This is a genomic window from Streptomyces sp. NPDC002676 (assembly GCF_053592455.1).
Genome location: NZ_JBSFVT010000001.1, coordinates 1 through 57,671, shown reverse-complemented (window position 1 = coordinate 57,671; position 57,671 = coordinate 1). Strand labels below are relative to the sequence as shown.

General features: G+C 71.7%; 40 protein-coding genes, 1 rRNA gene and 1 pseudogene (1 of these 42 running past the window's edge). 24 read left to right on the top strand and 18 right to left on the bottom strand.

Annotated elements, in window-relative coordinates:
* Nucleotides 1-1,073, bottom strand: partial view of a serine/threonine-protein kinase gene (locus ACWD3E_RS00210; RefSeq protein WP_451385293.1) — the 5' portion only. It extends 577 nt beyond the left edge of the window; 1,073 of the gene's 1,650 nt are visible here — the first part of the coding sequence; it begins with the start codon at nt 1,071-1,073; its stop codon lies off the left edge, out of view.
* Between the two features lie 296 nt (nt 1,074-1,369).
* On the opposite strand from ACWD3E_RS00210, the gene ACWD3E_RS00205 reads away from it, so the two are divergent.
* The 7 genes and pseudogenes from ACWD3E_RS00205 (at nt 1,370) to ACWD3E_RS00175 (ending at nt 14,181) form a co-directional block, all read left to right on the top strand.
* On the top strand, nt 1,370-4,732 hold the full coding sequence (locus ACWD3E_RS00205; protein ID WP_451385292.1) for an FtsK/SpoIIIE domain-containing protein: 3,363 nt from the start codon (nt 1,370-1,372) through the stop codon (nt 4,730-4,732).
* A 197-nt stretch (nt 4,733-4,929) separates the two neighbouring features.
* The gene (locus ACWD3E_RS00200; protein ID WP_451385291.1) at nt 4,930-6,345 is read left to right on the top strand and encodes an ABC transporter substrate-binding protein; all 1,416 of its coding nucleotides are present in this window, start codon (nt 4,930-4,932) and stop codon (nt 6,343-6,345) included.
* Nucleotides 6,346-6,352: 7 nt separating this feature from the next.
* Nucleotides 6,353-7,714: a carbohydrate ABC transporter permease gene (locus tag ACWD3E_RS00195; protein WP_451385290.1), complete on the top strand. Its 1,362-nt coding sequence runs from the start codon at nt 6,353-6,355 to the stop codon at nt 7,712-7,714.
* Nucleotides 7,711-8,628 (top strand): carbohydrate ABC transporter permease, encoded by a 918-nt coding sequence (locus ACWD3E_RS00190; protein ID WP_451385289.1) that lies wholly within the window; start codon nt 7,711-7,713, stop codon nt 8,626-8,628. The genes ACWD3E_RS00195 and ACWD3E_RS00190 overlap by 4 nt, the downstream gene beginning before the upstream one ends.
* Before the next feature lie 163 nt (nt 8,629-8,791).
* Entirely contained in the window at nt 8,792-11,080 is a 2,289-nt protein-coding gene (locus tag ACWD3E_RS00185) for a bifunctional glycosyltransferase/CDP-glycerol:glycerophosphate glycerophosphotransferase (RefSeq protein ID WP_451385288.1), read from the top strand.
* Between the two features lie 161 nt (nt 11,081-11,241).
* A pseudogene (locus ACWD3E_RS00180) lies at nt 11,242-11,934 on the top strand (glycosyltransferase family 2 protein); the annotation flags it as partial.
* Between the two features lie 15 nt (nt 11,935-11,949).
* Complete coding sequence (locus ACWD3E_RS00175; protein WP_451385287.1) at nt 11,950-14,181, top strand: bifunctional glycosyltransferase/CDP-glycerol:glycerophosphate glycerophosphotransferase; 2,232 nt, start codon at nt 11,950-11,952, stop codon at nt 14,179-14,181.
* On the opposite strand, the gene ACWD3E_RS00170 is transcribed toward ACWD3E_RS00175, so the two are convergent.
* Nucleotides 14,171-14,584, bottom strand: a complete 414-nt coding sequence (locus ACWD3E_RS00170) for an organic hydroperoxide resistance protein (RefSeq protein ID WP_451385286.1) — start codon at nt 14,582-14,584, stop codon at nt 14,171-14,173. The two genes, ACWD3E_RS00175 and ACWD3E_RS00170, sit on opposite strands and share 11 nt — an antisense overlap.
* Before the next feature lie 99 nt (nt 14,585-14,683).
* Here ACWD3E_RS00170 and ACWD3E_RS00165 point away from each other — a divergent pair, with 99 nt between their 5' ends.
* Nucleotides 14,684-15,166: a MarR family winged helix-turn-helix transcriptional regulator gene (locus ACWD3E_RS00165; protein ID WP_451385285.1), complete on the top strand. Its 483-nt coding sequence runs from the start codon at nt 14,684-14,686 to the stop codon at nt 15,164-15,166.
* Here the strand turns inward: ACWD3E_RS00165 and ACWD3E_RS00160 are convergent.
* Entirely contained in the window at nt 15,120-16,664 is a 1,545-nt protein-coding gene (locus ACWD3E_RS00160; protein WP_451385284.1) for a glycosyltransferase family 39 protein, read from the bottom strand. The genes ACWD3E_RS00165 and ACWD3E_RS00160 overlap by 47 nt on opposite strands.
* Nucleotides 16,665-16,775: 111 nt before the next feature.
* Here ACWD3E_RS00160 and ACWD3E_RS00155 point away from each other — a divergent pair, with 111 nt between their 5' ends.
* The 3 genes from ACWD3E_RS00155 (at nt 16,776) to galE (ending at nt 20,771) form a co-directional block, all read left to right on the top strand.
* On the top strand, nt 16,776-18,029 hold the full coding sequence (locus ACWD3E_RS00155) for a glycosyltransferase 87 family protein (RefSeq protein WP_451385283.1): 1,254 nt from the start codon (nt 16,776-16,778) through the stop codon (nt 18,027-18,029).
* Nucleotides 18,030-18,073: 44 nt separating this feature from the next.
* Complete coding sequence (locus tag ACWD3E_RS00150) at nt 18,074-19,726, top strand: glycosyltransferase family 2 protein (protein WP_451386462.1); 1,653 nt, start codon at nt 18,074-18,076, stop codon at nt 19,724-19,726.
* A gap of 64 nt (nt 19,727-19,790) precedes the next feature.
* Nucleotides 19,791-20,771 carry a UDP-glucose 4-epimerase GalE gene (galE, locus tag ACWD3E_RS00145; RefSeq protein ID WP_451385282.1) on the top strand — a complete coding sequence of 327 codons (981 nt, stop codon included), beginning with the start codon at nt 19,791-19,793 and terminating at the stop codon, nt 20,769-20,771.
* Nucleotides 20,772-20,831: 60 nt separating this feature from the next.
* Here the strand turns inward: galE and ACWD3E_RS00140 are convergent, their stop codons facing one another.
* Nucleotides 20,832-21,458, bottom strand: coding sequence for a TetR/AcrR family transcriptional regulator (locus ACWD3E_RS00140; RefSeq protein ID WP_451385281.1), 627 nt, complete (start codon nt 21,456-21,458; stop codon nt 20,832-20,834).
* 198 nt (nt 21,459-21,656) lie between these two features.
* Between ACWD3E_RS00140 and ACWD3E_RS00135 the strand changes: the two genes are divergently transcribed.
* From ACWD3E_RS00135 to ACWD3E_RS00120, 4 genes are all read left to right on the top strand, one after another.
* Nucleotides 21,657-22,571, top strand: a complete 915-nt coding sequence (locus ACWD3E_RS00135; protein WP_451385280.1) for an ABC transporter permease — start codon at nt 21,657-21,659, stop codon at nt 22,569-22,571.
* The gene (locus ACWD3E_RS00130) at nt 22,564-23,391 is read left to right on the top strand and encodes an ABC transporter ATP-binding protein (RefSeq protein WP_451385279.1); all 828 of its coding nucleotides are present in this window, start codon (nt 22,564-22,566) and stop codon (nt 23,389-23,391) included. Before ACWD3E_RS00135 ends, ACWD3E_RS00130 begins: the two co-directional genes overlap by 8 nt.
* A gap of 143 nt (nt 23,392-23,534) precedes the next feature.
* Nucleotides 23,535-25,730, top strand: a complete 2,196-nt coding sequence (locus tag ACWD3E_RS00125; RefSeq protein WP_451385278.1) for a CDP-glycerol glycerophosphotransferase family protein — start codon at nt 23,535-23,537, stop codon at nt 25,728-25,730.
* The gene (locus ACWD3E_RS00120; RefSeq protein ID WP_451385277.1) at nt 25,727-27,391 is read left to right on the top strand and encodes a glycosyltransferase family 2 protein; all 1,665 of its coding nucleotides are present in this window, start codon (nt 25,727-25,729) and stop codon (nt 27,389-27,391) included. The genes ACWD3E_RS00125 and ACWD3E_RS00120 overlap by 4 nt, the downstream gene beginning before the upstream one ends.
* Nucleotides 27,392-27,483: 92 nt before the next feature.
* On the opposite strand, the gene ACWD3E_RS00115 is transcribed toward ACWD3E_RS00120, so the two are convergent.
* The 3 genes from ACWD3E_RS00115 to ACWD3E_RS00105 form a co-directional block, all read right to left on the bottom strand.
* Nucleotides 27,484-28,962: a hypothetical protein gene (locus ACWD3E_RS00115; RefSeq protein WP_451385276.1), complete on the bottom strand. Its 1,479-nt coding sequence runs from the start codon at nt 28,960-28,962 to the stop codon at nt 27,484-27,486.
* Nucleotides 28,946-29,422: a GtrA family protein gene (locus ACWD3E_RS00110; protein WP_451385275.1), complete on the bottom strand. Its 477-nt coding sequence runs from the start codon at nt 29,420-29,422 to the stop codon at nt 28,946-28,948. The genes ACWD3E_RS00115 and ACWD3E_RS00110 overlap by 17 nt, the downstream gene beginning before the upstream one ends.
* Nucleotides 29,423-29,572: 150 nt before the next feature.
* Entirely contained in the window at nt 29,573-34,546 is a 4,974-nt protein-coding gene (locus tag ACWD3E_RS00105; protein WP_451385274.1) for an NAD-glutamate dehydrogenase, read from the bottom strand.
* A 611-nt stretch (nt 34,547-35,157) separates the two neighbouring features.
* Here ACWD3E_RS00105 and ACWD3E_RS00100 point away from each other — a divergent pair.
* Nucleotides 35,158-35,724 (top strand): DJ-1/PfpI family protein, encoded by a 567-nt coding sequence (locus ACWD3E_RS00100; RefSeq protein ID WP_451385273.1) that lies wholly within the window; start codon nt 35,158-35,160, stop codon nt 35,722-35,724.
* Between the two features lie 15 nt (nt 35,725-35,739).
* Here ACWD3E_RS00100 and ACWD3E_RS00095 read toward each other — a convergent pair whose 3' ends face one another.
* Together ACWD3E_RS00095 and ACWD3E_RS00090 are read right to left on the bottom strand one after the other, a co-directional pair.
* Nucleotides 35,740-36,408: an HAD family hydrolase gene (locus ACWD3E_RS00095; protein WP_451385272.1), complete on the bottom strand. Its 669-nt coding sequence runs from the start codon at nt 36,406-36,408 to the stop codon at nt 35,740-35,742.
* 58 nt (nt 36,409-36,466) lie between these two features.
* Nucleotides 36,467-36,979, bottom strand: a complete 513-nt coding sequence (locus ACWD3E_RS00090; protein WP_451350407.1) for a DUF6912 family protein — start codon at nt 36,977-36,979, stop codon at nt 36,467-36,469.
* Nucleotides 36,980-37,425: 446 nt separating this feature from the next.
* Between ACWD3E_RS00090 and ACWD3E_RS00085 the strand changes: the two genes are divergently transcribed.
* Entirely contained in the window at nt 37,426-38,007 is a 582-nt protein-coding gene (locus ACWD3E_RS00085) for an Rv3235 family protein (RefSeq protein ID WP_451386461.1), read from the top strand.
* Nucleotides 38,008-38,110: 103 nt separating this feature from the next.
* Here the strand turns inward: ACWD3E_RS00085 and secA are convergent, their stop codons facing one another.
* Nucleotides 38,111-40,927 (bottom strand): preprotein translocase subunit SecA, encoded by a 2,817-nt coding sequence (secA, locus tag ACWD3E_RS00080; protein WP_451385271.1) that lies wholly within the window; start codon nt 40,925-40,927, stop codon nt 38,111-38,113.
* A gap of 252 nt (nt 40,928-41,179) precedes the next feature.
* Between secA and ACWD3E_RS00075 the strand changes: the two genes are divergently transcribed.
* The gene (locus ACWD3E_RS00075; RefSeq protein WP_451385270.1) at nt 41,180-41,749 is read left to right on the top strand and encodes a GNAT family N-acetyltransferase; all 570 of its coding nucleotides are present in this window, start codon (nt 41,180-41,182) and stop codon (nt 41,747-41,749) included.
* Nucleotides 41,750-41,846: 97 nt separating this feature from the next.
* Nucleotides 41,847-43,049: a winged helix-turn-helix domain-containing protein gene (locus tag ACWD3E_RS00070; protein ID WP_451385269.1), complete on the top strand. Its 1,203-nt coding sequence runs from the start codon at nt 41,847-41,849 to the stop codon at nt 43,047-43,049.
* Here ACWD3E_RS00070 and ACWD3E_RS00065 read toward each other — a convergent pair.
* From ACWD3E_RS00065 to mtnA, 7 genes are all read right to left on the bottom strand, one after another.
* Nucleotides 43,046-43,792, bottom strand: coding sequence for a response regulator (locus ACWD3E_RS00065; protein ID WP_451385268.1), 747 nt, complete (start codon nt 43,790-43,792; stop codon nt 43,046-43,048). The two genes, ACWD3E_RS00070 and ACWD3E_RS00065, sit on opposite strands and share 4 nt — an antisense overlap.
* Before the next feature lie 203 nt (nt 43,793-43,995).
* Nucleotides 43,996-44,688 carry a ribosome hibernation-promoting factor, HPF/YfiA family gene (gene hpf / locus ACWD3E_RS00060; RefSeq protein WP_451350412.1) on the bottom strand — a complete coding sequence of 231 codons (693 nt, stop codon included), beginning with the start codon at nt 44,686-44,688 and terminating at the stop codon, nt 43,996-43,998.
* Between the two features lie 308 nt (nt 44,689-44,996).
* Complete coding sequence (locus ACWD3E_RS00055) at nt 44,997-45,851, bottom strand: ComF family protein (protein ID WP_451385267.1); 855 nt, start codon at nt 45,849-45,851, stop codon at nt 44,997-44,999.
* Between the two features lie 100 nt (nt 45,852-45,951).
* Nucleotides 45,952-47,787, bottom strand: coding sequence for an LpqB family beta-propeller domain-containing protein (locus ACWD3E_RS00050; RefSeq protein WP_451385266.1), 1,836 nt, complete (start codon nt 47,785-47,787; stop codon nt 45,952-45,954).
* Complete coding sequence (mtrB, locus tag ACWD3E_RS00045; protein WP_451385265.1) at nt 47,777-49,885, bottom strand: MtrAB system histidine kinase MtrB; 2,109 nt, start codon at nt 49,883-49,885, stop codon at nt 47,777-47,779. Before mtrB ends, ACWD3E_RS00050 begins: the two co-directional genes overlap by 11 nt.
* A 1-nt stretch (nt 49,886) precedes the next feature.
* On the bottom strand, nt 49,887-50,576 hold the full coding sequence (gene mtrA / locus ACWD3E_RS00040; protein ID WP_187279108.1) for a two-component system response regulator MtrA: 690 nt from the start codon (nt 50,574-50,576) through the stop codon (nt 49,887-49,889).
* 15 nt (nt 50,577-50,591) lie between these two features.
* Nucleotides 50,592-51,725 carry an S-methyl-5-thioribose-1-phosphate isomerase gene (gene mtnA / locus ACWD3E_RS00035; protein WP_451385264.1) on the bottom strand — a complete coding sequence of 378 codons (1,134 nt, stop codon included), beginning with the start codon at nt 51,723-51,725 and terminating at the stop codon, nt 50,592-50,594.
* Nucleotides 51,726-51,865: 140 nt separating this feature from the next.
* Here mtnA and ACWD3E_RS00030 point away from each other — a divergent pair, with 140 nt between their 5' ends.
* From ACWD3E_RS00030 to ACWD3E_RS00010, 5 genes are read left to right on the top strand one after another with little or no spacing between them, the layout of a single operon-like run.
* Entirely contained in the window at nt 51,866-53,203 is a 1,338-nt protein-coding gene (locus ACWD3E_RS00030; protein ID WP_451385263.1) for a hypothetical protein, read from the top strand.
* Nucleotides 53,204-53,207: 4 nt separating this feature from the next.
* Nucleotides 53,208-53,990, top strand: coding sequence for a DUF4129 domain-containing protein (locus ACWD3E_RS00025; protein WP_451385262.1), 783 nt, complete (start codon nt 53,208-53,210; stop codon nt 53,988-53,990).
* The gene (locus ACWD3E_RS00020; protein WP_451385261.1) at nt 53,987-55,180 is read left to right on the top strand and encodes a DUF4350 domain-containing protein; all 1,194 of its coding nucleotides are present in this window, start codon (nt 53,987-53,989) and stop codon (nt 55,178-55,180) included. Before ACWD3E_RS00025 ends, ACWD3E_RS00020 begins: the two co-directional genes overlap by 4 nt.
* The gene (locus tag ACWD3E_RS00015; RefSeq protein WP_451386460.1) at nt 55,180-56,169 is read left to right on the top strand and encodes an AAA family ATPase; all 990 of its coding nucleotides are present in this window, start codon (nt 55,180-55,182) and stop codon (nt 56,167-56,169) included. Before ACWD3E_RS00020 ends, ACWD3E_RS00015 begins: the two co-directional genes overlap by 1 nt.
* Entirely contained in the window at nt 56,169-57,479 is a 1,311-nt protein-coding gene (locus ACWD3E_RS00010) for a DUF58 domain-containing protein (protein WP_451385260.1), read from the top strand. Before ACWD3E_RS00015 ends, ACWD3E_RS00010 begins: the two co-directional genes overlap by 1 nt.
* A 99-nt stretch (nt 57,480-57,578) precedes the next feature.
* Here the strand turns inward: ACWD3E_RS00010 and rrf are convergent.
* Nucleotides 57,579-57,671: ribosomal RNA gene (rrf, locus tag ACWD3E_RS00005) — 5S ribosomal RNA — on the bottom strand; the annotation flags it as partial.

Sequence of the window (57,671 nt, the reverse complement as noted above, 5' to 3'; positions counted from 1 at the left end):
GCGCCGGTGTGCGGCAGGACGGCGGTGGGGTCGGCGGCGCCGGCCGGGCCGCCGGTGTGCGGCAGCACGCTCGTCGCGGCGTTCGGGTCGTACTGGCGCGCGTTCGTCGGCAGTACCTGCGTGGGGTCGGCGGCGCCGGGCACGCCCGGTACGGCGGTCGGGGCCGGGTCGGGCGCGAGCAGCGCGCCCACGGCCTCGGCGGCGGCGATCTGGGCGGCGCTCGCGTGCACGCCGACGCCCTCGGCGACGACCCGCAGGCCGCGGGCGAGGTTCTCGGCGCTGGGCCGCTCGTCGGGGTTCTTGCGCAGGCAGCGCTCTATGACCGTCCACAGCGGGTCCGGGACGGTGGAGGGGCGGCGAGGCTCGGCGCTCAGGTGCTGGTGCAGCACTTCGAGGGCGGTGCTCCCGGCGAACGGCGGGTGGCCGGTGACCAGCTCGTACAGCAGGATGCCGGCGCCGTAGATGTCGACGGCGGAGGTCTGCGGACGGCCCTCGGCACCCTCCGGCGCGACGTACGCGGGCGTGCCGACGAACTCCTGGGTCCGGGTCAGGCCCGGGGAGTCGGCGAGGCGGGCGATGCCGAAGTCGGTCAGCAGCGGGTGCATCCGGCCGTCGTTCTGCGCGAGCAGGACGTTGGCGGGCTTCAGGTCGCGGTGGACGACGCCGTCGGCGTGGCTCGCGGCGAGGGCGTCGGCGATCTGCGCGGTCAGCAGCGCGGCGGCGACCGGCGTGAAGGGGCCGTTCTCGCGCAGGTAGCGGTGCAGGTCGGGGCCGTCGACGAGGTCCATGACCAGGGCCAGCAGATCACCCTCGACCACCAGGTCGCGGACCTGGACGATGTTCGGGTGGGTGAGGCGGAGCAGGACGGAGCGCTCGCGCAGGAAGCGCATCACGATGTCCGGGTCGCTCGCCAGCTCCTCCTTGAGGACCTTGATGGCGACCGTCTCGCCGGGCTGGCCGGGCACGGCCGCCTCGGCGCCCGCGGTCTCGCGCTGGCGGGCACGCCAGACGGTGCCTGTGGCGCCGCGTCCGAGCGGCTCCTCAAGCAGGTACTTGCTGCCGACTGGCCGCACGTCACGCGCTCCCTAGCTGCTTGCTTGCTGCTGCTTCCGACCCACTGTAGTGCCGCCCTTGCGGACGTACGTATGCGTTGGCGAACAGGTTCGAAGGAAAGACGCTCGACTTGGTCCAGAGGTTGCCGGGAGCGGACGTGACCGATCTCAAATGATCGCCGGTGCGGTACTGGTCAGGCATTTTTAGGGGCAGAGCCGACCAATCAAGATCACTTGTCACCGGGTCCCGGGCGAGTTGTCAGTGGCAGGTGCGAGGATGCCCCCAGTACTGGCCGACGTGCTCGTGTGGGGGTGGGATGCAGATCCGGCTGACCGTCGTAGACCCGCTGGGCCCGGCCGCGCAGCGGGGCCGTGCCGCGAGCCGCGACGTGCTGGTGACGGCGCCCGCGGGGACGGACCTGGCCGCGGTGGCGTCGGCGCTCGCCGCGGCGGTCACCGGAGAGAGCGGTGCGGGCCGCGAGCCCGGCGGCGCGCCGGTCGTGCTGTACGCCGGCACCGAGCGGCTGGACGCCCGCCGCAGCGCCCTCGGCGAGCCCCCGCTGGTCGACGGCGCCGTGCTGTCCCTGGGCGCCCCGGCGGCACCCGAACCGCATCCCGAACTGGACGACGCCCCGGCCCAGTTGCACGTGGTCGCGGGTCCGGACGCGGGCGGCGTCCATCTGCTCCACGGCGGCCGGATCACCGTGGGCCGCTCCGCCGACGCCGACGTCCCGCTGGACGACCCGGACGTCTCCCGGCTGCACTGCGCGGTCACGGTCGCCGCCGACGGCCGCGTCTCGGTGACCGACCTCGGCTCCACGAACGGCACGGCGCTCGACGGCAACCGCGTCGGTGAGCGGCCGGTGCGGTTCCCCGCGGGGGCGCTGCTGCGGATCGGCGAGTCGGCGTTGCGGGTCACTCCGTGCGCGGGGCCCGGGGCCCGGGTGCGGACGGTGGCGGACGGCGAGGGGTCCGTGCGGGTCGCTCCGCAGGGTCAGGGTGCCGGTGTGGATGCCGGTGTGTCGTCGGGCGCGGGTGGCCCTAATGGGGGCCTGGCGCCGTCGGCGGCTGCCGAGGGAGCCTCCGGGGTGGCCCCTCACGCGTACGGCACGGCTGACTGGGGTGTCCCGGGTGCGGGCGCCCATGAGCACGAGCGCGCGCCGGCGCACGTCGTACCGGGGCAGGCCGGAGCGCCGAGCATCGAGAGCCGGGGCGGGGACACCCATGGCGGACGCTTCGGAGTCACCGGCGGTCAGCTCCTGCCCGGCCCGTACGAGGACAGCGAACCCGGCACGCGCAGAACCGAAGCCCCCCAGGGCACCCGGCGGCGCGGCGGGCTCGGCGCGTGGGCACGGCGGCTGGCCGGCGGGCGTGCGGAGCAGACGGCGGCCGGGGCGGAGACCTACGGCGCCCCGGCGACGGGTGCGGACGAGGCCCCGGCGGCCGGTGTCCTCCAGCAGCCGGAGACCTGGCCGGACCCGGCCGCGGTGCTGCTGACGGCGCTGGGTCCCGGGCCCCGGCTGTGGGAGCGGGGAGCGGGGCACCCGGAGGCGCTCACCGTGCGGCTCGGCACGGCCGACCGGAGCGCACCCGACGGCTCGGGCGTGCTGCCCGCCGTGCCGGTGACCGCGGCGCTGCGCGAGGCGGGCGCACTGGGTCTGGCCGGTCCGCGCCCCCGGCTGTCCGGACTGGCCCGCGCGGTACTGGCCCAGCTCGCCGCGCTGCACTCCCCCGACCAGCTGGAGATCGTGCTGATCAGCGCCGACCGGGGCCGCCCGGTGGAGGAGCGGACGGCCGAGTGGTCCTGGCTGGGCTGGCTCCCGCACGTCCGTCCCGGCCACGGCCAGGACTGCCGCCTGCTGCTGGCCTACGACCGCGAACAGGCGGCGGCCCGCACGGAGGAACTGCTGCGCCGGATCGAGGACCACGCGGCCACGGGCAGGACCGCAGCCCACCCGACACCGCCGCGCGTCCCGGCACCGGAGGCGCACACCGACGCGTACCCCCACCCCGGCACGCCCTCCGCCCCCGCCCGTCGCCCCTCCTGGGCCAAGGACGAGCCCGGCCTGGACGGCCCCGCCGGATTCCTGGGCCCCTACACCGTCGTCATCGTGGACGGTGACCCCGGCGGAGCCTCCCTGCAGGAAGCCGTCGCGCGGCTGGCCGTTGCCGGGCCGCGGGCCGGGGTTCATGTGGTGTGCCTCGCCGAGACGGAACCCGTGTCGCCCGCCTCGCCGGTGGCGCGGACGTACGAGGCCGCGTGCGCGGTCACGCCCACCTTCCGGCACTGCGGGGCCGTCGCACTGCTCAGTGGGGACATAGCCACCGCGCTGCACCTGATGCGCGTCGCGCCGACCGGCCCGGTCGGCCACGGGACGCTCGCCGCGGTCGACGCCGTCTCCGTCGCCTGGGCGGAGCGGTTCGCGCGGGCGCTGGCGCCGCTGCGCCCGGACGGGCCCGTCGGCGTCGGTGAGCGGCACGCGCGCGTGGCGACGCCGCTGCCGCTGTCCGCGCGGCTGCTGGACGAGCTGGGGCTCGCCCGCGCCACCCCGGCCTCGCTGATGGCCCGCTGGGCGGACGCGGCCGACGACACGCAGTCGCTGGGCGGACGGGCGCGGGCCGTCCTCGGCGCCGGGCCGCGGGGTCCGGTCACCGCCGACCTGGTGGCCGACGGACCTCATCTACTGATCGAGGGGCCCACCGGCAGTGGCCGTACCGAGCTGCTGCGGGCCGTCGTGGCCTCGCTGGCCGCCGCCGAGCGGCCCGACCGGCTGGGCGTGGTCCTGATAGACGGCCGCGACGGCGTCGGCATGGGCGCCGGGCACGGCGACGGCCTGCGCGTGTGCACGGACATACCCCATGTGACGACCCACCTCATCGCCAACGACCCCGTGCGCATGCGGGAGTTCGCGCAGTCGCTGAGCGCCGAGCTGAAGCGGCGCGCGGAGCTGCTGGGCCGCACGGACTTCACGCAGTGGCACACGGGCCGCGAGGTGTCGGGCCGTATCGTCGCGCAGCGCGCCCACCAGCAGGGCGCGTCCGGCACCGGGGAGATAGAGGCGCCGCCCAGCTCCACGCTGCGGCTGCGGCCCGGCGCCGCCGCGCGGCAACGGGCCGAGGCGGCTCCGCCGTTGCCCCGGCTCGTGGTGGTCGTCGACGACCTCGACGCGCTGGTCTCGCCCGCGCTCGGCTCGCCGGGCCGGCCCGCCGCCGGGTCGGTGATGCGGGCGCTGGAGGCGGTCGCCCGGGAGGGTGAACGGCTCGGCGTGCACCTGGTCGCGGCGGCCGGGACGGGCGGCCGTACGGCGGAGACGGAACCGGCGCGCCGGGCCGCGCTGCGCATCACGCTGGACGCCCCCGCGTCCGGCCGTGCGGGCGCCGCGCTGTCCGAGGCGGGCCGGGAGGCCGGGGGCGAACCGGCGCCGGGGCGTGGGCGGCTGTCGTACGCGGACGGGCAGGGCATACCGTTCCAGGGCGGCCGGGTGACGGGCCGTATCCCACGCACGGCGACCCAGCGGCCCACGGTCGTCGCGCTGGAGTGGCAGCGCATGGGCGATCCGCCGACCCGGCGGCCCGTGCGCGAACTGGGCAACGGCCCCACCGACCTGGCCCTGCTGGCGAGCGCGGTGGAGCGGGCGGCCCGGGAGGTCTCCGCGGCGGAGGTCCCCTCGCTGCTGTAACCCGGCGTAACTCGAAGGAGTTCACCGGCGTAACTCGAAAGAGCACCCAAGAGCACGCATACACCCTCGGTCACGAGCCGGTCACGATCACCCTTTCGGCCCCGTAGGCGCTCTTGCCCCCGGCAAGCGGAGCGGCGTACACCGGACCGCACGGACAGCGCTCGGACGTTCAACGGAGAACGAAGAACGGGGCATTGATGCGTAGCAGGAGCAGCAACTCCATCCGAACCAACCGATCCCACCGATCTCACCGATCCAGCAGAGCCGTCACGACTTTCGCCGCGCTGCTCGCGGGGACGCTCGCGCTCACCGCCTGCTCCGGCAGCGACGACAAGAAGGACGACAACGGCGGCAAGAGCAGCACGCCCTCCGCGCCCGGCTCCACCCTCACCCTGCCGAAGCTGAACGGCGCGAGCCTGGAGGTCGCGGCCGTCTGGACCGGCACCGAGCAGGCGAACTTCAAGAAGGTCCTCGCGGAGTTCTCGAAGCGCACCGGCGCGAAGGTGACGTTCGTGCCCGCGCAGGATCCGATCATCAACTTCCTCGGTTCGAAGATCGCCGGCGGCCAGCCGCCGGACATCGCGATGCTGCCGCAGCCGGGCGCGATCAAGCAGGCCGTGCAGAACAAGTGGGCCAAGCCGCTCGGCCCGGACGCGCTCAAGGAGCTCCAGCAGAACTACTCGCAGGGCTGGCAGGACATCGGCAAGGTCGACGGCAAGCAGTACGGCGTCTACTACAAGGCCGCCAACAAGTCGCTGATCTGGTACAACGCCAAGGTCTTCGAGAACGCGGGCGCCAAGGAGCCCAAGACCTGGCAGGAGCTGCTGAAGACGGCCCAGAGCGTGTACGACTCCGGTGTCACCCCGTTCTCGGTGGGCGGCGCCGACGGCTGGACGCTGACGGACTGGTTCGAGAACGTCTATCTGTCCCAGGCCGGCCCGGAGAAGTACGACCAGCTCGCCCAGCACAAGATCAAGTGGACCGACCCCTCGGTGAAGCAGGCCCTCACCACCCTCGCCCAGATCTGGGGCAAGAAGGACTACGTGGCGGGCGGCGCGGACGGCGCCCTGCAGACCGAGTTCCCGGCATCGGTCACCCAGACCTTCACCGGCGGCGACCAGCCGAAGGCGGCGATGGTCTACGAGGGCGACTTCGTGCAGGTCAACATCGGCGACACCAAGGCCAAGGTGGGCACGGACGCGAAGGTGTTCCCGTTCCCGGCGGCCGGTACGACCGCGCCGGTGGTCTCCGGCGGTGATGCGGCCGTCATCCTGAAGGACTCCAAGGCGGCCCAGGCGCTGGCCACCTTCCTGGCCTCCCCGGACGCGGCGACCATCCAGGCCAAGCTCGGCGGCTATCTGTCCCCGAACAAGAACGTGCCGAACTCGGCCTACCCGAACGAGGTGCAGCGGACGATCGCCAAGTCGCTGATCGCGTCCGGCGACGACTTCCGCTTCGACATGTCCGACCAGGCGCCGCAGGCCTTCGGCGGCACCCCCGGCAAGGGCGAGTGGAAGGACCTCCAGGACTTCCTGAAGAACCCGAAGGACGTCGCCAGCACCCAGGCGAAGCTGGAGAAGGACGCGGCGGCGGCGTACGGGAACGCGGGCTGATCCGGTCATGACGTCGGCAGCGGCGGCCGGGGCCTCACCGGGCCCCGCCGCACACAAGAGTCAGAAGGGTCACAAGGGCCGCAAGAGCGTGACCGGCACGCGCCGGACGGTGGCAGCACTGTTCCTGCTGCCGGCCCTGGTGCTGCTCGGCGCGCTCGTGCTCTATCCGATCGGGTACTCGCTCTTCCGCAGCTTCTACAACGCCTCGGGCGACGGCTTCGCCGGGATCGACAACTACAAGGCGCTGTTCACCGACGACGGCATCCGCACGGCCCTGAAGAACAACATCGTCTGGGTGGTGTTCGCGCCCACCGTCTCCACCGCCCTCGGTCTGATCTTCGCGGTGCTGACCGAACGGGTGCGCTGGGGGACGGCGTTCAAGCTGGTCGTCTTCATGCCGATGGCGATCTCGATGCTGGCGGCCGGGATCATCTTCCGGCTGGTGTACGACCAGGACCCGGACAAGGGCGTCGCCAACGCGGTGTGGGTGGGCGTGCACGACACCTTCGCGCAGTCGTCGGCCTTCCCGAAGGCGCACCCGGGCCGGGAGTCGCCGCTCCGGCCGGACGGGGGCGGCTTCCTCACGCCGGCCCCGGTGCACACCGGGCAGACCGTGCTGCTCCCGCTCGTCGGGGTCGCGCCCGACCAGATGCCCGACAGCGCGAAGAAGGCCGTGGCCGCGAAGCCGGAGCCGGGGAAGATCACCGGCACCACCTGGCAGGACTTCACACGCGGCAAGGGGGTCGGCAAACTCGGCGCCCCCGACCCGTCCGAGCTGGGCTACTCCGGGATGAAGATCGAGGCGGTGAAGGACGGCAAGGTGGTGGCCACGGCGAAGGCCGCCGGTGACGGCACCTTCACGCTGCCCGCCAAGGCCGACGGGGCCCGGCTCCGGCTTCCGGCGAGCAACTTCAAGGAGCCGTACAACGGCGTCGACTGGCTCGGCCCGTCCCTCGTCACCCCGGCCATCATCGGGTCGTACGTGTGGATGTGGGCCGGCTTCGCGATGGTGCTGATCGCCGCCGGGCTCGCGGGTGTGCCCCGTGAGCTGCTGGAGGCGGCGCGGGTCGACGGGGCGAGCGAGTGGCAGGTGTTCCGCCGGATCACCGTGCCGCTGCTCGCGCCGGTCCTGGCGGTGGTCACCGTCACGCTGATGATCAACGTGCTGAAGGTCTTCGACCTCGTCTACATCATCGCGCCGGGCTCCTCCCAGGACGACGCGAACGTGCTGGCCCTGGAGCTGTACCGCAAGGGCTTCGCGGAGGGCCAGCCGGGCATCGCGAGCGCGATCGCGGTGTTCCTGCTGTTGCTGGTGATCCCGGTGATGCTTTTCAATGTTCGCCGGCTGAGGCGGGAGGTCAGGCGATGATGGCGACCGCCAGAAGCACCGGAAGCGTCAGCAAGGTCGGCCCGGTCCGGACGGTGCGGGCCCCGCGGTCCCTCGCCGCGCGCATCTCCGAGAGGCTGAGCGGCGGACTGGTCCGCGTCTTCCTCATCCTCGTCGGCCTGTTCTGGCTGGTGCCCACCATCGGTCTGCTGATCTCCTCGCTGCGCGCGCCCGAGGACATGAGCGCGAGCGGCTGGTGGAAGGTCTTCGCCCAGCCCTCCCAGCTCACCTTCCACAGCTACCGGAAGCTGCTGGAGAACAGCGACATCACCCACTCCCTGGTGAACACCGTGCTGATCACGGTCCCGGCGACCGTCCTGGTCGTCGTGATCGGCTCGCTCGCCGGTTACGCGTTCGCGTGGATGGAGTTCCCGGGCCGCGACTGGTGGTTCCTGGGCGTGGTCAGCCTGCTGGTGGTGCCCGTGCAGGTGGCGCTGATCCCGATCGCCGAACTGTTCGGAAAGATCGGCCTGTTCGGGACGATCTTCGGGGTGATCCTGTTCCACACCGGCTTCGGGCTGCCGTTCGCGGTGTTCCTGCTGCGGAACTTCTTCGCGGAGATCCCGCGCGAACTGCTGGAGGCGGCGCGCCTGGACGGCGCCGGTGAACTGCGCCTGTTCGCACGGGTGGTGATGCCGCTCGGCGGGCCCGCGATCGCGAGCCTCGGCATCTTCCAGTTCCTGTGGGTGTGGAACGACATGCTGGTCGCGCTGGTGTTCACCAAGTCGGGCACCCAGCCGATCACGGTCGCCCTGCAGACACAGGTACGGCAGTTCGGGAACAACATCGACGTGCTGGCGCCGGGCGCGTTCATCTCCATGGTCATCCCGCTGGTCGTGTTCTTCGCGTTCCAGCGGCAGTTCGTGTCCGGGGTGATGGCAGGCGCCGTGAAGTAGCGACAACCAGTAGCAAACCGGGCACGTTTGGAAGGGCGGGGATTCAACACCCCGCCCTTCCCCGTTCACTTCATGTCCCCCACTTGCCGTACGGGCCGTAACCAAGTCACTCCAACGGCCGTTCCCGGGCAGAACGTCCGCGTCGAGCGCCCTTGGATGTCCCTTGCCCAGGTTCAGTGTCATCGTCCCCGCGTACAAGGTCCAGGCGTACCTGTCCGAGTGCCTGGACTCGGTGCTCTCGCAGTCGTACACCGATCTCGAACTGATCGCCGTGGACGACTGCTCGCCGGACTCCTGTGGTGCGCTGATCGACGAGTACGCGGCCCGGGACGCGCGCGTGAAGCCCGTACACCTGCCGGAGAACCGTGGGCTGGGCGAGGCCCGCAACGCGGGCATGGCCGAGGCCACGGGCGACTACCTGGTCTTCCTGGACAGCGACGACACCCTCACCCCGGACGCGCTGCACGCGATCACCGACCGGATCAAGGAGACCGGCGAACCGGACGTCCTGGTCTACGATTTCGCCCGCACCTTCTGGAACGGCGAAGAGGTCCGCAACCAGTCCGCGGCCCCGCTCACCCAGCAGGGCCCCGCGCCCTTCCGCCTCGAGGACCGCCCCGGCCTGCTGCGCGTCCTGATGGTCGCCTGGAACAAGGCGTGCCGACGGGAGTTCGTCGAGGCCATGGGGCTCCGCTTCCCGCCGGGCTACTACGAGGACACCCCCTGGACCTACCCGGTCCTGATGGCGGCCGGGTCGATCGCGACGCTGGACCGGGTGTGCGTGCGCTACCGGCAGCGCCGGCGAGGGAACATCCTCGGCACCACCAGCCGCAAGCACTTCGACATCTTCGACCAGTACGACCGGGTGTTCGCGTTTCTCGCTGAGCGGCCCGAACTCGACCGGTGGCGGCCGGTGTTGTACGGCCGGATGGTCGACCACTTCTCGACGGTGTTCACCAAGCGCGACCGGCTGCCGCGCGGCACCCGCGCCGCGTTCCTGCGCCGGGCCCGCGCCCACTGCCGCCGCTACCGCGCCCCCGGCGCCTCCGTCCCCTCGCGCACCCGGCTGCGTCACACCCTGGTCCGGTTCGGCCTGCACCGCACCTACCGCGCCCTCCAGCTGGCGATGTCCGTCCGCCGACGCGCCCTCAGGTCCGCCGCCGGACTCACCCGGGCCCTGCGGGCGGGCGCCCTCCAGCTGCACTACCGGATCCAGCTGCGCCTCCCGCTGCGCACCGACCGCGCGGTCTTCGCCGCGTACTGGGGGCGCGGGCACAGCTGCAACCCGGGTGCGCTGGAGGCCGCGTTCCGCGCGCACGCCCCGCACGTCCGCACCGCCTGGATCGCCCTCCCCGAGCACCAGGCGGAGATCCCGCCGGGCCCGCACCGGCTGCGCCCCGGCACGGCCGCCTACTGGACGGCGCTGGCCCGCTCCAAGTACCTCGTCAACAACGTCAACTTCGACCGCAGACTGAAGAAGCGCCCCGGCCAGGTCTTCGTGCAGACCCAGCACGGCACCCCGCTCAAGCACATGGGCCTCGACCTCCAGGAACACCCCGCGGCGGCGCGGGACATGGACTTCGAGGAGCTGCTGCGGGGCGTCGACAAGTGGGACTACCTGCTGTCCGCCAACCGCCACACGACCCTGACCTGGGAGCGGGTCTACCCCGGCGACTACACCATGCTGGAGTACGGCTATCCGCGCAACGACGTCTTCCAGCAGGCGACTTCGGCCGACGTGGCGCGGGTGCGGGAGTCGCTCGGCATCCCGGCGGGCACGGTCGCCGTCCTCTACGCCCCCACCCACCGCGACTACCTCGGCAGCCGGCGCCCCACCCTGGACCTGGAGCGCGTCCTGCGCCGCCTGGGCCCGCGGTTCGTGATCCTGGCCCGCGCCCACTACTGGCAGGAGGGGCAGCCGGCGCAGCGCCCGACGGCCGAGGGCGCGCTTGCGGGGGGCGGCGGCCGGATCCTCGACGTCTCCGGCCATCCGAGCGTGGAGTCCCTCTGCCTGGCCTCGGACGTGCTGCTCACCGACTACTCGTCGATCATGTTCGACTACGCCAACCTGGACCGGCCGATCGTCGTGCACACCGAGGACCGGGACGCGTACGAGGCCACCCGGGGCACCTACTTCGACCTGCTCGCCTTCCCGCCGGGCGCGGTCGCCCGCACCGAGGACGAGCTGGTCGACATCTTCACCACCGGCCACTGGCGCGGCTCGCGCTCCGCTCAGCTGCGGGCGGCGTTCCGGGAGCGGTTCTGCCCGTACGACGACGGGCGCGCCGCCGAGCGGGTCGTACGACGGGTGGTGCTGGGCGAGACGGAGGGGCTGCCGCCGTTCACGCCGCTCGCCAAGCGGCACCCGGTGCCGTCGGCGGCTTCCGGACGCTCCCCGCTCGCTGCCTCTCCGCAGCCTTCCAGCCCCTCCCCCGCCACCGAGGGGCTCTGAACACCGTTGGTCATTCCGGGAGTTCCCATGCCCCTCGGCTCGACGCGGCCCACTCCGAGCCGACCGCCCACCTGGCGTCCAGCGGGTCGGCCCGGCCGCGTGTCCGGCCGCGTGTCCGGCCGCGTGTCCGGCCGCGTCCGCAAGACGACAGGAGGAGCAGAATGCCCCGCTTCAGCATCATCGTCCCGTCCCACGGGGTCGCCGGCCGGCTGTCCCAGGCGCTGGACTCGGTCCTCGCACAGTCCTTCGGAGACCTGGAGCTGATCCCGGTCTGCGACGCCCCCGACTCCCCGGCCGGCACGGTGGCCGCCGGATACGCGGGGCGGGACTCCCGGGTGACCCCGGTCGACTCACCGCCGTCCGCCGGTCTGAGCGGGGCGCGCAACGCCGGGATGCGGGTGGCGAGCGGCGCGTATCTGCTCTTCCTCGACGGCGACGACCTGCTGCTGCCGGGCGCGCTGGCGGCACTGGACACCCGGCTGACCGAGACCGCGGGCGTCGACGTGCTGTACGTCGAGCACGAGCGCGCCCCCTGGTGGGAAGGCGAGCCGACGAACCCGGCGGCGGCCCTGTTCGCCAAGGCCCCGGAGGGTGCTTTCACGCCCGACGATCTGCCCCGACTGACCGGTGTGCAGTTCCCGGCGTGGAGCGCGGTCTACCGCCGCGCCTTTCTCTCCGAGCACGAACTCACCTTCCCTGACGGCCACTTCACCGACCTCGGCTGGGGCGGGCTGACCACGATCGCCGCCCGGCGGATCGCGGTGCTGCGCCGGGTCGTCGTACGGCACCGGCTGCGCCGGCAGGGCAGCAGGCTCGACCTTCCGGGTCCGCACCAGCACGCTCTGCTGGACCAGAGGAGCTGACCCGCCGTGCCCCGCTTCAGTGTCATCGTGCCCTGCTTCAAGGTGCAGGGTTTTCTGCGCGAGTGCCTGGACTCGGTGCTGCTGCAGTCCTTCAACGACCTCGAACTGATCGCCGTGGACGACCGCTCCCCGGACGGCTGCGGCGCGATCCTCGACGAGTACGCCGAGCGCGACCCGCGCGTGCGGGTGCTGCACCTGCCGGAGAACGTGGGCCTGGGCCGGGCCCGCAACGCCGGGCTGCCGCACGCCTGCGGCGACTACCTGCTCTTCCTGGACAGCGACGACACCCTCACCCCGGGCGCGCTGCGCGCCATCGCCGACCGGCTGGACGAGGCCGGCGACCCGGACGTGCTGGTCTTCGACTACGCGCGCGCCTACTGGTGGGGCGGCATCCGCCGCAACGCGCTCGCCCACGTGCTCGCCGAGGCCGGCGTGGGCACCTTCACGGTCGGCGACCACCCGGAGATCCTCGACCTGCTGATGGTGGTCTGGAACAAGGTCTACCGGCGGGAGTTCGTCACGCTGGGCGGTTTCGAGTTCCCGCCCGGGTACTACGAGGACACTCCCTGGACCTTCCCGGTCCTGCTGAGCGCCGCGCAGATCGCCGCCCTGGACCGCATCTGCCTGAACTACCGGCAGCGCCGGCAGGGCAACATCCTGTCCACCACCAGCCGCAAGCACTTCGACATCCACGACCAGTACAAGCGGGTGTTCGCCTTCGTCGACCAGCGTGCGGAGCTGTGGCGCTGGCGGCCGTATCTGCACCGCAGGATGGGCGAGCACTGCCTGGACATCCTCGCCAAGCCGGACCGGCTGCCGCCCGCCGACAAGGCCGAGTTCTTCCGGCGTACGGCGGAGCTGTTCCGCAGCTACAAGCCGGAGGACGCCCTGGTCGACGGCAAGGTCGCCGCGCTGGAGGGCTCGTACACGGCGTACCGGGCGAGGCGGTGGGCCGCACGGGCCGGGCGGGAGGCCGCGCGGCGGGCGGAGCGGGCGCGCGAGGCTGCTGTGGCGCGGGCCGGCGGCGGCTGGGCGGCCGTACAGGCGCGGCGCCCGCTCGACCCGGACCTGGTGGTGTACTCGGCGTCCTCCCACCGGGGCGTGCTGGGCGACCCGGCGGCGATCTACCAGAAGGCACGGGAGCTGGCCCCGCGGCTGCGCGGGGTGTGGGTGGTGCGGGACGCGGAGACGGCCGAGCGGCTGCCGCCCGGCGTCGAGCACGTGATCGTGGGCTCCCGGCGGTATCTGGAGGTCACCGCGCGGGCGTCGTACTTCGTCAACGACGTCAACTGGCCCGGCACGCCGGCCAAGCGACCCGGCAGCGTGCACATCCACACCCACCAGGGCACCCCGCTCAAGTACCTGGGCGCCGACCTGCTGGACAAGCCCGGCGCCCGGCACCGCTTCGACGTGCCGCAGATGCTGCGCCGGGCCGACCGCTGGGACTACAGCCTGGTCGCCAACCGCCACTCCGAGCTGGTGTGGGAGCGGGCCTACCCGTGCCACTTCACCTCGGTGCGCACCGGCAGCCCGCGCAACGACGTGCTGGTCGCCCCGGACGAGCAGAACAGCACCGCCTTCCGGCTGCGCTACGGCATCCCGGAGGAGAGCACGGTCGTGCTGTACGCGCCGACCCGGCGGGACTACCGCCGGGACGGGCACGTGGACCGGATCGACCTGGCCCGGTTCGCGGCCGGCCTGGGCGAGGGCCACACCCTCGTGGTCCGGCTGCACCCCTCGCTCGCGGACGGTCCCGCGCGCGGCCTGGGCCTGGCGGAGCTGGACCGGCGCGGGATCGTGGTGGATGCGACGGACGAGCCGCACGTGCAGCAGGTGCTGCTCGCCGCCGACGCGCTGGTAACGGACTACTCGGCCGTGATGTTCGACTACGCCAACCTGGACCGGCCGATCGTGGTGCACGCCGACGACTGGGCCGCGTACCGCGCGAGCCGGGGCACCTACCTCGACATCACCGCCGAGGCTCCGGGCCATGTCTCCCGCTCCCAGCGGGAGTTGACGCGGCTGTTCGCCTCCGGTGCCTGGCGGGACGAGGAGTCGGCGCGGCGGCGGGCGGACTTCCGGGCCCGGTTCTGCGAGTTCGACGACGGCAGGGCCGCCGAACGGGTCGTCCGCACGCTGCTGCTGGGCGAGTCGATGCCGCAGGCGCCCAGGGCGCGGCTGCCGGGGCAGGTGACGGGGCAGGACTCCCGGCCGGTTACGCCGGGTGTTACTCGATGACGAGGTCGACCTCGATGTTGCCGCGGGTGGCGTTGGAATAGGGGCAGACCTGGTGGGCGGTCTCGACCAGCTTGCGGCCGGTCGCCTCGTCCACACCCTCGGGCAGCTCGATGCGCAGCGTCACCTTGAGGCCGAAGCCCTCGCCCTGCTTGCCGATGCCGACCTCGGCGGTGACGGCGGCGTCGCTGACGTCCACCTTCGCCTGGCGGCCGACGAGGCCGAGGGCGCTGCCGAAACAGGCGGCGTAACCGGCGGCGAAGAGCTGCTCCGGGTTGGTGCCCTGGCCGTTGCCGCCCAGTTCCACCGGCATGGCCAGGGCGAGGTCGATCTTGCCGTCGGAGGAGACGGCACGGCCCTCGCGGCCGTGGGTGGCGGTGGCGACGGCGGTGTAGAGCGCGTCCATGGAAACCATTCCTCTCGGGTGGGGTTCGCTGTGACCACAAGTAGAGCACACAATTAAGTTGTGCACAACTAAATGGCTCGCAAGAGCTACCCTGGATCCATGACCGCCACCCAGACCCCCGTCGGCTCCGAAGCGGACTGGCTCCGCCTGGACCGCCAGATCTGCTTCTCCCTGCACGCCGCGTCCCGCGCCTTCAACGGCGTCTACCGCGTGATCCTCAAGGACCTCGGGCTCACCTACCCGCAGTACCTGGTGATGCTGGTGCTGTGGGAGCAGGGCGAGCTGCCGGTCAAGAAGCTCGGCGAGCATCTGCGGCTCGACTCCGGCACGCTGTCCCCGCTGGTCAAGCGGCTGGAGGGGGCCGGTCTGGTACGGCGGGAGCGCAGCGCGCAGGACGAGCGGTCGGTGCGCGTGCTGCTCACCGAGGAAGGCGCGGCCCTGCGCGAGCGCGCCCTGCAGGTGCCGCGCCGCATCGCGGGGGCGACCGGCTTCGACCTGGCGGAGATCGCCGAACTGCGCGAACGCCTGGACCGGCTCACCGCCGCGCTGGACTCGGCGGCCCTGGAGGAGACCCAGGCCTGACCCCGGTCCGGCGGACGTAGAGCAGTACGGCCACCCCGTCCTGCACGGACTCCCGGACGGGCATGAACTCCCTTTCGAGCAAGTCGAGTTTGACCCGCTCGACGGGATTCCGCGTGGCCCAGCGCCCGGCGAGCAGCCCCCGGTCGGCGAGCACCCACACCCGATCGGGCGCAGCCAGCCGCCGCTGCAACACGGACGCCTCCACCTCCCGCCCGCACAACGTCCCGGACGGGCCGGCCCCCTCCGCCAGCGCAAGGTCCCACGCCGCCCGGAAGGACCCCGGGTAGGCCAGGGCCACGTTCCGGGTGCAGGCGGGGAGAAACAGCACGGGGACCCCGGGCCCCAGCTCCCGGGCGGCGACTCGGGAGACGGCGGCGATGTCGTCGGGACGGTGCGCGGGGTCGCGGTCGGTGCGCAGGAGGGGGAACTGGTGGAGCAGGGAGAGGGCGACGGCGAGGACACCGGCGAGGGTGAGCAACGGGGACGGCAGCAGGGGGCGCCTTCTCGACGTGCCGTGGCGGCCCACGGCCCCAGCCAACCTCTCAGCCCCCGCGGCGACCAGCAACGGAGCCCCACCCAACGCGTACAGCACATACCGGTCGACGTACAACGGCGAAACCTGCGACACCAGCATCAACGCACCCGGCGGGACCACCACCAACGGCAGACAAACCCCCGCACAGCTGACCTCACCCCGCCGCCCCACCACCCCCACCAGCCCCACCACAGCCAGCCCGAGGCACGCCCAGTACACCGCGTTCGTCGGCCCGAAAAACGTCCGCAGCAACCCCTGCGCCGTCTCCCCCGTCGGCGCCCGCAACCACGCCACCTGCGCCGACTGAGCCCGCGACACAAGAACCATCGGCACCAGCGAGCACCCGGCCGCCCCCGCCGCACACCCCCACCCCCGCCACACCGGCACCCCCACCCGGGCCAGCGCCAGCGACACCGCGTGGGCAAGCAGCAGCAGGACCGCGAACTCGTGCAGCCAGCAGGTGAGTCCGAGAAGCGCACCGTACGCCCACCACGACCGGCCGCCCCTGCCGACCGCGCGGACGAACAGCAGCGTCGCCCCCGTGGCACCGGCCGCGACCAGGGCGTAGGAGCGGCCCTCCTGGGCGTAGTGGCCGGCCATCGGCGAGCCCGCGTACAGCAGTCCGGCCCACAGCCCGGCGCGCGGCCGGAGCAGCCGGGCGCCGAGCGCGGCCACCAGGCCCGCGGTCAGGGCCGCCGCGCACACGGAGGGCAGCCGCAGAACGACCTCGCAGGGGTGGACGGCAAGGACGGCGTGCATGAGCAGGTAGTACAGGCCGTGCACCGCGTCCACGCCGTGCAGCAGCAGCCAGATCTGCGGCACCGTACGGCCCGCGACCTGGAACGTGACGGCCTCGTCGCGCCACATCCCGCCCCGGTCGAGCCCCCAGAGCCCGAGCACGGACATCACCAGCGCGGGCACCCCGACGGCGACGCCCCACCGGACCCGCGACCGCGGTTTCACAGGTAACCCGACGTTCACAACATCCCGATCTGTTCCGATTAGCCGACCTTCGGCTGTCATGACGGCGTATCTGCATGGATATACCATCAGCGCCGCTTAGGCTCTCACGCGATGAAACGCCGCCCCCACGTCCTCGTCACCCTCTGGCTCGCCACCCGCGCCCTGATGCTGTGGGTGCTCACCCACGACAACGTCCCGCCGCTGGGCGGGGGTTCGGTGAGCCGTGAGGTGCGGGGGCTCTACTTCCACTGGTACGGCGTCCTCGCCCACGGCTCGTTCCCGGCGCACGACACGCTGTGGCAGTACCCGCCGGGCGCGGGCGCGGTGCTGCTGGCGCCGGGCCTGGTGCCGGGGCTGACGTACTTTCAGGCGTTCGTGGCGCTGACGCTGGCCGCGGACGCGCTGATCGTGGCGGCGCTGATCCGCGCGGGGAGGCGTCCCGGGCGGTGCCTGCTCGGCGCCGCGGTGTGGACGGGCGGCCTGCCGCTGCTGCTGCATCTGCCGCTCGCGCGGTACGACGTGCAGGTCACGGCGTACGCCGTCCTCGCCCTGTTGACGTTGGCGCGCTCCCCGCGCGCGGGCGGTGTGCTCGGGGCGCTGGGCGCTCTGGTGAAGGTGTGGCCGGGCCTGGTGCTGCTGGGCACGCCCCGGGGACGTACGACCCGCACGGCGTGGACGTGGGCGACGGCGGCCGGGGCGGCCTCGCTGGCGCTCTGCGCGCTGTCGTTCAGCAATCCGCTGGTCTTCCTGCGGCAGCAGGGCGGCCGGGGCGTGCAGATCGAGTCGCTCGGCGGTACGGCGCTCAACCTGGCGCGGCTCGTCGGCTGGCCGGGCCGGGTCCGCTACCAGTACGGCGCGATGGAGCTGGTCGGCCCGTGCGTGCGCGGCGTGGCCACCGCGTCCCTCGCCCTGACGGCGGCGGTGTTCGCGCTGCTGGTGCTGTGGCGGGTGCGGGCGCGGCACTGGAGCGCGGCGACGCCGTACGACGCGGCGCTGAGCGCGGTGCTGCTGCTCACGGTCACCAGCCGGGTCATCAGCCCCCAGTACCTGGTCTGGCTGCTCGGCCTGGCCGCCGTGTGCCTGACCTCGCGGCACACCAGCCAGCGCCCGGTGGCGGTGCTGGTCCTGGCGGCGACCGCGCTGAGCACCGTGGCCTATCCGCTGCTCTACCACGAGGTGATCGCCGGCACCTGGACCGGCTGCCTGCTGATGCTGGCCCGCAACGGGCTGCTGACGGGCGCCGCCGTGCTGTCCTTCGTCCGGCTGTGGCGAGCCGCGCGCCCGCCGGCTGTGAAGACTGCGCGCGGGTTGGAACCCCGGCCGGATTCCGACCGTCTTCCGGGCCGAGCGCTAAGCGTCTCTTAACGAGGCATTACCGAGTGTTTCTACGCTCCCGGCCCGTGGACCCCATGCATCCAGAACCGCCAGCCCCATCAACACCGCCAGACCCGCAAGCACCGCCAGACCCGCAGAAGACGCGGCCCAAGGTCGCGGTCGTCGTCATCGGCTACAACGACGTCGCCCATGTGGGCGATGCCGTGCGCTCGGCGCTGGCCCAGGGGCCCGCCGTCGCCGAGGTCGTCGCCGTGGACGACTGCTCCACGGACGGCAGCGCCGAGCTGCTCGACCGGCTGGCCGCGGCGGAGCCCCGGCTGCGGGTGGTGCGCCGGAGCGTGAACAGCGGCGGCTGCGGCAGCCCGCGCAACACCGGCATCGACGCGGTGACGGCGCCGTACGTGATGTTCCTGGACAGCGACGACGTGCTGCCGCCGGGCGCGGTGGACGCGCTGCTGACGGCGGCCACGGGGACGCACGCCGAGGTGGCGAGCGGCCTGTGCGTGCGCCGGGAGCTGCCCTCGGGGCGTGAACAGCCCTGGCAGGAGGCTCTTTACGCGGCGCACACCGTCATCGCGCGCCCCTCCGAGCGCCCCCGGCTGGTCCACGACACGCTGTGCGTCAACAAGCTGTACCGCACGGACTTCCTGCGCGAACACGGCATCCGCTTCCCCGAAGGCCGCGTCCACTACGAGGACGTCGTCTTCACCGCGCGCGTGCTGGCCGCCGGTCCGCGCATCACACTCGTACCGGACCGGGTGTACGTGTGGCACGTGCGCCGGTCGGCGCAGCAGCTGTCGATCTCCCTGGACCGGGGGCACATCGACAACTGGAAGGCGCGCACGGAGGCGTGCGCGCTGGCGTACGAGACCCTGCTGGGTGCCGGGCAGACGGAGCTGGCGCGGGCGGCGCGGGCCAAGTTCCTCGAACACGAGGTGCGCATGTACACGCGTGAGCTGGGGCTGCGCGACGCGCACTACCGGCGCGCGTGGTGGACGCACACCCGTGAGTACCTCGCGCGCTACGAGGCCGCCGACTGGGACGTCAACCCGGCGGCGCCGGGCCAGCTCCTCGCGCGGGTGATTCTGGCGTCCCCGGAGCCGCGCGACCTGCCCCGCCTGAAGGACCTCGCGTCCCGCCCGGCACGCCTGTTGCCGCCCTACGCGCACACCCCCGACGACACGCCCGTCTGGTCGCCGGACCTCCCCCAGGTCACCCTCGCCCCCCTCCTCACCCGCCCCGCCCGGGCCCTCCCGCTCGCGGTGGACGCTGAACTGCGCATCCCGCGCGCGCGTGCCGCGCTGCTGCGTCTGCGGCTGCACGAGCTGTACGGCAGGGTGGCCGAGGCCGGCCCGCGCGAGGTGGACGTGGAGTGGTACTCCCGGGAGGACGGCCGTACGGCCCGGCGCACGACCACCGCGCTCACGCCCTCCGGCGCGGACGTCTGGTCGGCCGAAGTGCCCGTCGATCTCTCGTCGCTCGGGGCGGGAACCTGGGACCTGCGGCTGACCGTTCACTTCTCGGACGGCGCGCACCGCGACGTCACCGCACACGCCCTGGCCGGCGCCGGCCGCCTGGGCCGGCGGATCGTGCCGAGCGCCCGGCACGGCGTGCTGCTGGTGCAGCCGTACGCCACGCACTCCGGCGCGCTCGCAGTGCGTGTGGCGACGGGGCTGGGGGGAGCCATGAAGATTGCCCGCAGCCGCCTTCGCCGCCTGCTTCACTGAGCCACACTGACCGACACGGATCCACCGAGGCCCACAGGCCCATCAACGAGGGGACGGCCGGCACATGACCTGGCTGATCACCGGCGGCGCCGGATACATCGGAGCGCATGTCGTCCGGGCGATGACCGAAGCGGGCGAGCGCACGGTGGTCTACGACGACCTGTCCTCGGGCATCGCCGAGCGAGTGCCGCAGGAGGTCCCGCTGGTGCGCGGCTCGATCCTCGACGCGGAGCTTGTGGCCCGCACCCTCGCCGAACACGAGGTCACGGGCGTCGTCCACCTGGCTGCGAAGAAGCAGGTGGGCGAGTCGATGGACCGCCCGCTGCTCTACTACCGGGAGAACGTGGAGGGCCTGCGCGTCCTCCTGAACGCGGTGACGGAGGCCCAGGTCCCCTCGTTCCTCTTCTCCTCCTCGGCCGCCGTCTACGGCATGCCGGACGTGGACCTCGTGACGGAGGAGACCCCCTGCGCGCCCCTGTCGCCCTACGGCGAGACGAAGCTGGCCGGCGAATGGCTGGTCCGTGCGACGGGCAGGGCGACAGGCCTCGCCACCGCCTCCCTCCGCTACTTCAACGTGGCGGGCGCGGCCACGCCCGAACTCGCCGACACGGGCGTCTTCAACCTGATCCCGATGGCCTTCGAAAAGCTGACCGAAGGCGCCCCGCCGCGCATCTTCGGCGACGACTACCCCACCCCTGACGGCACCTGCGTCCGCGACTACATCCACGTGGTCGACCTGGCCGAGGCCCACGTCACCGTCGCCCGCGCCCTGCGCGCCGCCCCCGACCGCGACCTCACCCTCAACATCGGCCGCGGGGAAGGCGTCTCGGTCCGCGAGATGATCGACCGCATCAACGCGGTCACCGGCTACGACCGCCCGCCCACGGTCACCCCCCGCCGCCCCGGCGACCCGGCCCGCGTGGTCGCCGCGGCCGACCGCATCGCCACAGAACTGGGCTGGCAGGCCAAGTACGACATCCAGGACATGATCACCTCAGCCTGGGACGGCTGGACCCGCCTCCACCCGGAGGCAGCCCGCTCGTAGGTTCCGCCCAGAGCCGCACCAACAACACCGGGCACCCTCACAGCGCGCAGCCGAGGCCCCTCACAGGGCCTTGAGTGCCCCCGCCGTGGCCCGGGCCAGCTTCTCCAGGTAGCCCTTCGGGGGCTTCGGGGAGCGGATGACCACTGCGCGCCAGTACAGGGGGCCGGAGATCAGGTCCAGGGCGAGGTCGGGGTCGATGCCCGGGCGCAGCTCGCCGCGTTGCTCCGCCGCTGCGACGATCTTGCTGGCCACGCCCTCCTGGCCGTCCCGCAGGGCCCGCTGGAAGGCCTCCGCGATGTCGGGGTTGCGGGCCGCCTCGGCCTGGAGGTCGGGGATGATCTGCGAGGCGACCGGGTGGCGCAGGGCGCGGGAGGAGACCTCGTAGAGCAGGCGCAGGTCGCCCTCCAGGGTGCCCGTGTCCGGGACCGGCAGGCCGAGCACGGCCATCGCCGAGACGACGTCCAGGACCAGGTGCAGCTTGGAGCGCCAGCGCCGGTACACCGCCGTCTTGCCTACGCCCGCCCGGCGCGCGATCCCCTCGATGGACATGCGTGCGTACCCGACGGCCGCCAGCTCCTCGAAGACCGCCGCCCGGATGGCCTCGGTCACGTCCTCCCGGAGCACGGCGGCCCCGGCGGGGGCGCGGCGGCGCGGACGCGTCTGGGGCTCGTCGGCGTTCGTCGTCATGCCGACCAGCATAGGGCGTTACGACGAAACGGTTGCGTTCCGACGTCCGATGGGCCTAGTCTCGCGTTGCGTCGATACGGTCCCGTCCCGACGTAAGAGAACGTGAAGAGAACCGTAAGGAAACACGGGGCGACCGAACGACCCGCGTCGGCGGAAGCCGGGCGCGGCACCCCCTCCCCCCGAGCGAAAGCAGCGGATGTGAGCCAGGTCCTCCACACACCGCCTCCGACCCAGATCCCGGCCGAAGACGACCTCGCGGCGCTGGCCGCCCGGCACGGCCTCTCGGTCAGCGGCGCCCGCCCCTCCCTGCCGGAGTACGTCCGCCAGCTGTGGGGCCGACGCCACTTCATCACCGCCTTCGCCACCGCCAAGCTCACCGCCCAGTACAGCCAGGCGAAGCTCGGCCAGATCTGGCAGGTCATGACCCCGCTGCTGAACGCGGCGGTCTACTACTTCATCTTCGGTGTGCTCCTGGGCACCAGCAAGGGCGTTAAGGACTACATCCCGTTCCTGGTCACGGGCGTGTTCATCTGGACGTTCACGCAGAGTTCGATCATGGCGGGCACCCGCGCGATCTCGGGCAACCTCGGCCTGGTCCGCGCCCTGCACTTCCCGCGCGCCGCCATGCCGATCTCCTTCTGCCTCCAGCAGCTCCAGCAGCTGCTGTTCTCGATGACCGCGCTGGTCGTGATCATCCTGTCCTTCGGCATCCCGGTCACCCCCCGCTGGCTGCTCGCGATCCCCGCGCTGATCCTGCAGTCCGTCTTCAACGCGGGCGTGTCCATGATCATGGCCCGGTGGGGCGCCAAGACCCCGGACATCGCCCAGCTGATGCCGTTCGTGCTGCGCACCTGGATGTACGTGTCCGGTGTGATGTGGAGCATCAGCAAGCTCACCAAGAAGGACAACCTGCCGCACTTCGTCACCGTCGCGCTGGAGACCAACCCGGCCGCCGTCTACATCGACCTCATGCGGTACGCGCTGATCCACAGCTTCCGCGGCAACCAGCTGCCCCCGCACGTGTGGGCGGCAGCCACCGGCTGGGCCCTGCTCGTCGGCATCGGCGGCTTCATCTACTTCTGGAAGGCTGAGGAGACGTACGGCCGTGGCTGAGCAGACCCCCGCGAACACCGAGAAGATCCCCACCGTCGTCGCCGACGGCGTCGACATCGTCTACCGGGTCAACGGCACGGGCGCCGGCCGCGGTTCCGCCACCGCCGCCCTCAACCGCATCATGCGCCGCCAGCAGACCGAGAAGGCGTCCGGCGTACGCCGGGTGCACGCGGTGAAGAAGGTCTCGTTCGTCGCCTACAAGGGCGAGGCGATCGGGCTCATCGGCACCAACGGCTCCGGCAAGTCGACCCTGCTCAAGGCGGTCGCCGGGCTGCTGCCCGTGGAGAACGGCCACATCTACACCCACGGCCAGCCCTCCCTGCTCGGCGTCAACGCGGCCATGATGAACGACCTCACCGGCGAGCGGAACGTCTACCTCGGCGGCCTCGCCATGGGCATGTCCCGGGAGCAGGTCAAGGAGCGCTACCAGGACATCGTCGACTTCTCCGGGATCCAGGAGAAGGGCGACTTCATCACGCTCCCCATGCGCACGTACTCCTCCGGTATGGCCGCCCGTCTGCGCTTCTCCATCGCCGCCGCCAAGGACCACGACGTCCTGCTCATCGACGAGGCCCTCGCGACCGGCGACCGCTCCTTCCAGATGCGCTCCGAGGAGCGCATCCGCGAACTGCGCGAGCAGGCGGGCACGGTGTTCCTGGTCAGCCACAACAACAAGTCGATCAGGGACACCTGCGAGCGCGTACTGTGGCTGGAGCGCGGCGAACTGCGCATGGACGGCCCCACCGAGGACGTCATGCGGGAGTACGAGGCCTTCACCGGCGACAAGACGGCGAAGAAGCCGGCCGCCAAGAGCACCTGAGGGAACGCAACCGGGGGCTCGCGAAGAACCTCTTACTCCCTGAGTCGTTCTCTTACTTCGGGGCGGTTATCCCTTTCATCCGTCTAACAGCAGTATGTTATGAAAGGTCGCCCGGAGTCGACGAGCCGAAGGAGTCCTCACAGATGCCCCAACTCAGCATCATCATCTACGGGCCGAACGCCCAGGGGCATCTGACCGAACTGCTGGACTCGTTGGAGGCGCGCCCGCTCCCCGACGCCGAGGTGATCGTCGCCGCGGTCGGCGACTGGGCGCGGGAGACCGCCGAGGGGCACGCCCCGGAGATCGTCGTCGTGCCCCTGCCGGACGGCACCACCGACGCGGCGGCCCGGTCGGCCGGCGCCCGCCGCGCGACCGGCCGTTGGCTGCACTTCGTGCACGCCAAGGACGGCCTGCCGGCCGGCGCGCCCCGGCTGCTCGCCGAGCGCGCGGCGGAACTGCCCGACACGGTCGACGTCCTGCTCTTCGACCACGTCACCACCACCTGGCAGACCGCCACCGCCCCCTCCCGCGACGGCCGGCGGCTCGCCGCCATCGGCCGCACCGACCTTCCGCTGGACGAGGCGGCGAACCTGCTGCGCCTCACCCCCTTGCTCGGCAACCGCGCGCTGCGCGCCGAGTTGTGGCGGGCGCACGAGGAGCGGCTCACCACCGACGACGAACCGTACGCCGCCCACGCGGCCCTCCTGCTCGCCGACCGCGTCGCCTGCCTGAACCAAGCGGCGTACGAAGACCGCAGGTTGCGCCCGGAGAGCCTGCCGCCGCTCGCACCCGAGGACCGGTTCGCGAGCATCGACCGCTACGAGGACCTGCTGCCGCTCGCCCGCGACCGGCGTACCGTCCGCGGGGTCCTGTACGACCTGATGGTCCGCGACCTGGTGCGCGTCTTCGCCGGCGAGAACCTGCCCGACGCCGTGGCCCGCGAGTTCTTCCGCCGCGCCTCCCTGGCCGCCGTCCGCTGGCGCCCGGAGGGGCATCAGCCCCCGGGCGGCTTCGAGGGCATGCGGCACTCCCTGCTCGAAGAGGGCGCCTACAACAAGTACCGCGCCCTCCAGGCCGCCAACCGCGGCCGCCGCGCGGCGAAGAAGGCGGTACGGGAGCGCAAGCGCCAGGTGGGCGCGAAGGTCCGCGACCTCCAGTACCGCCGCGCGCTCAGCCGCCCGGTCAACCCCAACCTGGCCGTGTTCTCCGCCTATTGGGACCGCGGGGTCTCCTGCAACCCGGCCGCGATCGCCGCCAAGCTCGCAGAACTCGCCCCGCACATCCACCCGGTGTGGGTGGTCGGCAAGGAGAACGCGGCCCTGCTGCCGCCCGGCACCGACCACGTGATCCCCGGCACCCGCCGCTACTGGGAGACCCTGGCCACCGCCAAGTACCTGACGAACAACGTCAACTTCCCCAACGGGATCATCAAACGCCCGGACGCGATCCACCTCCAGACCCACCACGGCACCCCGCTCAAGCGCATGGGCCTGGACCAGATGGAGCACCCGGCCGCCGCCCAGGGCCTGGACTTCGTCGCCCTGCTGGCCCGTGTCGACAAGTGGGACTACAGCGTCAGCGCCAACAGCCACTCCACCCGCATGTGGGAGCGCGCCTACCCGGCCCGCTTCACCTCGCTGGACTACGGCTATCCGCGCAACGACGTCTTCTACAGCGCCACGGCGGCCGACGTCCGCGCCGCCCGCGAGCGCCTCGGCATCGCCCCCGGCAAGAAGGCCGTGCTGTACGCCCCCACCCACCGCGACTACGAGGCCGGCTTCACCCCGCGCCTCGACCTCGCCGCCCTCGCCGACCGCCTCGGCGAGGACACGGTGCTGCTGGTCCGCGCCCACTACTTCTACGGCGGCTCGGCCGCCCCGCTGAGCGGCCTGCGCCGCTCCGGCCGGCTCGTCGACGTCTCCTCCTACGACCCCGTCGAGGAGCTGTGCCTGGCCGCCGACGCGCTGGTCACGGACTACTCGTCCATCATGTTCGACTACGCCAACCTGAACCGCCCGATCGTCGTCTACGCCGACGACTGGGAGACGTACTCCACCACCCGTGGCGTCTACTTCGACCTGCCGTCGGAAGCCCCCGGCAAGGTCGCCCGCACCCAGGAGGAACTGGCGGAGATCTTCACCTCCGGCGCCTGGCGCGACGAGTGCGCGGCCAAGAACCTGGCCACGTTCCGGCGCCGGTTCTGCGAGTACGACGACGGGCGCGCCGCCGAGCGGATCGTACGCCGCGTCTTCCTCGGTGAACCCGAGGAGGCCCTGCCACCCGTACTCCCGCTCGAAGAACGCACCCCCGCCCCGACCCCCGAGGAGGCCACGGCATGACGACGCCCGACGTCACGGTGACGGTCATCGTGTACAACGACGCGGCCCGGCTTCCCCGCGCGGTCGCCTCGCTGCGCGCGCAGACCCACGCAAACATCGAGATCATCATCAGCGACGACCACTCCACCGACGAAACGCCGTCGGTGGCACGGGAGCTGGCCGCCCAGGACGACCGCATCCACTATCTGCGGCTGCCGGAGAACAGCGGCGGGTGCAGCGCCCCGCGCAACCGGGCCGTCGAGATCGCCCGGGCGCCGTACCTGATGTTCCTCGACAGCGACGACGAACTCCCGCCCCGTGCGGTCGAGTTGCTGCTGGCCGCGCACCGCGAACGCGAGGTGGACTTCACGATGGGCGCGGTGCAGCGCCTGCGCGTGGACACCGGGCGCCGCACGACCTGGATGCCGCACCTGGTCGCCGAGCACCGCACGGTGGAGGGCATCGACGCCGACCCGCGGCTGCTCTTCGAGCACCTCTCCACCAGCAAGATGTACGCGCGCTCCTTCCTGGACCGCCACGAACTCCGCTTCCCCGAGGGCATCCACTACGAGGACCAGCTGTTCTCGGCGCAGGCGTACTGCCTGGCGAAGGCGTTCACGATCATCCCGGACCCGGTGTACGTGTGGTACATCGAGCCGTTCGCGGCGGAGGCAGCGGCCTCCATCTCGAACCAGCGGCACAAGATCTCCAACGTCCGCGACCGCGTCCATGTGCAGCGCATGATCGACGAGTTCCTGGTGAGCAGCGGGCACGCGGGGCTGCGCGAGGACAAGGACTTCAAGTTCCTCAAGCACGACTTCCGCATGTACGCCGGCGACCTGCCCTACCGGGACACGGAGTGGCTGGAGTCCTTCGCGGAGATCATGAACCCGTACCTGGAGACGCTGGCACCGGGCGCGTACGCACGGCTGCCGCGCCCCGAACGGGTCGTACTGGAGCTGCTGCGCGACGGCCGCACGGACGACCTCCGGCTCGCGGCGCGCGGCCTGGGCTACGGGGTGGCACCGCGGCAGATCACCGTCGACGCCGACGGCGTGCCCTACTGGGGCGACAGCGTCCCCGGCTCCGACCGGGCCCGTCGTGAACTGGACGTGTCCGACCTGGAGTTGGACACGCGCCCGTTCCCGAGCGCGCACTTCCGCCACGAGATCACGGAGCTGACCCCGGGCCGGGGCGCCTCCGTCACCCTCGCCATCCGCACGTTCGACCCCGGCCTGCGCCTGCCCGTGGGCCCCCAGCGGGCCGCTCTGCTGCTGACCCCCGGCGGCCGTCGCATGACGATCCCCTTCCGCCTCGACCCGGTCCGCCCCGGCCTCTTCGAAGGCAGCGTCACCCTGGACCTGGCCGCGGCCCCGATCCCCGTCCAGGGCTTCGAGGGCGTACGCCACCCTCTGGTCCGCCTGACCCAGCAGGGCCTGTCCCACTCGGGCATCCTCCTGGCCCCGCTGGAGTTCCCGGCCGCGACCGCCCAGATCGACTACCGCTCCGGCACGGCCCCCCACAAGGTCACCCTCGAACCGGAGGGCCGCACCCCCGGCCGCCTCCAGATCCGCTGGCTCCCGGTGGGCATCACGGCCCGGATAATCCGCCCGACGGTCCGCAAGCTGGCGAAGCCGAAGGTGAGGAACGCGGCGAAAATGGTGCGGAGCGTTCTGAAGTAGACCGGGGGCGCCGCTGCGGTCGGTCGTAACGCCGCAGCGGCGCTGTCGTACCCGCCTGGCTGCGCCCACCCCCCGGCCGGCCGCAACGCCGGTCAGCGCACGGCTGCGTACAGCACCTGGTCGGCCGGCCCGACGGCCACCTTCCGCAGACCCGGTTCCGCGAGGGACTCGTCGCCCACGACCCACCGCACCCCGTACTCCCGCACGATGTCCCGCCGCTCAGCAGACGACGTCCCCGCCCCGAAGTACCGCGTCACCGCCGCATCCCGCCTCGCCTCGTCCGGCAGGAAGAAGTCGGGATACCCAGGCGCCACCGTGTACGCCCCGTACGCCGGAATCTGCCGGGCCGGCATCGTGCGGGCCATGACCACGTCCCCGTACTTCACCCACGGCGTGATCCAGTGGTACCCCACCCACGGCGTCCGGTACTTCGCCGCGACCGCGCCCGGCAGCGCGTGCCGCCCGACGACGTACCCGAGCGTCCCGGCCTGCGCCCACGCCCCCACGGCCAGCGCCAGGCCGAGCGCGCACGCCCAGCCCAGCCGCACCGCCCGCCGCCCGGCCGACACCGTCTCCAGCGCGGCGGCGAGCTGTGCCGGGATCAGCGCGGCGGGCAGGGCGCGGCCCCAGGAGTAGTGACCGGTCAGCCCGCCCGCGGCGAACACCAGCGCGCCGAACGCGAAGAAGAGCACCAGCGGGTCCCACCGGTCCCGCCGCAGGCGCAGGGCCAGGGCAACCACCCCCAGCAGGACCAGCCCGAACCGCGCGGCCAGGTGCTGGTACAGCGGCCGGTGGATGGCCTCGAGGTCGGCGCCCGCGGAGAACAGCCCGAAGAAGTCGTAGTACGGCCACAGCCCCAGCACCACCGCCCCCAGCCCGACCGCACCGCCGAGCCGCGGCAGCACGGACCGCGGCGGGCGCGCGGCGAGCACCGTCGCCAGCCCGCCCAGCGAGGCCACGACCCCGGTGAACTGGTGGCACAGCAGGATCAGCGCCCACAGCGCGCCCAGCCCCAGCCACACCCCCCACCGGGTCTCACCGCCGCCGCGCAGCGCCCCCGTGAGCCACGTCCAGAAGTGGAAGGAGAGGCCGAGGGCGAACACGCTCGGGTACGACACCGTCAGCGCGAGGGAGTTGAGGGAGAGGAAGCCGCTCCAGTTGAACAGCAGCGGGCCCCAGAGGAAGACCAGGCTGAGCAGGGCCAGGGCGGGCGCGGCCCGATGGGGGCTCAGTGTGCGGACGTAGCGCCACACGCCCGTGACCAGCAGCCCGAGCCCGACGAGCGCGCCCAGGCGCAGGACGACGAACACCGACAGGCCGGTGAGCTTGGCGAGGCAGCCGAGCACCAGCATCCACGGCGAGTAGTACGGGCTCGGCGTGTCGGCGTCGACCAGCGGGTTGCCGGGGTGCAGCAGGCTGTGCCGCAGCCGCTGCACGGTGGCCGCGTGCATGCCGAGGTCGCCCGCCCATGGCAGACGGACGATCACCAGGAGCAGAAGAACTACGACGAGCGCGGCGGCTGCCCCGGGCAGTGCCCGGCCGGCGCTCGCAGTGCTAGGCGCGGCGCGCATCCTGCTGAAACACCCACGTACGGTAGACGACGAAACGGAACCCGGAGGCGAGCACGATGGACAGCGCCTTGGCGGCGTTCGATGCGAACGCGCTGTGCATACCGAGGCCGTGATAACCGACCCAGAACAGGCCGCTTTCCATCACCACACCGAGACCGCTGAAGACGAAGAAGAGCACGATCTGCCGGCGGGTGCGCGAGGCGCGGTCGCGATAGGCGAAAAAGCGGAAGCCCAGGTAATTGGTCGCCATCGCGATGCAGCTGGCCAGGACCGTCGCGGCCATCGCCTGCCAACGCAGGCCGTGCAGCAGCAGGTTGAACACCAGGAAATTGACGAGGACACCGCTGCCGCCGACGACCCCGAATTTCACGACCTCCAGCACGACGCGCGTGACCGGGCGGGTCTCGGCGGGTGCGGGTGAGGTGACGGCCGGTCGGGTCTCGGTGAGGTTCACTGTCACAGCCCCGACCCTAGCCGAAAGGCGCCGATTAGCAGGAAACGGTAAATTCGCTGATCATTTTTGTCTAAGGGTCGGCAAGAAACGGAACGCCCCGGGCCGAATCACTGTCGGCCCGGGGCGTTCACACTGCCGTACGACTACGGCATACGGCTACGAATGCGTGCGCAGCAGCGTCCGCATCGTCCGCATCGCCACCGAGAGGTTGGCGAGGTCGAAGGATTCCGAACCACGGATCTCGTCCAGGGTGGTGCGTGCCCGGCCCAGGATCGCCGTGTTCTTCTCCTCCCACGCCTCGAAGCGCTGCTCGGGAGTCGAGCTGCCGTTGCCGACGGCCAGGACGTCCGCGGTGAGCGCCGCGTGGGCCGCGAACAGGTCCTCGCGGATGGAGGCGCGGGCCATGGACTGCCACCGGTCCGCGCGCGGCAGCTCGATGATGCGGTCCATCAGCTGGGTGATGTCGAGCCGGTCGGCGAGGTCGTAGTAGACCTCGGCGACGTCCAGCGGCTCCTTGCCCATGCGGTCGGCCACCGAGACGATGTCGAGCGTCGGGAAGGCGGAGGAGAACCCGGCCACGCGCGTGGCGAGTTCGTCCGGGACGCCGGCCGCGGACAGCTCGTCGTACACGTGCTGGTACCACTCCAGGTCCGCGCCGCGCAGCAGCTTCGGCAGCTGCTGCCAGACCTGCTCGACCCGCTCGCTGAAGAACTCGACGGTCTCCGCGAGCTGGAGCGGCTGCGGCCGGTTGTTGAGCAGCCAGCGCGTGCCGCGCTCGACCAGGCGGCGCGAGTGCAGCCGGATCCGGGTCTGGACGGTCGCGTCGACCTTGTTGTCCAGCTCCTCGACCGCGTCCCACACCGGCGCCGAGCGGAAGATCGCGCGGGCCGCGGTCTGGGCACGGACGATCTCCTCCAGGGAGGCCCCGGTCTCCTCGCGCAGACGGTGCAGGTACGTCGTACCGCCCGTGTTGACCGTGTCGTTGACCAGCACGGTCGTGGTGATCTCGCGGCGCAGCGGGTGGTTGTCGACCTGCTCGGCGAACCGCTCGCGCAGCGCCGTCGGGAAGTAGGCGTGCAGCAGGCCGCGCAGGTACGGGTCGTCCGGCAGCGAGGTCGCCAGCAGCTCGTCGGCGACCGTGATCTTCGTGTACGCCAGCAGGACGGCCGTCTCCGGCCCGGTCAGACCGTGGCCCTGGGAGAGGCGCTCGCGGATCTGGCGGTCGGTGGGCAGGAACTCCAGCGCCCGGTCCAGGTGGCCCTCGCGGACCATGTGGCGGATGAACCGCTGCTGCGCGTGCAGCATGTCCTTGGACTGGAAGAGGGCGTTGGCCAGGGCGGTGTTCTGCGCGTAGTTGTTGCGCAGGACCAGCGCGCCGACCTCGTCGGTCATCTCGGCGAGCAGCTTGTTGCGCTGCTTGACGGTCATGTCGCCGTCCGCGACCAGGCCGTTCAGCAGGATCTTGATGTTCACCTCGTGGTCGGAGGTGTCCACGCCGGCGCTGTTGTCGATCGCGTCGGTGTTGATCCGGCCGCCGTGCAGCGCGAACTCGATGCGGCCGAGCTGGGTCAGGCCCAGGTTGCCGCCCTCGCCGACGACCTTGACGCGCAGGTCCTTGCCGTCGACGCGGATGGCGTCGTTGGCCTTGTCGCCGACGTCGGCGTTCGACTCCGCCGACGACTTCACGTACGTGCCGATGCCGCCGTTCCACAGCAGGTCGACCGGCGCGTGCAGGATCGCCTTCATCAGGTCGGCCGGGGTCATCTTCATGACCTTGTCCTCGATACCGAGGGCCTCGCGGATGTGGGCGTTGACCGGGATCGACTTGGCGCTGCGCGGGAAGATGCCGCCGCCCGCGGAGAGCAGCTCGGTGTTGTAGTCGGCCCAGCTGGAGCGGGGCAGCTCGAACAGACGCCGGCGCTCGGCGTAGGAGGTGGCCGCGTCCGGGGTCGGGTCGATGAAGATGTGCCGGTGGTCGAAGGCGGCGACCACGCGGATGTGCTCGGACAGGAGCATGCCGTTGCCGAACACGTCACCGGACATGTCACCGATGCCGACGACCGTGAAGTCCTCGGTCTGCGTGTCCACGCCCAGCTCGCGGAAGTGCCTCTTCACGGACTCCCAGGCGCCGCGCGCGGTGATGCCCATGCCCTTGTGGTCGTAGCCGGCCGAGCCGCCGGAGGCGAAGGCGTCGCCGAGCCAGAAGTTGTACGACTGCGCGACGCCGTTGGCGATGTCCGAGAACGTCGCCGTGCCCTTGTCGGCCGCGACCACCAGGTAGGTGTCGTCCCCGTCGTGCCGGACGACGTCCTGCGGCGGGACGACCTCGCCGGCGACCATGTTGTCGGTGATGTCGAGCAGCGCCGAGATGAACGTCTTGTAGCTGGCGATGCCCTCGGCCAGCCAGGCGTCGCGGTCCACGCTCGGGTCCGGCAGCTGCTTGGCGACGAAGCCGCCCTTGGCGCCGACCGGCACGATGACGGTGTTCTTCACCATCTGCGCCTTGACCAGGCCGAGGATCTCGGTGCGGAAGTCCTCACGCCGGTCGGACCAGCGCAGACCGCCGCGCGCGACCTTGCCGAAGCGCAGGTGCACGCCCTCGACACGCGGCGAGTACACCCAGATCTCGTACGCCGGGCGCGGCGCGGGCAGGTCCGGGATGGCCTGCGGGTCGAACTTCATGGAGACGTAGTCGTGCGGCTGCCCGCCGAGCTCCTCCTGGAAGAAGTTCGTGCGCAGGGTCGCCTTGATGACGGTCAGGAAGGACCGCAGGATGCGGTCCTCGTCCAGGCTCGCCACCTGGTCCAGGGCCGCGTCGATCTCCTCGAGGAGCGCGTCGATCAGCTCGAGTCCGGCCTTCTGCCGCTCCGGGGACATCCGCGCCTCGAACAGGGAGACGAGGAGGCGGGTGGTGTGGACGTTGTCACGGAGGGTGTCCTCCATGTAGTCCTGCGAGAAGGTCGAGCCGGCCTGCCGCAGGTACTTGGCGTAGGCGCGCAGCACCATCGCCTGCCGCCAGTTCAGCCCGGCGCTCAGCACGAGGGAGTTGAAGCCGTCGTTCTCCGCCTTGCCGGTCCAGGTCGCGGCGAACGCCTCCTGGAACCGCTCGCGGCCGTCGTCGCCCAGGTAGTCGCCGTTGCCGCCGCTCAGCGCCTTCGGCAGGCGCAGCCCGAAGTCGTAGATCCAGGCGGTGGTGCGGTCGGCGCGGCGCAGCTCGTACGGCCGCTCGTCGACGACCTCCACACCGAGCCGGTTGAGGACCGGCAGGACCGCGGAGAGCGAGACCGACTCACCCGTGCGGTAGATCTTGAAGCGGCGCTCCCCGGGGGCGGCGCCCACCGGCTCGTACAGGCTGAGCGCGAAGTCGCTGCCCTTCTCCTTGCCGAGCCGCTCCAGGTGGACCAGGTCGGCGACGGCCGCGCGCGGGGTGTGGTCGGCCTTGTAGCCCTCGGGGAAGGAGTTGCCGCCGTTGTAACGGCGCAGCAGCTCGGCGGCGCGCTCCTCGCCGCACTCGGCGTTCAGCGCCTCCGCGAAGCCGTCCGCCCAGGACCGGGCGGCCTCGACCAGGCGGGCCTCGATGCGTTCCCTGTCGGAGTCCGACAGCTCGGGCAGCACGGTGCCCGGCGGGACGCGGACGACGAAGTGCAGCCGGGACAGGATCGACTCGGTGTTCCAGGCGGTGAAGTCGACGCTGATGCCGCCGAGCTCCTCCTTCAGGATGTCGATGATCCGCAGCCGGACGCCGGTGGTGTAGCGGTCGCGCGGGAGGTAGACGAGGGCCGAGTAGTAGCGCCCGTACTCGTCCTGGCGCAGGTACAGCCGCAGCCGGCGCCGCTCCTGGAGGTAGAGCACGCTCGTGACGATGGACTGCAGTTCGGCGACCGGCGTCTGGAACAGCTCGTCGCGCGGGTAGGTCTCCAGGATCTGGAGCAGGTCACGGCCGTCGTGGCTGTTGGGCGAGAACCCGGCGAGGTGCAGCACCTCGTCGACCTTGCGGCGGATGACGGGGACGCGGCGCACGGACTCGGTGTAGGCGGCCGAGGAGAACAGGCCGAGGAAGCGGCGCTCGCCGACGACGTTGCCGTCCGCGTCGAACTTCTTGACGCCGATGTAGTCCAGGTACGACGGCCGGTGCACGGTGGCGCGGCTGTTCGCCTTGGTCAGCACGAGCATCTTGTGCTCGCGGGCCTTGGCGCGGGCGTCGGCCGAGAGCCGCTCGAAGGAGGGGCTGACCGGGTGCTGGTCGTCCTCGGCGTGCTTCGGGTCGGAACGCAGGATGCCGAGGCCGGTGCCGGGCACGGCGGCGAGCGTGTCGTCGTCGCGCAGCTGGTACTCGCGGTAGCCGAGGAAGGTGAAGTGGTCGGCGGCCAGCCAGCGCAGCAGCTCGCGGGCCTCCTCGACCTCGGGGCGGGCCAGGTCGCCGGGGACGGGCTCGCTCTCCAGATCGTCGGCGAGCCGCATCGAGGCGTCCCGCATCTTCTCCCAGTCCTCGACGGCCTCGCGGACGTCGGACAGCACGCGCAGCAGATCGGCGCTGATCTGCTTCAGGTCGGCGCGGTCGGTCTCGCGGTCGGTCTCGACGTGGATCCAGGACTCGATGTGCGCGTCGTGCGGGAGCTCGCCGCCGGGCCGGGTCGGCAGGACCTCGATCAGCTTGCCGGTGAGATCGCGGCGGACGACGAACTGCGGGTGGATGACGACGTGGATGCCACGCCCCTGCCGGGTCAGCTCGTTGGTGACCGAGTCGACGAGGAAGGGCATGTCGTCGGTGACGACCTCGACCACGGAGTGGCTGGAGGTCCAGCCGTTCTCCTCCACGGTGGGCGTGTGGACCCGGACGTTCGCGGTGCCCTGGGGGCGGTTCTCGGCGAGACGGTAGTGCGAGACCGCGGCGCCGAAAACGTCGACCGGGTCGCGGTCGCTGAGGTCTTCCGGTGCGGTGTGCAGGTAGTAACGCTGGAGGAACGCGAGCACGGACTCGCTGTCCGCCGGACCAGGGGTGCCCGGCGTGCCCGCCGTGCCCTCGCCCGCGGTCCCAGTCGGTAGGTGCCCCCCGACCGGGCTGTTCTCAGCTACCCGGGCGGCCCGTTCGAGCAGCTCGGCCTTGGCTTCGTCCAGCTTGGTCTGCATTGTCCTCTGACTCCTGTCGCGCGCCGTTGCGTGACGTAGAAGGAAGTACGGTCTCTCCCCCTCCGGCCTGACGCCACGGCCCGGGATGTCCGGTCCGATCCGACGCTATGCCGCGAGGCGAGATGAGCGGGGGGTATTCGGCCATTCTCGGCAGGCCCCTCCGGGGCCCTGTCCGGTACGGCACTGCGCGTCGCAGCGTCGTGTCCCGGGCTGCCGTCGGCGTCCTGGGGGCGTCTGCGGCCCCGTCCCGCCCGCGAAGACCAGCGACCGCCGCCCGGTCACGGAAGTGTTCCGTGCTCACCGGGCGCAGGGCAGGGACGAGAGCGCCCCCGCGAACTATCGCGCTGATCACGCCACCAAGGCTATCGCCACTTACCCCGGACCCGTCATGAGCCGTATGTGTACAAAACCGAGGGGGGAACTTTGACGTTCTGCACAGCGTCCGAGTGGGGGCGGGTGGCGTATCCGGGGAGGGTGGGTGACCTGTGCGGTCCGGCCCGGTCGCGCCCGGACGCCTCCCCACGCAACCTGAAAAGCGACGGGCCCCCTTGGCAAGCACGCCCCGGGGCGGCACGTTGCCCAGGACAGTGTCCGCGCCCGGAGGAGCCGACATGCCCGCGAAGATCCTCATCGTCACCGGCGACGCAGCCGAGTCCCTGGAGGTCCTCTATCCGTACCAGCGCCTGCGTGAGGAAGGCTACGACGTCCACATCGCGGCTCCCTCCCGCAAGACGCTCCGCTTCGTCGTCCACGATTTCGAGCCCGGCTACGACACCTACACCGAGAAGCCCGGCTACACCTGGCCGGCCGACCTGGCCTTCTCCGAGGTCGACCCCGGCGAGTACGCGGCCCTGGTCATCCCCGGCGGTCGCGCCCCCGAGTACCTGCGCAACGACCCCGAGGTCCACCGGATCCTCCAGGCCTTCACCACCTCGGACAAGCCGATCGCCCAGATCTGCCACGGCCCCCTGATCACCGCCACGACCGACGCCCTGCGCGGTCGCCGTGTCACGGCGTACCCCGCCCTGGAACCCGACATGCGCACCTGCGGGGCGCACTTCGAGGACACCGAGACGGTGGTCGACGGCACGCTGGTCTCGGCCCGGGCCTGGCCGGACCATCCGCGGTGGATGCGGGAGTTCCTGACGGTACTGCGGGCGAAGGCGCCGGTGAGCTGACGTAGCCGCCCGCGGCTACGCCGCTATTCGCCCCGCCTCGGCAACCGCCTCGGCCAACGTGTCCACCACCGGCACCCCGGCACCCTCCAGACTCGCCCGGCTGTGCGACCCCCCGCTGTAGAGCACGGCTTTGGCACCCACATGCAACGCAGCGACCGCGTCGTCCGCCGCGTCCCCGATCACCACGGTCCGCGAGGGCTCCGCCACGTCCCCGAGCGCCTCCAGATGCCGCACCATGTGCTCGGCCTTACTGCCCCCCGAAGGCCCGGTCCGCCCGTCGACGCGCACAAAGTGCGGCTCTATCCCGAAGCCCCGCACCAGCGGCACGAGCTCCTTATGGCCGTACATGCTCAGCAGCGACTGGCTGTGCCCCGCAGACCGCCACCCCGCAAGCAGCTCCTCCGCCCCCGCGGTCAGCGAGCACCGCACCCGGTGCTCGCTGTAGTACCGGTGGAAGACCCCGTCCATCAGCTCCCACTCGGCGTCCGACGGCAGCCGCCCGAGCAGCCGCTCGTAGAACTTCGGCACCGGCACGCAGTACAGCTCCCGGTACTGCTCCAACGTGATCGGCGCGAGCCCCAGCTCGGCGAAGGCCGCGTTCGTCGCCCCGATGATCGCGTCATTGTCGTGGAACAGCGTCCCGTTCCAGTCCCAGACGATGTGCGCGCTTACCTGCATCCCCATGCCCAAAACCGTACCGGCCGCCACTGACAATCACGGCGGCAGGCCGCTTCGGCGCAGGTCAGGCCAGTCCGACGAGGTTCGGGATCTCCTGCGTGGCGTACCACAGCAGCTCATGGTCGTCGGCCCCGTCCACGACGAACTGCGCGTCGTCGTCCCCGCCGTCGGCCGCCTCCAGCGCCTGCGCCGCCGCGGTCACGTCGTCCTCCGCGTCGTCGGCGTCGACATGCACCGCCGCCGCCTTCGCGAGCGCCACCGTCCCGGCCACGGTCACCTCGCCGAGCGCGGACGGGTCGAGCCCGCGGCCCGGGTCCGCCGTGGCGGCACCGTCGGGCACGTCGACGGCGACCACGACCCGGCGCCGGGCCGCACCGGGGTCGGCCGCGAGCAGCCGCAGCGAGGCGAGCGCGGCCCGGCTGAGCGCCGCGTACTCCAGTTCCTCGATGTCGTCGGAGAGGTACCACTCGCGCAGCCCCGGCGTGACGGCGTAGGCGGTGAACGGGCCGGTCCCCAGCTCGCCCGTCTTGTACGCCTCGGCGAGAGCGGGGAGGGTCAAGGGGACGTAGACGCGCATGGCTGGCCGCTCTTTCCTGGTCAAAGGCTCCGCTGAGGCCCCGGGGAGGCGGCTGGCGCGTCTCCCGGAGGGCCTTCAGGATACGTGCGGCCGTCCCCTTTCGAGCCCCTGTCCACGCCCCCGCCGGCGTCCACCCGGTGCCGCGTGACTCACCCGGTCCCGCCGCTCCACGCAAGGCCTGGCGCCCCCGCCGCCCCTCGGATAGGTGAACGTGTCCGGCCCTCTCCCGCCGGCCCTGCCTTCCTTGCCGCCGCCGCGCCCGCCCCCGTAGAAGTGCACCACCGCAAGTTACCGCCCGGTATGTCCCGGGCCCTCCGAACGGGGACCGCATGAACAAGGTCATGAGCCGCACGGACAACGCGACGGGCCGCGCGGACAGCGTTATGAGCCGCACGGACAGCGTCATGAGCCGCACGGACAGCGTCATGAGCCGCACGGACAGCGTCATGAGCCGCACGAACCCGCTCATGAGCCGCACTCCCCAGCCCCGTCCCCGCCGCCGTCCGCCGACCCGCCACGACACCCGCCGTCCCGGCGGCGCCCCGCCCCGCACCCCGGCCAGGGGCAGCACCGGAGCCCCGACGGCACCCGCACCGCAGACCACACGCCCGGCCTCCGCCCCCGCCTCCGCCCCCGCGCGCCCGACGCCGGAGACGGCCCGTACGGCGCCCGGAACCGCCGTACGGCAGCCACGGCCCACCGACCTCTTCGCGGACCGCCTGCTGGCCGTCCTGAGCGGTCAGCGCCCCGTCCACTGGATGCTCCGGCACACGGCGGGCCGCGCCTACGACGACCTCGCCCGCCTCGCCGCCCGTGGCCCCCTGCGCACGCGCGGCACGCGCCCCGTCGTCCACGACATCGGCTACTTCATCCCCCGCACCGGCGCCATCGAGGCCTTCGCCCGCATCGCCGCCGGCGACCAGTTGCGCGCCCTGGCCTTCCGCCTGGAACAGGGGCCCGACCTCCGCTGGCGCTGCACCGCCGTCGAGACGGGCGGCCCACGGCCCGCACGCAGAGACGACGACTGACGACGACCAGGGACGTCTCCGACGCAGAAGGGCCGAGCCCCCGAACGGAGACCCGGCCCTTCTCAACGGTCAGCCTCGACGCTCAACGCGCCGCGGGCAGCCGTCACTTCTTGCGGCGCCGCCCGCCCTTCGCCTGGCGGCGGCGCTCGGCGCGGGTGAGGCCGTCGGCCTCGGAGCGCACCGGCTCGTCGTCGTCATCGAGGTCGCGCTCCACGAGGCCGCCCTCACCGTCCACGGTGGCCGCGGAGAAGTGCATGCCCCGCCGCTGCGGCGCCTCGAGGCCCTTGGCGCGGATCTCGGGGCGGGAGCCCGCCTGCGCCGGAACCGCGTCCGCGACGCTCTCCGCCACCGGCTCGGCCGCCACCTCGACCGGGACCTCCTCGACCTGCTGCTCGACCTGGACCTCCAGGTTGAACAGGTAGCCGACGGATTCCTCCTTGATGCCGTCCATCATCGCGGTGAACATGTCGAAGCCCTCGCGCTGGTACTCGACCAGTGGGTCCTTCTGCGCCATCGCGCGCAGGCCGATGCCCTCCTGGAGGTAGTCCATCTCGTAGAGGTGCTCGCGCCACTTGCGGTCGAGGACCGACAGCACGACCCGGCGCTCCAGCTCACGCATGATCTCGGAGCCGAGCTGCGCCTCACGGGCCTCGTACTGCTCGCGGATGTCGTCCTTGATGGACTCGGAGAGGAACTCGGCGGTCAGACCGGCCCGGTCACCGGCCGCCTCCTCCAGCTCGTCGATGGTGATCCGTACCGGGTAGAGCTGCTTGAAGGCGCCCCACAGCCGGTCCAGGTCCCAGTCCTCGGGGAAGCCCTCGGCGGTCTCCGCGGCGACGTACGCGTCGATCGTGTCGTCCATGAAGTGCTGCACCTGCTCGTGCAGGTCCTCGCCCTCCAGGACGCGGCGGCGCTCGCCGTAGATGACCTCACGCTGCCGGTTGAGCACCTCGTCGTACTTCAGGACGTTCTTACGGGTCTCGAAGTTCTGCTGCTCGACCTGCGACTGCGCGGACGCGATCGCGCGCGTGACCATCTTGTTCTCGATCGGCACGTCGTCCGGCACGTTGGCCATGGCCATCACGCGCTCGACCATCTGGGCCTTGAAGAGGCGCATCAGGTCGTCTCCGAGGGAGAGGTAGAAGCGGGACTCGCCGGGGTCGCCCTGACGGCCGGAACGACCGCGCAGCTGGTTGTCGATACGACGCGACTCGTGCCGCTCGGTGCCCAGCACGTACAGGCCGCCGAGCGACTCGACCTCGTCCTTCTCGGCCTTGACCGCCTGCTCGGCCTTCTCCAGGGCGGCGGGCAGGGCGTGCGCCCACTCCTCGATGTGCTCCTCGGGGTCGAGGCCGCGCTGACGCAGCTCCGCCTCGGCGAGGTCCTCGGGGTTGCCGCCGAGCTTGATGTCCGTACCACGGCCGGCCATGTTGGTGGCCACGGTCACGGCGCCCCTGCGGCCGGCCTGGGCGACGATCGACGCCTCACGCTCGTGGTGCTTGGCGTTGAGCACCTCGTGCTGGATGCCGCGCTTGGACAGCTGCTGGGAGAGGTACTCCGACTTCTCGACGGACGTGGTGCCGACGAGGATCGGCTGGCCCTTCTCGTGCTTCTCGGCGATGTCGTCGACGACCGCCTCGAACTTGGCGACCTCGGTGCGGTAGATGAGGTCCGACTGATCCTTGCGGATCATCGGCTTGTTGGTCGGGATCGGGACCACGCCGAGCTTGTAGATCTGGTGGAACTCGGCGGCCTCGGTCATCGCCGTACCGGTCATGCCGGAGAGCTTGCCGTAGAGGCGGAAGAAGTTCTGCAGGGTGATCGTGGCGAGCGTCTGGTTCTCGTCCTTGATGTCCACCCCTTCCTTCGCCTCGATCGCCTGGTGCATGCCCTCGTTGTAGCGGCGGCCGGCGAGAATACGGCCGGTGTGCTCGTCGACGATCATGACCTCGCCGTCGATGACGACGTAGTCCTTGTCCTTCTTGAAGAGTTCCTTGGCCTTGATGGCGTTGTTCAGGTAACCCACGAGCGGGGTGTTCACCGACTCGTAGAGGTTGTCGATGCCCAGCCAGTCCTCGACCTTGGAGACACCGGCCTCGTGGATGGCGACCGTGCGCTTCTTCTCGTCGACGTCGTAGTCGCCGGTCTCCTCCAGGCCCTTGAGCGGGTTGCCCGCCTCGCCCTTCTTCAGGCGCGTGACCAGCTTGGCGAAGTCGCCGTACCACTTGGTGGCCTGGTCGGCCGGGCCGGAGATGATCAGCGGCGTACGGGCCTCGTCGACGAGGATGGAGTCGACCTCGTCGACGATGGCGAAGTTGTGGCCGCGCTGGACGAGCTCGTCCTTGGACCACGCCATGTTGTCGCGGAGGTAGTCGAAACCGAACTCGTTGTTCGTGCCGTAGGTGATGTCGCACTCGTACTGCTCGCGGCGCTGGGCCGGAGTCATGTTGGCGAGGATGCAGCCGACGGTCAGGCCGAGGAACCTGTGGACGCGGCCCATCATCTCGGAGTCGCGCTCGGCCAGGTAGTCGTTGACCGTGATGAGGTGGACGCCGTCTCCGGAGAGGGCGTTCAGATACGCGGGGAGCGTGCCGACGAGGGTCTTGCCCTCACCGGTCTTCATCTCGGCCACGTAGCCGAGGTGGAGCGCGGCGCCGCCCATCAGCTGCACGTCGTAGTGACGCTGGCCGAGGACGCGCTTGGCGGCCTCGCGGACGGTGGCGAAGGCCTCGGGGAGCAGGTCGTCCAGGCTCTCACCGTCGGCGTAGCGCTGCTTGTACTCATCGGTGAGGGCCCGCAGCTCGGCGTCGGAGAGGTCGACGAAGTCCTCTTCGATGGAGTTGACCTGGTCCGCGATGCGGTGCAGCTTGCGCAGGATTTTGCCTTCGCCTGCACGCATGATCTTCGAGAGGACGGACACGGGGGCTGGTCTCCTTGCCGGTCGGGCCTGGGACGGTCGGTTTTTCATTGACGTACTGAGCAACGGCCATCGTATGCGAGGACCCCGCCGCGCCGGGAGGCCTGGCGTCGCGACGGCCGCTTCACCCAGGACAACGGACGGGCCAGGTGGATAGTGCCGCATCGGCGCGAGGAATTGCGCGAAATGTGATCACGTGCTCACGCAGGGCCAAAAGCGGTGGCGCCGGGCAGGCCGCCCGAGCAGAATCGGCCGATGGAACCCGTCACGCTCACCACCGGCCGCCTGCTGCTGCGTACCGTCGGCCCCGACGACACCGAGGCGGTGTACACGGCCGTCCAGGACCCGGACATCCAGCGCTGGACCACGATCCCCTCGCCCTATCTGCCGGAGCACGCGCGCGGCTTCACCGAGGAGACGGTCCCCGGCGGATGGGCGGACGGTTCGATGTTCACGTTCGGCGTGTTCCTGCCGCGCGGCGATCTCGCGGGCATGCTGGCCATCACGATGCGCTCCCTGAGCGTGGGCGAGGTCGGTTTCTGGGCGGCGAAGGAGCACCGCGGCCACGGCTATGTCACCGAGGCGGTGCATGTCGCGGCCCACTGGGCCTTCACACGGATGTCCGTCGACCGCCTGGAGTGGCGCGCCGAGGTCGGCAACCAGCCCTCCCGCGCGGTCGCCGAACGCGCGGGCTTCACGATGGAGGGCACGCTGCGCTCCGGGGTCAACAACAAGGGTGTACGACGGGACTGCTGGGTGGGTTCCCTGCTCCCCTCGGACCTGGGCCTGCCGTCGTCGGCGCCCTACCTGCCCGCGTGCGGGTAGGCCGCGCGGGCTCGCACGGATCGGCCGGCAGATCGGCTGCTCGGGCAAATTCGCAGGTCGCGCCGGACTGTCAGTGCCGGCCTCTATCGTCCGAGCCATGACGAGCCTGCCGCGCCCCAGCCTCACCCTCTCCGCCGACGAAGCCCGCCGAATCGCCCTGCGGGCCCAGGGTTTCCTCGGCGCACCCGACCGGCGCTCGGGTGTCCGCGGGGTCCTGCGCCACCTCGGCGCGGTCCAGCTCGACACGATCTCGGTCCTCGCCCGTTCCCACGAGCTGATCCCCTACGCCCGGCTCGGCGCGGTCGGCCGCAGGACCGTCGAGGCCGCGTACTGGGGGGCGCCGTCCACGGGCGCGCCTTCGGTGGAACGCCACGCCTTCGAGTACTGGTCGCACGCGGCCTCGATCCTCCCGATCGAGGAGTGGCCGCACTTCGCCTTCCGCCGCCGCGCCTACCGCAACCGCCCGCACTGGAACCACCCGCTCCCCGACGGCGCCTACGAGCAGGTCGTCAAGCAGCTGCACGCCGAAGGCCCGCTGACGGCCACGGAGTTGGGCGGCGCGAAGAAGACCGCCGACTGGTGGGACTGGTCCGGCACCAAGGTCGCCGTGGAGCGCGCGCTGATGTACGGCGAGGTGGTGTGCGTGGAGCGACGCGGCTGGAAGCGGGTGTACGACCTCGCCGAGCGCGCGATCCCGGACGCGCTGCTGCACGACGAGCTGGACGACACCGAGTGCCTGCGCCGTCTGGTCCGGCTGGCCGGCGAGTCCCTGGGCGTCGGCACGCGCGCGGACATCGCCGACTACCACCGCCTCAAGGGCGAGCAGGTCGACGCGGTGCTCGCGGACTCCGGGCTGGTACCGGTCGAGGTCGAGGGCTGGGGCAGGCCGGCCTGGGCCGACCCTGCGGCGTTGGCCGCTCCCCCGCGCGGCAGGCACCGCACCACGCTGCTGTCCCCGTTCGACTCGCTGATCTGGGAGCGGGCGCGCACGGAGCGGATCTTCGGCTTCACCCACCGCCTGGAGGCGTACGTCCCCAAGCAGAAGCGGGTGTACGGCTACTTCGCGATGCCGGTGCTGGCGGGCGGCCGTCTGGTGGGCCGGGTCGATCCGGCGCGGGAGGGCCGCACCCTGGTGGCCAAGCAGGTCACCCTGGAGGACGCGAAGGCGGTCCCGGCGGTAGCCCAGGCCCTGATCGAGGCCGCGACCTGGGTGAACTGCGCGGACGTCCGCGTCGAGCGCGTGGACGCCCCCGAACTCCGCGAGCCCCTGGCCGCCGAGCTGGCCCGCGTCCTCGGCTAGCGGATCTCCAGGATCTTCTCCCGCATCGCGTAGACCACGGCTTCCATCCTGGAGTGCAGCTGCAGCTTCTCCAGGATGTTGCGGACGTGGTTCTTCACGGTGTTCTCGGAGATGAACAGTTCCTTGGCGATGTCCCGGTTGTTCATGCCCGTGGCGACGAGCTTGAGGACCTCCAGCTCACGGTCGGTCAGCCGGGGCGCGGGCACCAGCCGGCGTTCGTCGGTGCGCTGGATCATCGACTTGAACTCGGTGAGGAGTTTCGACGCCATGGACGGGCTGATCTGCGACTGCCCGTCGGCCACGGCACGAATGGCGGTGGCCACCTCGTCCGTGGAGATCTCCTTGAGGAGGTATCCCGTCGCCCCCGCCTTGATCGCGTCGTAGAGGTCGGCCTCCTCGTCGCTGATCGTCAGCATGATGATCTTCGCGCTGGGGGCGACCTCCTTGATGGAGGTGCAGGCCTCGATCCCGCCCCGCTTGGGCATGCGCACGTCCATCAGCACGATGTCGGGCAGCAGGTCGGCGGCCTTGTCGACGGCCTCGGCGCCGTCGCCCGCCTCGCCCACGACCTGGATGTCCTCCTCGGCGGCGAGCACGATCTCCAGGCCACGGCGGAAGAGGGCGTGGTCGTCCACGACCAGGACCCTGATCGGCTCCTCGCGTGGAGAGCCCGCGCCCGGGTCCGTGCCGATGCCCTCGTCGCCGGTGCCCACGTCCCGCATCGGTCCGAAGGTGTCCGCCATCGTTCCTCCCCCTGAAGGCTGTGGCGTGTGGTCCAGTGCCATCGCCAACCCAAGGCAGCGGCCCACCGGTTGGGCCGGTGCGGCCATGATTCCATGCCTGGACGACACCGCGGTGACGAGCGGGGCGCAAACTGGTCGCACGCCGGTGCCCCTGGGGGCGCACACGCGCTCCAGGGGCACCGGCTCAGCTTCGGCCGGGTGGGTCAGCCGCCCAGCGTGCCTCCCATCCCGGGAGACGGCGCATTGGTGACCATCGGGTCAGTGCTGAGGTGGATGACGCCGTAGTCGTAGGCATGCCGTCGGTAGACGACACTCGGTTCCTTCGTCTCCGCATCGACGAACAGGTAGAAGTCGTGGCCGACCAGTTCCATCTCGTAGAGGGCCTGGTCAAGGCTCATCGGGGCAGCGACGTGGGTCTTCTCGCGGACGATCAGCGGACCTTCGCCCGTGACCTCCAGAGAGCCGATCCTCCTGGTCGGCACGCCGCCCGTCTCCTCGTCGTGGACGGGCATACCGTTGCCGTTGAGTGTCGCCACACCCGGAACGACGTCGGGCACCTCGGCCGCCGAGATCCGTCGCGAGCCTCGGCGCACGACACGCTTGTCGTGCTGCTTGCGCAGCCGGGCATCCAGCTTCTCCGCCGCCAGGTCGAGCGCCGCGTACGGATCGCTGGCCGCTGCCTCCGCCCGGATCACCGGACCGCGGGAGCGGAGCGTGATCTCCACTCGGTCGCAACGGTCCGCCTGTCGGGGGTTGGGCTCCTTGGACACCTCGACGTCGAGGCTGATCACCTTGCCATCGAGCTTCTGGATCTTCTCCAGGTTCAGCTTCTCGGCCACGTGCTTGCGGAACCGCTCGGGCACCTCGGTCTTGCGGCCTTTGACGACGATGTCCACGCAGAACTCCGTTCCCGGATCGCTCCGCTCCAACGGCGGAGCAACTCCCTTGTGCACCAGATTCCGGTCGGCTCCGGAACCTCGGACTCGGTGACTTCCACCTCCTCCTCCCCCGTAGGCGAGATCCCCACCCCACTGCTGCGGGTGATTGCGGAAAACCCACAGCACGGCATTCGGATATGAGAGGTGTGGCCTGCGCCTTTCCTCACAACCGAACATATCTCGCCCGGACGGATGTCGTCACCCTCTACCGCGGCGTACCTCCGTTCAGGCGAATTGACCCTCTCACTACCTGCAACGACGCAGGTTCAGAGCCAGTTCCTGTTTATTTCAAAAGAATCCCGGGGTGCGGCGACCACGACCGCATGGAGGCCAGGCCCTACGGCGTTCCTCGACGCCTTTTCCGGTGCACCGTGCACCCACTTCCGCCTCTCCGGCCGCGCTCCGGTCCCTCGTTTCTCCCTACCTTCCCGACTTCCGCCGGAGTACACAGCCATCACTCCTCCAGCATGGGCGAAGACGGCCTCGCGCACCGCCCGTGACGCCTCCGCGAGGGTGGCTCCGGTCGTGATCAGGTCGTCGACGAGCACGACGTGACCCTCGGCGAGCAAACGGGCACCGCCCGCCGTCACCTCAAGCGCGCCCGAGACGTTCTCCAGCCGCCGCCGGGCGTCCAGCCCCGCCTGGTCCGCCATGGCCCGCCGCTGCCGCAGCACCGCGGCCACCCGGGCCGGCGTCCCGGTGCGCCGCAGCTCACCGGAGGCCGCGAGTGCCGTCCGCCGCACCGGATCGTGCCCTCGCGCCCGCACCGCCCAGCGCGCGGAGGGCACGGGGACGAGCAGTACCGCGCCGGCCCCCGGCGCACCGCCTGCTCCGAGCCCCGCCCGTACGGCCCGCGCCAGAGCCGCGCCCAGGACTTGCGCGAGCGGCAGCGCGCCCCGCTCCTTGTGGGCGAGGAGCAGCTCGCGCACCTCCTGCTCGTAGGGTGCAGCCGCGTGCACCACCGGCAGCCCGGGCGGCTCCGGCACCGGCCGCACCCGGCATGGCACGCACTCGCCCAGCACGCCCCGGCAGCGCGCGCAGAGCACCGTACGAGGTGCCCCGCAGCCCGCGCAGTCCGTCGGCAGCACCAGGTCGGTGAGGTCCTGCCACCACCCCCGCATGGCCACCACTGTGCCAAGGCCGCCGACGAGCGGCCACCCCTGTGGAAAACCCCCTGTGGAAAACCGGCGGCAAGGCCGTCTCCGGGAAACGCGGTCCGGATCAGCCCGGGTAGACCGGCGCCTCCCCGTCCTTGTCGACCTTCTGCCACTGCGCCCCGGACGGCAGCCGTACGATCCCGTCCTCCGAGTAGGCCACCAGTGGCAGCCGCTCGTACTCGGACGCGGCGACCGCCTTGACGCCCGTGAGCGCGCCCGGCGCCGGACCGTCCGGCGTGGAGCCGTCGACCTGGACGTACCGCAGCTGCTGCAGGCCGCCCTGCTCGCGGCCGAAGACGACCAGCCTGCTGTCCCCGGCCCACGACATGGCGCGGACCTGTTCCAGGTCGGGTGCGGCCGAACGCAGTTCGCGCACGACGGGACCCTCCCCGGTCTTGTCCTCGCGCTCGACCCGACCGATCAGCAGGGACTGCTTGCCGTCCTTCTCCACGACCAGTGCGATCCGCACCCCGTCGGCGGCCACCCGTGCGTCCATGAGGTGGCCCGGCAGCTGCGGGAGGGCGACCTCCTCCGGTTTGGCGACGCCCTGCTCCAGGACGTACAGGTGCTGCCCGTGCGGGTCGCGGTCGGCCACCCAAAGGTCGCCGCGGGCGTCCCAGCTCGGCGTGGCCAGCCGCTCGGCCGGTGTCGGGCCCTTGCTGGTCAGCACCGCGTCCCCGAGCGAACCGCCCGACATCAGCGACGTCACGTACAGGTTGCTGCCGTACCCGCCGACGGCGGCGGCGCTCTGCTCGTCCCGCGACACCGCCACCGACTGCAGTGCCTTGTCGCCCTCGCCCAGTGCGCCGGGCACCGGAAAGCCGCTGGTGCCGGTCGTGTCGGTGGACAGCCGCACCAGCCGGTGCTTGCCGTCGAGGTAGTACAGGTACTCGGGGCGCTTGGCCGACCCGTGCCAGGCCTCGGTCTCGGCGTGCTCCTCGGTCAGCTCGCACAGCTGATCCCCGCCGGTCCCCTGCAGCTCGACGGACTCCAGCGTCGGCGTCAGGTTCCGCAGCGTGAACAGCACCTGGGTAGCCATCTCGGTGCACTTGGTCGCCGCCACGCGGGAGGCCTTGAGGTTCAGCGGCACCGTGAGCTTGTTCTGGTCGTCCGGTGCCAGCCCCGACACGCCCGCCTGCAGGGCCGTACCGGTCGGGAAGCTGGACCTGACCACGGGCCTGAGCCATTTGGTGGGCCCCTTCAGGAGTGAGCGCACCATCTGGGTCATCGGGTCCACCTTGCTGCGCACGAACACCGGGTCGGCGACCGCCACCGGCTGTCCGGTCGCTCCGACGGCCGTGTTGGAGGCGAAGTAGTACTTGTCGACCGAGGTGTAGTTGCGCTGGAAGTCCGACTTGCCCATGACGACGCCGTTGGACAGCTCGTCGATGCGCCACTGCCCACTCTTGGAGTCCTTCGACAGGTGCACCTGCTTGCTGTACGGCCCGTCGGCCGGCTTGTACGCCTGCTGGGCGTTGACCGTGGCCACCGTGCTTCCCGCCAGCACGTAGGTCAGGCCGCCGTTGCCGCCCTCCCGGCCGCCCGCGTTGGAGTCCTGCGTCGTGCTCGGCGCGTTCGCGAGCACGACGGTCGACCGCTCCGGGTGCCAGGCGCGCGCGGCTTCGGCGCTCAGGTACTTGCGGGCCGTGTCGTAGTTCGGGTCGTCGCTGGTCAGCGCCTCCAGGAAGCCCTGCACGATCTGGCCGGGCTGGGCGTTCTCGGCGGGCGGCATGGCGAACACGCGTACGCCGGTGTCCTGGCGCGGCGTGGCCTCGACCGACCGCAGGTCCCCGCTGTCGGGCATCGAGGCGCACCCGGCCAGCACGACGGCCCCACAGGCCGTATACGCCACCGCACGCCCAGGCCGGCGCCGCGCGCCCCCCTCGCGCTCAACGCGCACGAAATGCCTCCCCTGGCTCGTTCGAGTCCTCCAGCCCGGCCGCGTGCGCGTCGGGCGCCGGCCGGCTCATGTCCGCGTCCGGTGCCGGACGGGCCGCGTTCGCCTCCTGCGCATGGCCGCCCGCGGCGGGCCGGGGCACCACGCGCGCGCCGTTGCCGTTGCCGGGCAGCGCGGTCGGGTCGGCGGCGGGCGTGACGGCGGCCCGGCGCTGCATGCCCGGGGCGCCCGGCGGCAGCGGCGGCATCTGACCGCCGCCCGGCTGCACCGGGACCGTCGCCCGCTTCTCGCCGCCCGCGCGGGGCAGGCCGGCGTCGTCCAGTCCGCGGTTGCGGCGCGAGTCCTTTGGTTCCAGCGGTATCGGCGAGCCCCGCAACGGCTCGTCGGCGGTCCTCGGCAGCGTCAGCCGGAACTGCGACCCGCCGCCGGGCTCGCCCCAGGCCTGCAGCCAGCCGCCGTGCAGCCGGGCGTCCTCCAGGGCGATCGACAGCCCGAGGCCCGTACCGCCGGTGGTACGCGCGCGTGCCGGGTCCGCCCGCCAGAAGCGGCTGAAGACCCGGGTCGCCTCGCCCGGCTTGAGTCCGACGCCGTAGTCGCGCACCGCGATGGCGACGGCGCCGCCCGCCGAGGCGAGTTTGACGACGACGTCCTTGCCCTCACCGTGCTCGACGGCGTTGACGACGAGGTTGCGCAGCACGCGCTCCACACGCCGGGCGTCCGCCTCGGCGACGACGGGCTGCTGGTCACCGATCACGCGTATGTGCGTGCCCTTGCGCTCCGCGAGCGGCTCGGCCCCGGTGACCACCCGCCGCACGACCACCCGCAGGTCTATCGGCTCGGCCTCCAGGGCCGCCGCGCCCGCGTCGAAGCGGCTGATCTCCAGCAGGTCCGCGAGCAGTGACTCGAAGCGGTCCAGCTGGTCGGCGAGCAGCTCGGCCGACCGCGCGGTCACCGGGTCGAAGTCCTCGCGGGCCTCGTGGATGACATCGGCGGCCATCCGGACCGTCGTGAGCGGGGTGCGCAGCTCGTGCGAGACGTCGGAGACGAACCGCCGCTGCATCCGCGACAGGTCCTCCAGCTGCTGGATCTTCACCTGGAGGTTCTGCGCCATCTTGTTGAAGGCCTCGCCCAGGCGCGCGATGTCGTCCTCGCCGGTGACCTTCATCCGCTCCTGCAGCCGCCCGGCCGACAGCCGCTCCGCGATCCCGGCCGCCATCCGCACCGGCGTGACGACCTGCCGCACCACGAGCCAGGCGATGGCCCCGAGGAGTACGACGACGAAGAGCCCGGCGGTCGCGAGCGTGCCCTTGACCAGGCTCAGCGACTTCTCCTCCTGCGTGAGCGGGAAGAGGTAGTACAGCTCGTAGGGTTGGTTGTTGGGGTCGTTGACCTGCTTGCCGATGACCAGCGCCGGCTGGGACTCCTTGCCGTTGCTGTAGACGATCCGCGTGTAGCTCTGGGCGGCCGTCGTGCTGCTGTTGACGCGGTCGCGCAGATCCCCGGGCACGCTGGCGGACGGGTCGACGTACCCGGAGCCGCGCGGACTGCGTCCGCCGCCGCTGTCGTCGCCCACGGGCAGCGTCACCACGTCGAAGGCGCCCGCGCCACCGCTGGAGAGCGATTCCACGAGGTCGCTCATCCACTGGATGACGTTCTGCGACTGCCGCGTGTCCGTCGGGGAGGTGCCGTCGGGTGTGGCGGTGCCGGAGCTGCCGGCCGCCTCGTCGGCCTTCTGCTTGGCCACGGCGAAGCCGCCGGTGGCCTGGCTCTGCGAGGCCCGCACCTTCGCGTCCAGCAGGCCGTTGCGCACCTGCCCGATGACGACGAAGCCCAGCAGCAGGACGACGCCGAGCGACATCACGAGGGTCGTGGCGACGACCCTCAGCTGGATGTTGCGCCGCCACAGCCGCATGACCGGCAGCAGCGGGCGCCTTACCAAGCGCAGGAACAGCCGCAGGACCGGGCTGCCCTGCACCCCGCCCTGCAGCAGCCCGCCCTCGAGGAGCCGCCCCCAGCGCGAACCGGCCGGCCTCTGGCCGACAGGCCGCCCCGGACGGTCCCCGGACCGGCCGGGAGCCGAAGCGGCGCTGTCCCCGGACATGTCAGCTCGGTCCGGCCTTGTAACCGACACCACGGACGGTCACCACGATCTCCGGCCGCTCCGGGTCCTTCTCGACCTTGGAGCGCAGCCGCTGGACGTGCACGTTGACCAGCCGCGTGTCCGCCGCGTGCCGGTAACCCCACACCTGCTCCAGCAGCACCTCACGCGTGAACACCTGCCACGGCTTGCGCGCGAGGGCGACGAGCAGGTCGAACTCCAACGGGGTGAGCGCGATCGACTGCCCGTCCCGCTTCACGGAGTGCCCGGCCACGTCGATGACCAGGTCACCGATGGTGAGCTGCTCCGGCGCCGGCTCCTCGGACCTGCGCAGCCGCGCACGGATCCGGGCCACCAGCTCCTTCGGCTTGAACGGCTTGACGATGTAGTCGTCCGCGCCCGACTCCAGGCCCACCACCACATCGACGGTGTCGCTCTTGGCCGTGAGCATGACGATCGGCACCCCGGACTCCGCCCGGATCAGCCGGCACACCTCGATGCCGTCACGGCCGGGCAGCATCAGGTCGAGCAGCACCAGATCGGGCTTGCTCTCACGGAAAGCGGCCAGCGCCTTGTCGCCGTCGGCTACGAAAGACGGCTCAAAACCTTCACCACGCAGCACAATGCCGAGCATCTCGGCCAGTGCGGTGTCGTCGTCGACGACAAGGACTCGTCCCTTCATAAACGACATCATCCCATTAGCTAATCGTTATACCTGGCGTGACCTGGCACACAGCTCGGCAAGAGCCTCGGCCGTCACGGGTGAGGCGGCTCCCTCCTCGGTGACGATGGCCGTCACCAGCTCGGGCGGCGTCACGTCGAACGCCGGGTTGTACGCCTGGGTCCCCAGGGGTGCCACCGGAATCCCGCCTCCTGCTCCCGCCACAGGCACCTGGGGTGCTGTGATCTCGGTCACCTCAAAGCCGGGGCGCTGTTCGACCTCGATGGACGCCCCGTCGGGCGTGTCGGGATCGACCGTCGTCACGGGCGCCACCACGATGAACGGCACATGGTGGTACCGCGCGAGCACCGCGAGCGGATAGCTCCCCACCTTGTTCGCCACCGAACCGTCGGCCGCGATGCGGTCCGCCCCGACCAGCACCGCGTCCACCTCCCCCGCCGCGAACAGCGAACCCGCCGCGTTGTCGGTGAGCAAGGTATACGCCATGCCGTTGCGGGCCGCCTCGTACGCCGTCAGGCGAGCACCTTGCAGCAACGGACGCGTTTCGTCCACCCACAGGCGCCGCAGACGCCCGGCCCGGTGCGCCTTCAAGGCCACCGCGAATGCCGTTCCCTCTCCGCCCGAGACCAGCGAACCGCTGTTGCAGTGGGTGAGGATCCGGTGCCCACCGCCGGGCAGCAACTCGTCCAGCAGCGCCAGCCCGTGGGCCGCCATCCGGGCGCTGGCCTCGGCGTCCTCCCGGTGCAGGGTCCGCGCCGCGGTCAGCGCCGCCGCTGCCGCCGCGGTCGGATCGCCGCTTTGGGCGAGCGCGGTGCGGTGCGCGGCCTCGGCCCGGCGTACCCCGACGGACAGGTTCACCGCGGTCGGCCGGGCGCCTTCGAGCGCGGCGGCGGCCTCAGCCACGTCGAAGCCCCGCGCGGCGGCGAGCGCGACCCCGTACGCCCCCGCGATCCCCAGCAGCGGCGCCCCGCGCACGGCCAGCGAGCGGATCGCCTCCACCAGCGCCGGCGCATCCGTGCACACCAGCTCGACCTCCTCGGCCGGAAGCCGCGTCTGGTCCAGGAGGACGAGTACGGGACCCTCGGGCGGTTCCTCCCATCGGATAACCGGTATCGCGGTCGACTGCCTGTCCCCACCGTTCTGCGCCTGCTGATCAGCCATGCGGTCAGTCTGCCCCGTGTCCGCCGGACAATTGAAGGTGCCCAGCCCCAACCGCGGCCGGTCAACTGGGGACCACCCCATGGCACGATGGCTGCCAACCTGCCGCCGCGTCCGCGGACGGGCACCGTGAAGGAGCTTCGATGAACGACACTCCGGGCTGGGCCTCGCCCGGATCCGCCCCGTCGTCCGACGGGCGGGAACCCGGCGCGACCGGCCCCGCCGAGCCCGCCGACCGTCCTGGCCCCGCCGAGCCCGCCACGCAGCCGGGCACGGAGCCGCAGGGGCCAGGAGTGAAGTGGTCCAAGGAGCAACCGCCACCCGGCCAGTGGTCCGCGCCCACGGGCGCCCAGGGCCCGGGGCAGGCACCTCCGCCCCCACCGCCGGGCCCCGGCTTGGGCGGGCCGCAGGGCGGCCCAGGCGGCGGCTACGGCACTCCTCCCGGCGGTGGCTACCCCGCGTGGGGCGGCGGCTGGGGCGGCCCGCCGCCCGCGGCCAAGCCCGGCGTGATCCCCCTGCGCCCGCTGGGCGTCGGCGAAATCCTCGACGGAGCCGTCTCCACCATGCGCACCTACTGGCGCACGGTCCTCGGCATCTCGCTCACCGTTGCAGTCGTCACGCAGATCGCCATGACCCTCCTGCAGGGCTTCGTCGTGAACGACACCGTCACCGACGCCTCGCTCAACGACCGGAACGCCACCCCCCGCGAAGTCTTCCGCGCCCTGGGCGAGACCCTGCTCGGCACCGGCATCGTCGCGCTGATCTCCGTGGTCGGCACCATCGTCGCCACCGCCCTGCTCACGACCGTCACCAGCCGTGCCGTCCTCGGCAAACCGGTGAGCACCGGGGAGGCCTGGCGCGACGCCCGCCCGCAGGTTCCGAAGCTGTTCGGCCTGCTCTTCCTGCTCGGTCTGATCGCGGGCGGCGTGCTGCTGGGCGGTGCGCTGCCCGGCATCATCGTCCTCGCCGCCGACGGCAGCAGGGACACCGCCGCCGCCCTGCTCGTCCTGGGCCTGCTCGCAGCCGCCGTCGTCGTGGTGTGGCTGATGGTCCGCTTCTCGCTGTCCTCGCCCGCGCTGATGCTGGAGCGGCAGGGCATCGTGAAGTCGATGAGCCGCTCGGCAAAGCTCGTCAGCGGCTCCTGGTGGCGTGTCCTCGGCATCCAGCTGCTCGCCGGGATCATCGCCAACATCCTCACCTCGCTGGTCGCGCTCCCCTTCATCTTCATCGGGGCCGCCGTGAGCAGCGAGGGCATGACCGGCCTGTTCGGCACCGGCACCGAGCACGTCGGCTGGACCTTCCTCATCTTCAGCGGAATCGGCTCGGTCATCGGCTCGACGATCACGTTCCCGATCAACGCGGGCGTCACCGTGCTCCTCTACATCGACCAACGCATCCGCCGCGAGGCCCTCGACCTCGAACTGGCCCGCGCCGCCGGTGTCCAGGACTCCACAGCCCCCGGCCCCGTCCCGGGGAGCTGATGCGGTGAGCTTGACGGGGGAAGTTCTCGCGGCGGTCCCGGCCCTGCCGGGCGCCGCCGCCACGGGCCTGGGACGCCTGCTGCGCACGGCAGACACCGGCATCCTGGCGCTCGGTGGCTCCGGCGACGAACCGCCCGTCACCACCCCGCGCGGTCCCGCGCGGGAGGCGGCCCGGCGCGAGCTGTCCAAGCGGATGTACCACGAGAACGACCCCAGCCTGCTCCAGCGCGCCCTGAACACCTTCTGGGACTGGCTCGGTAGGCTGCTCGACACGGCTGCCTCGGCGACACCCGGTGGAACCGTCGGCCTGGTCGTCGTGGTGCTGTTCGTCGTCGCCGTACTGGCGACCCTGTGGTGGCGCCTGGGCACCCCGCGCCGCCAATCCACCTCCGCCGCAGCCCTGTTCGACGACCGGCCCCGCAGCGCCGCCGAACACCGCGCGGCCAGCGAGGCGCACGCTGCCCAGGGCCACTGGAACCAGGCCGTCCAGGAACGCATGCGGGCCATCGTCCGCTCCCTGGAGGAACGGGCCCTGCTCGACATCCGCCCCGGCCGCACCGCCGACGAGGCCGCCGCCGAGGCCGGCCGCTCACTCCCCTCACACACGGACCGACTGCGTTCCGCGGCACGGGAGTTCGACGACGTCACATACGGCGGACGCAGAGCGAGCGAGCAGTCGTACCACCGCATCGCCGAACTCGACCGCGACCTGGAACGCAGCAGGCCCGTCCTCGCCGACAGCGCCACCAGCACGGCCCACAACCACCGCAAGGGGGCCGCCGAATGACGACCGAGGCGCCCCCGCCCACCACCTCGACCGCGCCCACCGCCCGACGCGTGTGGACCCGTTCGAGAGGCATCGCCCTCGCCGTCGTCCTGATCCTCGCGGCGGCCGTGGCCATCGCCACCGTCCGCTCCACCGCCCGACACGGCGAACTGGACCCCCGCTCGGCCGACCCCTACGGAAGCCGCGCCATCGCAGAACTCCTCGCCGGCCGGGGCGTGTCCACACGCGTGGTCACCACGCTCGGCGCGGCCCGCGCCGCCGCCGGCCCCGACACCACTCTTCTGGTCGCCGTTCCCGACCTGTTGACCCACCGTCAACAGACCTGGCTGCGCTCGGCAACGGCGGACTCCGGCGAGCGTACCCTCCTTGTCGCCCCCGGCAGCTGGTCCGTCGAACGCCTCGCGCCCGGGGTCACCACGGACTCCGCAACCGCCACCGACTCGACGCTCGACCCCGAGTGCACTCTCCCCGAGGCCCGGCGCGCGGGCAGTGCCGAAACCGGCGGCGCCCGCTACGCCACCAGCCGCCCCGACGCCGACCTCTGCTACCCCAGCCGACGCCTCGCCACCCTGCTGCGCCTCCCGGCGGCCTCCGGGGGCGACACCGTCGTCCTCGGCTCGCCGGACATCCTCTACAACCAGCGTCTCGACAAGCAGGGCAACGCCTCGCTCGCCCTTCAACTCCTCGGCTCCCGCCCCCATCTGGTCTGGTACCTCCCCTCGCTCTCCGACAGCTCCACCAGCGACACGAGTGAGCGCAAAAGCTTCCTCGACCTGCTCCCCTCGGGCTGGCTCTGGGGCACCCTGCAGCTCTTCATCGCCGCGGCCCTCGCCGCCTTCTGGCGGGCACGCCGGTTCGGCCCCCTCGTACCCGAAAAACTCCCCGTCGCGATCCGCGCCTCCGAAACCGCCGAAGGCCGCGCCCGCCTCTACCGCAAGGCCAACGCCCGCGACCGCGCGGCAGCCGCTCTCCGCTCCACCACCCGCACGCGCCTCGCCCCCCTCGTCGGCGTCCCCGTCTCCCAGGCGCACACGCCCGAGGCCCTGCTCCCCGCCCTGTCCGCCCACGTCCACGGCGACGGACAGACCCTGCATTCCCTCCTGTTCGGACCGCCACCCGGCGACGACGCGGCCCTCATCGCACTAACCGACCAACTCGACGCCCTCGAAAGAGAGGTACGCCGTTCATGATGGACCCGACCACTGACAACGCCGGGCCCTCAGGGAACGCGGGCGACGCCCGAGCGTCCCTCGAAGCCCTGCGCGCCGAGATCGCCAAAGCCGTGGTCGGCCAGGACCCCGCCGTGACCGGCCTCGTCGTCGCCCTCCTGTGCCGCGGGCACGTACTACTAGAAGGAGTCCCCGGAGTCGCCAAAACGTTGCTCGTCCGCACGCTCGCATCCGCGCTCGAACTCGACACCAAACGCGTCCAGTTCACTCCGGACCTGATGCCGAGCGACGTCACCGGCTCCCTTGTCTACGACACCCGCACCGCCGAGTTCTCCTTCCAGCCCGGCCCGGTCTTCACCAACCTCCTCCTCGCGGACGAGATCAACCGCACCCCGCCCAAGACCCAGTCCTCCCTCCTGGAGGCCATGGAGGAACGTCAGGTCACGGTCGACGGCACCCCCCGTCCGCTCCCCGAACCGTTCCTGGTCGCGGCGACCCAGAACCCGGTCGAGTACGAGGGCACCTATCCCCTCCCCGAGGCCCAACTGGACCGTTTCCTCCTCAAGCTGACGATCCCTCTGCCCTCCCGCCAGGACGAGATCGACGTCCTCACGCGCCATGCCCGGGGCTTCAACCCGCGCGATCTGCATGCCGCCGGCGTACGCCCCGTCGCCGGGCCCGCCGACCTGGAAGCGGCCCGCGCCGCGGTCGCCAAGACGACCGTCTCCCCCGAGATCACGGCCTACGTCGTCGACATCTGCCGCGCCACCCGCGAATCGCCCTCCCTGACCCTGGGCGTCTCCCCGCGCGGCGCCACCGCCCTCCTGGCCACTTCCCGCGCCTGGGCCTGGCTTACCGGCCGCGACTACGTCATCCCCGACGACGTGAAGGCACTCGCCCTGCCCACCCTGCGCCATCGGGTCCAGCTGCGCCCCGAAGCCGAGATGGAAGGCGTGACCGCGGACTCCGTCATCAACGCCATCCTCGCCCACGTACCGGTCCCCCGCTGATGGCGCTCACCGGACGCGCCGCCCTCCTCGCGGCCCTCGGCTCGATCCCCGTCGGCATCCTGGAGCCCGGCTGGACCGGAATCCTCGCGGTCAACGGCCCCCTGGCCCTCGCCTGTGCCTGCGACTTCGCGCTGGCAGCACCCGTACGACGCCTCGTCCTGTCCCGCTCCGGCGACACCTCTGCCCGTCTCGGCGAAACCGCCGACGTCACGCTCACGATCACCAACCCGACCGGCCGCCCCCTGCGCGCCCGCATCCGCGACGCCTGGCCGCCCAGCAGCTGGCAGCCCGGCAGCGAGGTCGACGCCTCTCGCCACCGCGTCACGGTGCCGCCGGGCGAACGCCGCCGCGTGACGACCCGGCTGCGTCCCACCCGCCGGGGCGACCGCCAGGCCGACCGCGTGACCATCCGCTCCTACGGCCCCCTCGGCCTCTTCACCCGCCAAGGCGCCCACAAAGTGCCCTGGTCAGTACGGGTTCTGCCCCCGTTCACCAGCCGCAAGCACCTGCCGTCGAAACTCGCCCGATTGCGTGAACTCGACGGCCGCACCAGTGTCCTCACTCGCGGCGAGGGCACGGAATTCGACAGCCTGCGCGAGTACGTCCCGGGCGACGACACCCGTTCGATCGACTGGCGAGCCACGGCCCGCCAGTCCGCGGTAGCGGTCCGCACCTGGCGCCCCGAACGCGACCGCCACATCCTGCTGGTCCTGGACACAGGCCGCACCTCGGCCGGCCGAGTGGGCGACGCCCCACGCCTGGACGCCTCCATGGACGCGGCCCTGCTTCTCGCGACCCTCGCATCCCGCGCCGGAGACCGTGTGGCCCTGCTTGCCTACGACCGCCGGGCCCGCGCCCTGGTCCAGGGCCGCTCCGCCGGCGACGTCCTGCCCTCCCTGGTCAATGCGATGGCCACGCTCGAACCGGAACTCGTCGAGACCGACGCCCGTGGCCTGACGGCCACCGCGCTTCGTACGGCCCCTCGACGCTCCCTGGTCGTGTTGCTCACGACGCTCGACGCGGCACCGGTGGAACAGGGCCTGCTTCCCGTGCTCCCCCAGCTCACCCAGCGCCACACGGTGCTCGTCGCCTCGGTGGCCGACCCACACATCGCCCAGATGGCAATGGCCCGGGGAACCACCGAGGCGGTGTACGAGGCTGCGGCTGCGGCTCAGGCACAAAACGAACGGCAGCGTACGGCGGAACAGCTTCGTCGTCATGGGGTGACGGTGGTGGACGCGGCACCGGAAAATCTGGCGCCTGCGTTGGCGGATGCGTATTTGGCCCTGAAAGCGGCGGGCCGGCTCTGATCCCCCGATCCAGTCGGCCCAGCCGCCCTTTCAGCAGAAACGGGCTCTAGAACGCAGAAAACCCCCGCATCCGGAGATGCGGGGGTTTTCCCAAAATTTGTTCGGCGGCGTCCTACTCTCCCACAGGGTCCCCCCTGCAGTACCATCGGCGCTGTGAGGCTTAGCTTCCGGGTTCGGAATGTAACCGGGCGT

What these genes read in the sequence shown, in the direction of transcription:
- ACWD3E_RS00200 (WP_451385291.1), top strand. Translation starts at nt 4,930, where the DNA reads ATGCGTAGCAGGAGCAGCAACTCCATCCGAACCAACCGATCCCACCGA.
- ACWD3E_RS00030 (WP_451385263.1), top strand. Translation starts at nt 51,866, where the DNA reads ATGAACGACACTCCGGGCTGGGCCTCGCCCGGATCCGCCCCGTCGTCC.
- ACWD3E_RS00015 (WP_451386460.1), top strand. Translation starts at nt 55,180, where the DNA reads ATGGACCCGACCACTGACAACGCCGGGCCCTCAGGGAACGCGGGCGAC.
- galE (WP_451385282.1), top strand. Translation starts at nt 19,791, where the DNA reads ATGACCTGGCTGATCACCGGCGGCGCCGGATACATCGGAGCGCATGTC.
- ACWD3E_RS00125 (WP_451385278.1), top strand. Translation starts at nt 23,535, where the DNA reads ATGCCCCAACTCAGCATCATCATCTACGGGCCGAACGCCCAGGGGCAT.
- ACWD3E_RS00100 (WP_451385273.1), top strand. Translation starts at nt 35,158, where the DNA reads ATGCCCGCGAAGATCCTCATCGTCACCGGCGACGCAGCCGAGTCCCTG.
- ACWD3E_RS00020 (WP_451385261.1), top strand. Translation starts at nt 53,987, where the DNA reads ATGACGACCGAGGCGCCCCCGCCCACCACCTCGACCGCGCCCACCGCC.
- ACWD3E_RS00070 (WP_451385269.1), top strand. Translation starts at nt 41,847, where the DNA reads ATGACGAGCCTGCCGCGCCCCAGCCTCACCCTCTCCGCCGACGAAGCC.
- mtrB (WP_451385265.1), bottom strand. Translation starts at nt 49,885, where the DNA reads ATGTCCGGGGACAGCGCCGCTTCGGCTCCCGGCCGGTCCGGGGACCGT.
- ACWD3E_RS00155 (WP_451385283.1), top strand. Translation starts at nt 16,776, where the DNA reads ATGAAACGCCGCCCCCACGTCCTCGTCACCCTCTGGCTCGCCACCCGC.
- ACWD3E_RS00065 (WP_451385268.1), bottom strand. Translation starts at nt 43,792, where the DNA reads ATGGCGGACACCTTCGGACCGATGCGGGACGTGGGCACCGGCGACGAG.
- ACWD3E_RS00085 (WP_451386461.1), top strand. Translation starts at nt 37,426, where the DNA reads ATGAGCCGCACGAACCCGCTCATGAGCCGCACTCCCCAGCCCCGTCCC.
- ACWD3E_RS00055 (WP_451385267.1), bottom strand. Translation starts at nt 45,851, where the DNA reads ATGCGGGGGTGGTGGCAGGACCTCACCGACCTGGTGCTGCCGACGGAC.
- ACWD3E_RS00120 (WP_451385277.1), top strand. Translation starts at nt 25,727, where the DNA reads ATGACGACGCCCGACGTCACGGTGACGGTCATCGTGTACAACGACGCG.
- ACWD3E_RS00115 (WP_451385276.1), bottom strand. Translation starts at nt 28,962, where the DNA reads ATGCGCGCCGCGCCTAGCACTGCGAGCGCCGGCCGGGCACTGCCCGGG.
- ACWD3E_RS00205 (WP_451385292.1), top strand. Translation starts at nt 1,370, where the DNA reads ATGCAGATCCGGCTGACCGTCGTAGACCCGCTGGGCCCGGCCGCGCAG.
- ACWD3E_RS00075 (WP_451385270.1), top strand. Translation starts at nt 41,180, where the DNA reads ATGGAACCCGTCACGCTCACCACCGGCCGCCTGCTGCTGCGTACCGTC.
- ACWD3E_RS00090 (WP_451350407.1), bottom strand. Translation starts at nt 36,979, where the DNA reads ATGCGCGTCTACGTCCCCTTGACCCTCCCCGCTCTCGCCGAGGCGTAC.
- ACWD3E_RS00010 (WP_451385260.1), top strand. Translation starts at nt 56,169, where the DNA reads ATGGCGCTCACCGGACGCGCCGCCCTCCTCGCGGCCCTCGGCTCGATC.
- ACWD3E_RS00195 (WP_451385290.1), top strand. Translation starts at nt 6,353, where the DNA reads ATGACGTCGGCAGCGGCGGCCGGGGCCTCACCGGGCCCCGCCGCACAC.
- ACWD3E_RS00140 (WP_451385281.1), bottom strand. Translation starts at nt 21,458, where the DNA reads ATGACGACGAACGCCGACGAGCCCCAGACGCGTCCGCGCCGCCGCGCC.
- ACWD3E_RS00150 (WP_451386462.1), top strand. Translation starts at nt 18,074, where the DNA reads ATGCATCCAGAACCGCCAGCCCCATCAACACCGCCAGACCCGCAAGCA.
- ACWD3E_RS00170 (WP_451385286.1), bottom strand. Translation starts at nt 14,584, where the DNA reads ATGGACGCGCTCTACACCGCCGTCGCCACCGCCACCCACGGCCGCGAG.
- mtrA (WP_187279108.1), bottom strand. Translation starts at nt 50,576, where the DNA reads ATGATGTCGTTTATGAAGGGACGAGTCCTTGTCGTCGACGACGACACC.
- ACWD3E_RS00165 (WP_451385285.1), top strand. Translation starts at nt 14,684, where the DNA reads ATGACCGCCACCCAGACCCCCGTCGGCTCCGAAGCGGACTGGCTCCGC.
- mtnA (WP_451385264.1), bottom strand. Translation starts at nt 51,725, where the DNA reads ATGGCTGATCAGCAGGCGCAGAACGGTGGGGACAGGCAGTCGACCGCG.
- ACWD3E_RS00105 (WP_451385274.1), bottom strand. Translation starts at nt 34,546, where the DNA reads ATGCAGACCAAGCTGGACGAAGCCAAGGCCGAGCTGCTCGAACGGGCC.
- ACWD3E_RS00095 (WP_451385272.1), bottom strand. Translation starts at nt 36,408, where the DNA reads ATGGGGATGCAGGTAAGCGCGCACATCGTCTGGGACTGGAACGGGACG.
- ACWD3E_RS00190 (WP_451385289.1), top strand. Translation starts at nt 7,711, where the DNA reads ATGATGGCGACCGCCAGAAGCACCGGAAGCGTCAGCAAGGTCGGCCCG.